This is a genomic window from Bradyrhizobium cytisi (assembly GCF_008123515.1).
Lineage (GTDB): Bacteria > Pseudomonadota > Alphaproteobacteria > Rhizobiales > Xanthobacteraceae > Bradyrhizobium > Bradyrhizobium cytisi.
In genome coordinates, this window is record NZ_VSSR01000005.1 from 1 (window position 1) to 56,526 (window position 56,526).

At 62.1% G+C, this 56,526-nt stretch carries 54 protein-coding genes and 1 pseudogene (1 of these 55 only partly in view); 16 read left to right on the top strand and 39 right to left on the bottom strand.

What is annotated here, in order from left to right; genetic code table 11:
* Positions 1 to 21 precede the first annotated feature (21 nt).
* From FXB38_RS45315 to FXB38_RS01930, 7 genes are all read right to left on the bottom strand, one after another.
* The gene (locus FXB38_RS45315; RefSeq protein ID WP_488226222.1) at positions 22 to 195 is read right to left on the bottom strand and encodes a hypothetical protein; all 174 of its coding nucleotides are present in this window, start codon (positions 193 to 195) and stop codon (positions 22 to 24) included.
* A 378-nt stretch (positions 196 to 573) separates the two neighbouring features.
* A complete protein-coding gene (locus FXB38_RS01905; RefSeq protein WP_148749086.1) occupies positions 574 to 1,152 on the bottom strand; it encodes a histidine phosphatase family protein in 579 nt (192 codons plus the stop codon).
* Positions 1,149 to 2,267: an ABC transporter ATP-binding protein gene (locus tag FXB38_RS01910; protein ID WP_148749087.1), complete on the bottom strand. Its 1,119-nt coding sequence runs from the start codon at positions 2,265 to 2,267 to the stop codon at positions 1,149 to 1,151. Before FXB38_RS01910 ends, FXB38_RS01905 begins: the two co-directional genes overlap by 4 nt.
* Positions 2,268 to 2,275: 8 nt before the next feature.
* Positions 2,276 to 3,109, bottom strand: coding sequence for a carbohydrate ABC transporter permease (locus tag FXB38_RS01915; protein WP_148749088.1), 834 nt, complete (start codon positions 3,107 to 3,109; stop codon positions 2,276 to 2,278).
* A gap of 7 nt (positions 3,110 to 3,116) precedes the next feature.
* On the bottom strand, positions 3,117 to 4,034 hold the full coding sequence (locus FXB38_RS01920) for a carbohydrate ABC transporter permease (RefSeq protein ID WP_210250848.1): 918 nt from the start codon (positions 4,032 to 4,034) through the stop codon (positions 3,117 to 3,119).
* A 173-nt stretch (positions 4,035 to 4,207) separates the two neighbouring features.
* On the bottom strand, positions 4,208 to 5,470 hold the full coding sequence (locus FXB38_RS01925; RefSeq protein ID WP_148749090.1) for an ABC transporter substrate-binding protein: 1,263 nt from the start codon (positions 5,468 to 5,470) through the stop codon (positions 4,208 to 4,210).
* Position 5,471: 1 nt separating this feature from the next.
* A complete protein-coding gene (locus FXB38_RS01930) occupies positions 5,472 to 6,422 on the bottom strand; it encodes an N-acetylmuramic acid 6-phosphate etherase (RefSeq protein WP_187434607.1) in 951 nt (316 codons plus the stop codon).
* A gap of 92 nt (positions 6,423 to 6,514) precedes the next feature.
* Between FXB38_RS01930 and FXB38_RS01935 the strand changes: the two genes are divergently transcribed.
* Genes FXB38_RS01935 through FXB38_RS01955 form a run of 5 tightly spaced genes read left to right on the top strand, consistent with a single transcriptional unit; the run spans position 6,515 to position 11,444 of the window.
* Positions 6,515 to 7,393 (top strand): glucosamine kinase nucleotide-binding domain-containing protein, encoded by an 879-nt coding sequence (locus tag FXB38_RS01935; RefSeq protein ID WP_187434608.1) that lies wholly within the window; start codon positions 6,515 to 6,517, stop codon positions 7,391 to 7,393.
* Positions 7,384 to 8,139 (top strand): GntR family transcriptional regulator, encoded by a 756-nt coding sequence (locus tag FXB38_RS01940; protein WP_246229590.1) that lies wholly within the window; start codon positions 7,384 to 7,386, stop codon positions 8,137 to 8,139. Before FXB38_RS01935 ends, FXB38_RS01940 begins: the two co-directional genes overlap by 10 nt.
* Complete coding sequence (locus FXB38_RS01945; RefSeq protein ID WP_148749093.1) at positions 8,136 to 9,161, top strand: SIS domain-containing protein; 1,026 nt, start codon at positions 8,136 to 8,138, stop codon at positions 9,159 to 9,161. Before FXB38_RS01940 ends, FXB38_RS01945 begins: the two co-directional genes overlap by 4 nt.
* Positions 9,161 to 10,327, top strand: coding sequence for an N-acetylglucosamine-6-phosphate deacetylase (nagA, locus tag FXB38_RS01950; protein WP_210250846.1), 1,167 nt, complete (start codon positions 9,161 to 9,163; stop codon positions 10,325 to 10,327). The genes FXB38_RS01945 and nagA overlap by 1 nt, the downstream gene beginning before the upstream one ends.
* Positions 10,328 to 10,346: 19 nt before the next feature.
* Positions 10,347 to 11,444, top strand: a complete 1,098-nt coding sequence (locus FXB38_RS01955) for a Gfo/Idh/MocA family protein (RefSeq protein WP_148749095.1) — start codon at positions 10,347 to 10,349, stop codon at positions 11,442 to 11,444.
* Between the two features lie 105 nt (positions 11,445 to 11,549).
* Here FXB38_RS01955 and FXB38_RS42520 read toward each other — a convergent pair whose 3' ends face one another.
* The 9 genes from FXB38_RS42520 to FXB38_RS01995 all read right to left on the bottom strand — a co-directional run bounded on the left by FXB38_RS42520 (position 11,550) and on the right by FXB38_RS01995 (position 20,383).
* Positions 11,550 to 11,696 carry a hypothetical protein gene (locus tag FXB38_RS42520; protein WP_187434609.1) on the bottom strand — a complete coding sequence of 49 codons (147 nt, stop codon included), beginning with the start codon at positions 11,694 to 11,696 and terminating at the stop codon, positions 11,550 to 11,552.
* A gap of 141 nt (positions 11,697 to 11,837) precedes the next feature.
* A complete protein-coding gene (locus FXB38_RS01960) occupies positions 11,838 to 13,013 on the bottom strand; it encodes a Gfo/Idh/MocA family protein (RefSeq protein ID WP_148749096.1) in 1,176 nt (391 codons plus the stop codon).
* A gap of 13 nt (positions 13,014 to 13,026) precedes the next feature.
* Entirely contained in the window at positions 13,027 to 14,082 is a 1,056-nt protein-coding gene (locus FXB38_RS01965) for a sugar phosphate isomerase/epimerase family protein (protein ID WP_148749097.1), read from the bottom strand.
* Between the two features lie 157 nt (positions 14,083 to 14,239).
* Positions 14,240 to 15,400: a Gfo/Idh/MocA family protein gene (locus FXB38_RS01970; protein ID WP_148749098.1), complete on the bottom strand. Its 1,161-nt coding sequence runs from the start codon at positions 15,398 to 15,400 to the stop codon at positions 14,240 to 14,242.
* 13 nt (positions 15,401 to 15,413) lie between these two features.
* Complete coding sequence (locus FXB38_RS01975) at positions 15,414 to 16,175, bottom strand: sugar phosphate isomerase/epimerase family protein (RefSeq protein WP_187434610.1); 762 nt, start codon at positions 16,173 to 16,175, stop codon at positions 15,414 to 15,416.
* A gap of 25 nt (positions 16,176 to 16,200) precedes the next feature.
* The gene (locus FXB38_RS01980; protein WP_148749100.1) at positions 16,201 to 17,286 is read right to left on the bottom strand and encodes an ABC transporter ATP-binding protein; all 1,086 of its coding nucleotides are present in this window, start codon (positions 17,284 to 17,286) and stop codon (positions 16,201 to 16,203) included.
* Positions 17,287 to 17,292: 6 nt separating this feature from the next.
* Complete coding sequence (locus FXB38_RS01985; RefSeq protein ID WP_210250852.1) at positions 17,293 to 18,177, bottom strand: carbohydrate ABC transporter permease; 885 nt, start codon at positions 18,175 to 18,177, stop codon at positions 17,293 to 17,295.
* Positions 18,178 to 18,182: 5 nt separating this feature from the next.
* Positions 18,183 to 19,061: a carbohydrate ABC transporter permease gene (locus tag FXB38_RS01990; protein ID WP_148749102.1), complete on the bottom strand. Its 879-nt coding sequence runs from the start codon at positions 19,059 to 19,061 to the stop codon at positions 18,183 to 18,185.
* A gap of 77 nt (positions 19,062 to 19,138) precedes the next feature.
* Positions 19,139 to 20,383 (bottom strand): ABC transporter substrate-binding protein, encoded by a 1,245-nt coding sequence (locus FXB38_RS01995; protein ID WP_148749103.1) that lies wholly within the window; start codon positions 20,381 to 20,383, stop codon positions 19,139 to 19,141.
* 160 nt (positions 20,384 to 20,543) lie between these two features.
* Here FXB38_RS01995 and FXB38_RS02000 point away from each other — a divergent pair, with 160 nt between their 5' ends.
* Entirely contained in the window at positions 20,544 to 21,626 is a 1,083-nt protein-coding gene (locus tag FXB38_RS02000; RefSeq protein ID WP_187434611.1) for a LacI family DNA-binding transcriptional regulator, read from the top strand.
* 529 nt (positions 21,627 to 22,155) lie between these two features.
* Here the strand turns inward: FXB38_RS02000 and FXB38_RS02005 are convergent.
* The 10 genes from FXB38_RS02005 to FXB38_RS02050 form a co-directional block, all read right to left on the bottom strand.
* On the bottom strand, positions 22,156 to 22,917 hold the full coding sequence (locus FXB38_RS02005; RefSeq protein ID WP_148749105.1) for an SDR family NAD(P)-dependent oxidoreductase: 762 nt from the start codon (positions 22,915 to 22,917) through the stop codon (positions 22,156 to 22,158).
* 21 nt (positions 22,918 to 22,938) lie between these two features.
* Positions 22,939 to 24,678, bottom strand: coding sequence for a nitrilase-related carbon-nitrogen hydrolase (locus FXB38_RS02010; RefSeq protein WP_148749106.1), 1,740 nt, complete (start codon positions 24,676 to 24,678; stop codon positions 22,939 to 22,941).
* Positions 24,679 to 24,691: 13 nt separating this feature from the next.
* Complete coding sequence (locus FXB38_RS02015) at positions 24,692 to 25,681, bottom strand: acetamidase/formamidase family protein (RefSeq protein ID WP_148749107.1); 990 nt, start codon at positions 25,679 to 25,681, stop codon at positions 24,692 to 24,694.
* A gap of 30 nt (positions 25,682 to 25,711) precedes the next feature.
* Positions 25,712 to 26,431, bottom strand: a complete 720-nt coding sequence (locus FXB38_RS02020) for an ABC transporter ATP-binding protein (protein WP_148749216.1) — start codon at positions 26,429 to 26,431, stop codon at positions 25,712 to 25,714.
* A 1-nt stretch (position 26,432) separates the two neighbouring features.
* Positions 26,433 to 27,149 (bottom strand): ABC transporter ATP-binding protein, encoded by a 717-nt coding sequence (locus FXB38_RS02025; RefSeq protein ID WP_148749108.1) that lies wholly within the window; start codon positions 27,147 to 27,149, stop codon positions 26,433 to 26,435.
* Positions 27,149 to 28,213: a branched-chain amino acid ABC transporter permease gene (locus tag FXB38_RS02030; RefSeq protein WP_148749109.1), complete on the bottom strand. Its 1,065-nt coding sequence runs from the start codon at positions 28,211 to 28,213 to the stop codon at positions 27,149 to 27,151. Before FXB38_RS02030 ends, FXB38_RS02025 begins: the two co-directional genes overlap by 1 nt.
* A 15-nt stretch (positions 28,214 to 28,228) precedes the next feature.
* Entirely contained in the window at positions 28,229 to 29,101 is an 873-nt protein-coding gene (locus tag FXB38_RS02035) for an ABC transporter permease subunit (protein WP_148749110.1), read from the bottom strand.
* 114 nt (positions 29,102 to 29,215) lie between these two features.
* On the bottom strand, positions 29,216 to 30,457 hold the full coding sequence (locus FXB38_RS02040; protein WP_148749111.1) for an urea ABC transporter substrate-binding protein: 1,242 nt from the start codon (positions 30,455 to 30,457) through the stop codon (positions 29,216 to 29,218).
* A 10-nt stretch (positions 30,458 to 30,467) separates the two neighbouring features.
* The gene (locus tag FXB38_RS02045; RefSeq protein ID WP_148749112.1) at positions 30,468 to 31,133 is read right to left on the bottom strand and encodes an ANTAR domain-containing response regulator; all 666 of its coding nucleotides are present in this window, start codon (positions 31,131 to 31,133) and stop codon (positions 30,468 to 30,470) included.
* Positions 31,130 to 32,290, bottom strand: coding sequence for a transporter substrate-binding domain-containing protein (locus FXB38_RS02050; protein WP_148749113.1), 1,161 nt, complete (start codon positions 32,288 to 32,290; stop codon positions 31,130 to 31,132). The genes FXB38_RS02045 and FXB38_RS02050 overlap by 4 nt, the downstream gene beginning before the upstream one ends.
* A gap of 93 nt (positions 32,291 to 32,383) precedes the next feature.
* Here FXB38_RS02050 and FXB38_RS44565 point away from each other — a divergent pair, with 93 nt between their 5' ends.
* Positions 32,384 to 32,509, top strand: coding sequence for a hypothetical protein (locus tag FXB38_RS44565; RefSeq protein WP_283812701.1), 126 nt, complete (start codon positions 32,384 to 32,386; stop codon positions 32,507 to 32,509).
* A gap of 42 nt (positions 32,510 to 32,551) precedes the next feature.
* Here FXB38_RS44565 and FXB38_RS43595 read toward each other — a convergent pair whose 3' ends face one another.
* The 5 genes from FXB38_RS43595 to FXB38_RS02070 all read right to left on the bottom strand — a co-directional run bounded on the left by FXB38_RS43595 (position 32,552) and on the right by FXB38_RS02070 (position 37,858).
* Positions 32,552 to 33,097, bottom strand: coding sequence for a M20/M25/M40 family metallo-hydrolase (locus FXB38_RS43595; RefSeq protein WP_246229593.1), 546 nt, complete (start codon positions 33,095 to 33,097; stop codon positions 32,552 to 32,554).
* Positions 33,098 to 33,153: 56 nt separating this feature from the next.
* Positions 33,154 to 33,777, bottom strand: coding sequence for a M28 family peptidase (locus FXB38_RS43600; protein WP_246229595.1), 624 nt, complete (start codon positions 33,775 to 33,777; stop codon positions 33,154 to 33,156).
* Positions 33,774 to 34,946 carry an iron-containing alcohol dehydrogenase gene (locus FXB38_RS02060; protein ID WP_148749114.1) on the bottom strand — a complete coding sequence of 391 codons (1,173 nt, stop codon included), beginning with the start codon at positions 34,944 to 34,946 and terminating at the stop codon, positions 33,774 to 33,776. Before FXB38_RS02060 ends, FXB38_RS43600 begins: the two co-directional genes overlap by 4 nt.
* 182 nt (positions 34,947 to 35,128) lie before the next feature.
* The gene (locus FXB38_RS02065) at positions 35,129 to 36,496 is read right to left on the bottom strand and encodes a glutamine synthetase family protein (protein WP_148749115.1); all 1,368 of its coding nucleotides are present in this window, start codon (positions 36,494 to 36,496) and stop codon (positions 35,129 to 35,131) included.
* Between the two features lie 18 nt (positions 36,497 to 36,514).
* On the bottom strand, positions 36,515 to 37,858 hold the full coding sequence (locus tag FXB38_RS02070) for an aspartate aminotransferase family protein (protein WP_148749116.1): 1,344 nt from the start codon (positions 37,856 to 37,858) through the stop codon (positions 36,515 to 36,517).
* 338 nt (positions 37,859 to 38,196) lie between these two features.
* Here FXB38_RS02070 and FXB38_RS02075 point away from each other — a divergent pair, with 338 nt between their 5' ends.
* The 3 genes from FXB38_RS02075 to FXB38_RS02085 all read left to right on the top strand — a co-directional run bounded on the left by FXB38_RS02075 (position 38,197) and on the right by FXB38_RS02085 (position 40,922).
* Positions 38,197 to 39,033, top strand: coding sequence for a DeoR/GlpR family DNA-binding transcription regulator (locus tag FXB38_RS02075; protein WP_148749117.1), 837 nt, complete (start codon positions 38,197 to 38,199; stop codon positions 39,031 to 39,033).
* A complete protein-coding gene (locus FXB38_RS02080; protein ID WP_246229597.1) occupies positions 39,020 to 40,066 on the top strand; it encodes a helix-turn-helix domain-containing protein in 1,047 nt (348 codons plus the stop codon). Before FXB38_RS02075 ends, FXB38_RS02080 begins: the two co-directional genes overlap by 14 nt.
* A gap of 64 nt (positions 40,067 to 40,130) precedes the next feature.
* Positions 40,131 to 40,922: an inositol monophosphatase family protein gene (locus FXB38_RS02085; RefSeq protein WP_148749118.1), complete on the top strand. Its 792-nt coding sequence runs from the start codon at positions 40,131 to 40,133 to the stop codon at positions 40,920 to 40,922.
* A gap of 24 nt (positions 40,923 to 40,946) precedes the next feature.
* Here FXB38_RS02085 and FXB38_RS02090 read toward each other — a convergent pair whose 3' ends face one another.
* On the bottom strand, positions 40,947 to 41,903 hold the full coding sequence (locus FXB38_RS02090; RefSeq protein WP_148749119.1) for a choline/ethanolamine kinase family protein: 957 nt from the start codon (positions 41,901 to 41,903) through the stop codon (positions 40,947 to 40,949).
* Positions 41,900 to 42,778: a phosphotransferase gene (locus FXB38_RS02095; protein ID WP_246229599.1), complete on the bottom strand. Its 879-nt coding sequence runs from the start codon at positions 42,776 to 42,778 to the stop codon at positions 41,900 to 41,902. The genes FXB38_RS02090 and FXB38_RS02095 overlap by 4 nt, the downstream gene beginning before the upstream one ends.
* Positions 42,779 to 43,060: 282 nt before the next feature.
* Between FXB38_RS02095 and FXB38_RS02100 the strand changes: the two genes are divergently transcribed.
* A complete protein-coding gene (locus FXB38_RS02100; RefSeq protein ID WP_148749121.1) occupies positions 43,061 to 44,467 on the top strand; it encodes an amidase in 1,407 nt (468 codons plus the stop codon).
* A 150-nt stretch (positions 44,468 to 44,617) separates the two neighbouring features.
* On the opposite strand, the pseudogene FXB38_RS02105 reads toward FXB38_RS02100, so the two are convergent.
* Positions 44,618 to 44,737: pseudogene (locus tag FXB38_RS02105) on the bottom strand (IS5/IS1182 family transposase); the annotation flags it as partial.
* A gap of 439 nt (positions 44,738 to 45,176) precedes the next feature.
* On the opposite strand from FXB38_RS02105, the gene FXB38_RS02110 reads away from it, so the two are divergent.
* From FXB38_RS02110 to FXB38_RS02125, 4 genes are all read left to right on the top strand, one after another.
* Positions 45,177 to 45,809, top strand: a complete 633-nt coding sequence (locus FXB38_RS02110; RefSeq protein ID WP_148749122.1) for a DUF1326 domain-containing protein — start codon at positions 45,177 to 45,179, stop codon at positions 45,807 to 45,809.
* Between the two features lie 49 nt (positions 45,810 to 45,858).
* A complete protein-coding gene (locus FXB38_RS02115) occupies positions 45,859 to 46,641 on the top strand; it encodes a DUF2182 domain-containing protein (RefSeq protein ID WP_148749123.1) in 783 nt (260 codons plus the stop codon).
* A 260-nt stretch (positions 46,642 to 46,901) separates the two neighbouring features.
* The gene (locus FXB38_RS02120) at positions 46,902 to 47,306 is read left to right on the top strand and encodes a hypothetical protein (RefSeq protein ID WP_148749124.1); all 405 of its coding nucleotides are present in this window, start codon (positions 46,902 to 46,904) and stop codon (positions 47,304 to 47,306) included.
* Positions 47,307 to 47,328: 22 nt separating this feature from the next.
* A complete protein-coding gene (locus tag FXB38_RS02125; RefSeq protein WP_148749125.1) occupies positions 47,329 to 48,357 on the top strand; it encodes a hypothetical protein in 1,029 nt (342 codons plus the stop codon).
* A gap of 932 nt (positions 48,358 to 49,289) precedes the next feature.
* Here the strand turns inward: FXB38_RS02125 and FXB38_RS02130 are convergent.
* From FXB38_RS02130 to FXB38_RS02150, 5 genes are all read right to left on the bottom strand, one after another.
* The gene (locus tag FXB38_RS02130) at positions 49,290 to 49,868 is read right to left on the bottom strand and encodes a tetratricopeptide repeat protein (RefSeq protein WP_148749126.1); all 579 of its coding nucleotides are present in this window, start codon (positions 49,866 to 49,868) and stop codon (positions 49,290 to 49,292) included.
* Between the two features lie 208 nt (positions 49,869 to 50,076).
* The gene (locus FXB38_RS02135) at positions 50,077 to 51,897 is read right to left on the bottom strand and encodes an ABC transporter ATP-binding protein (RefSeq protein WP_148749127.1); all 1,821 of its coding nucleotides are present in this window, start codon (positions 51,895 to 51,897) and stop codon (positions 50,077 to 50,079) included.
* A gap of 1 nt (position 51,898) precedes the next feature.
* Entirely contained in the window at positions 51,899 to 52,816 is a 918-nt protein-coding gene (locus FXB38_RS02140; RefSeq protein WP_148749128.1) for an ABC transporter permease, read from the bottom strand.
* Between the two features lie 2 nt (positions 52,817 to 52,818).
* Entirely contained in the window at positions 52,819 to 53,799 is a 981-nt protein-coding gene (locus tag FXB38_RS02145) for an ABC transporter permease (RefSeq protein WP_148749129.1), read from the bottom strand.
* 72 nt (positions 53,800 to 53,871) lie between these two features.
* A complete protein-coding gene (locus tag FXB38_RS02150; RefSeq protein WP_148749130.1) occupies positions 53,872 to 55,434 on the bottom strand; it encodes an ABC transporter substrate-binding protein in 1,563 nt (520 codons plus the stop codon).
* Between the two features lie 502 nt (positions 55,435 to 55,936).
* Between FXB38_RS02150 and FXB38_RS02155 the strand changes: the two genes are divergently transcribed.
* Positions 55,937 to 56,526: the 5' portion of an ABC transporter ATP-binding protein gene (locus FXB38_RS02155; protein ID WP_148749131.1), read on the top strand. Its footprint extends 187 nt past the window's final position; 590 of the gene's 777 nt are visible here — the first part of the coding sequence; its start codon is at positions 55,937 to 55,939; its stop codon lies off the right edge, out of view.

A 56,526-nucleotide genomic window follows, 5' to 3' on the forward strand; every position in this document is an offset into this window, starting at 1 on the left:
CAACCTGATCGGCTAACGCTCCTAGCGGATTGAGCCGGCAATTTCGACAGGCGAACGATGGGTGCAGCCCGCAACGTCGGCAAAGGCCTCGTGAATGGAAATGCATTCCAGAAGCTGCGTGAAATCGCCGATCACCTTGATGGCCGTGTTATCCAGCCGTTGGAATTCCCAAAAATGCCCGCTGACAAAGTTGATCTGCGGGCAAAGCTCGCGCGCCTATCGTCCCGGCATGCCCCCGCGCACTCCGAAGGCCCTGGCTTCGTACGATGCGGCAAGCATAACCCTACCGCCGACGGCGATTGGCTTGCCGCGCAACGAAGGGTCAAACAGCTGCTCTACCGAGGCATAGAAGGCGTCCAGGTCCGCATTCAAGATGGTGCTGTCGTAGCCATCCCGATCGAGTGCCCCTGGCGTTTCGAGGACGTAGTACCGCCGAGAACATCGCGAGAAATATTTGTAACGAGTGTCAAGCTACAGAGTGGGATCGAAGCAACACGGACCACGCGGCGGATTTCTCAAGGAGTGGGTATTGGCTTCAACAGATCGTCCAAGCGGGATTGATCTTCGCGAAAATCACAGCTCTTCGAGGCGACGCCACCCATGCAGCACGCGACGGCCATGCGAGCTGAACGCGAAGAAGCAACCACCGCCAGCGGGTTGGTCATGGGCGCGATCAATCTCCAAACCGGAATAATGGCAGTATAAGAGAGTACCAACGCCCCCGTGGCCGACAAAGAGCACGTCGCCCGGCGTGCTGCGCGCCAGCACGTGCTCGACCTCGCCGACAATGCGCAGCTGGGCGTCAACCGCTCGTTCCCAGCCACGAATGCTGACGTGGGGTTGCCCGAAGAACTGATTGGCCACCGCCTCGAACTGGTCGGGGGCGAGGAAGCCCGTCGCCGATCGGTCGTTCTCGTGCATCGCCTCGCGCACTTCCACGTCGACGCCCAGCTTTGCGGCAATGATCTCGGCGGTCTCGATCGCCTTTCGCTCTCCGCTGGAGATGACTTGTGTGGTACCTAACAACTCTCCCCCGATCGTCAGGGCCTCCGTACGCGCTTTCCCGACATCACTGAGGCCCCAGCGCGGAACGGGAACCGACGGATCGATATTCACCTGAGGATGGGTGAGATAGCGTACGACATTCGTCATGATTGAACGATCGCGCCGTCAGACCAACTCGCGATCGGCATCGCAACACGTATGCCGGAGGCGTCGAAGACGTGTACGTCGGGAGCCGCCGCAACGAGCGTCACAGTCTCGCCTCGCGACGGCGTCCGACGGCCGCGTACCTCTGCAACGAACATCCTGCCGTCGACGCGGCGCAAATAGGCGAACGAGGCCTCGCCAAGCCGTTCGACGAGCTCGACGATGCCTTCGGCCGCGAAGGGACCGTTCACGCCCCGGACAAGATGCTCCGGACGAACACCGAGCGTCAGCGTGTCGCCGACCTTCAGCGACGCTGCCGGCAGATCGAGGTTGAGAAACCCGGCACCGGCGACACGCGCGCGTCCGCCCTCGATGGTTTCGACCTTTGCATCGAAGAAATTCATCGCGGGCGAGCCGATGAAGCCGGCGACGAACAGGTTAGCGGGTTCATAGTAGAGGTCGAGCGGTTTTCCTACCTGTTCGATGCGGCCGTTGTTCATTACGACGATACGGTCGGCGAGCGTCATCGCCTCGACCTGATCGTGCGTCACATAAACGATCGTCGCTTTCAACACTCTGTGCAGGTTGGCGATCTCGACGCGGGTCGAGACGCGCAGCGCCGCATCGAGATTGGAGAGCGGTTCGTCGAACAGGAAGACCGCGGGTTGGCGCACGATCGCGCGTCCGATCGCGACGCGCTGACGCTGGCCGCCAGAGAGATCGCGGGGATAGCGATCGAGGAGGTCTACGAGCCGCAGCATGCGGGCGGCTTCCGCGACGCGCCGCTCGCGTTCGGCCGGCGCCACGCCGGTAAATTTCAGACCGAACGTCATGTTCTTGCGCACATTCATGTGCGGATAGAGTGCGTAGGACTGGAACACCATCGCGATGCCGCGCGCGGCAGGAGCGAGCGTATTGACGCACCTCTCTGCGATATGGATGTCACCGCTCGAGACGCCATCGAGCCCGGCGATCATGCGCAGAAGCGTCGACTTGCCACAGCCGGATGGGCCGACGAGCACGACGAACTCGCCGTCCTCGATGCCCAGGTTGATGTCCTTGAGCACTGTCGTCGCGCCATAACGCTTGTTGAGATGCTCGATGCGCAGATTGGCCATTCAACAACCTATTTGACTGCGCCGGAAGTGAGGCCTGCGATGAGTTGGCGCGAGAGGATCACGTAGATCATCACAACCGGCAGGATCGCCATCGACAGCGCCGCGAGCACGGAATTCCAGTCGGTGATGTACTGGCCAAGAAACTGCTGCACCCCAAGCGTGACCGTATGCGTCGAGTCGCTCGACGTCAGGATCAGCGGAAACCAGAGATCGTTCCAGATCGGCACGATGGTGAAGACGGCGACGGTCGCGATCGCCGGACGCAGCAGCGGGGCGACCACTTCGAAGAAGATCCGGGTTTCCGGCACGCCGTCGCAGCGCGCGGCGTCCCGCAAGTCCCTGGGGATCTGCTGGATGAACTCGCTCAATATGAAGATCGACATCGGCAGGCCTTGCGCAACGTAGACGAGGATCAAGGCCGTCAGCGTGTCGTTCAGGCCCGCAGACCGCATCATGTTGAGGATCGCGACGGACCCGAGCCGGATCGGCACCATGATGCCGATCGACAGGAACAGTGCGAGCGCCGTCGAGCCGCGAAAGCGGTATTCGGTCAGGGCCCAGGCTGCCATCGCGCCAAACAGCAGCACGAGCGCCATGCTGACGAGAGTCACGATCAGCGAATTCGAATAGTAGGTCAGGATATGAGAGGAGCGAAAAACCTTCTCATAGCCGACGAGGCTGAAGGTCGCAGCGTCCGGCGGCGCAAGCGGGCTGCCGAAGATGGCGCTACGCACCTTGAACGAATTCATCACGACGAGCAGGATTGGACCAACCGCAAGCAGGCTATAGGCGATCAGGACGAGATGGACACCGAGGCTCTTTGCGCGCTGCTCCGCCGTCATGCCGCCCTCAGAATGCGTAACGGCGGATGCGCCGCTGAACGAGGAAGAGATAGAGGCAGAGGCCGAGGAGAATGATGAAGAACATCACGGTCGCGACCGCGGCGCCCATCGTCGGATTGCCGAGCTGGAGTTGATTGCCGAAGAAGGTGCGATAGAAGAACGTGCCGAGAATGTCGGTCGCAAAATTCGGTCCCGCAAGCGCACCCTTGACCGAATAGATCAGGTCGAAAGCGTTGAAGTTCGCGACGAAGGTCAAGACCGAGACTAGGCTGATCGTCGGCAGGACGAGCGGAAGCTTGATGTGGAAGAAGATGCGGAATTGTCCGAGCCCATCGACGCGTGCCGCGTCGATCAACTCTTCGGGGATGTTGAGCAGCGCGGCGTAGATCAGCATCATCGGGATGCCGACGAATTGCCACACGGAAATGAGGGACAGGGTTACGAGCGCGCTCGATTCGAGCCCCAGCCAGGGAGCGAACAGGGAGCCCAACCCCACGGCCTTCAAAGCGCCGGCAGCGACGCCCCAGAGCGGGGACAGGATCAGGTTCCAGGAGAATCCGACGATGACAACCGAGAGCATCGTCGGCAAAAACATGACGGTGCGATAAAAGCCCTTGAGCCTCAGGCCCGGCAGGCTCAGCAATCCTGCGAGCGCAATACCGATCGGATTCTGCATGCACATGTGCACGGCGAAGAAGATCAGATTGTTTCCGAGGGCATTCCAGAACGGCTTCGACCACAGCGCATCGCCGAGCAGCGTCTCGAAATTGGCGAGGCCGACGAAAGATCGGGCTCCGGACGGATCGCTCGTGTAGGTGGAGAGCGCCATCGTCGCGACGAGAGGATAGATCGAGAACAGGGTGTAGATCACGACCGCCGGTCCGAGAAAGAACAGCAGAAGCCCCGCGAGTTTTGCGCGAGGCATCTGGGCCGTGATGTTCGAGACCGGTTCAGCCATGATGGAAAGAGATTAAACCTGCGTTGTCGTCCCTCTCCGCGCTTGCGGCTCATGCCGTCTTGTTAGCGGAGTGTGCAGCCACTGTCGAATGAAACAAGGACAGTCGCCTCTCCCCGCCAAAGCGGGAAGAGGGACCGACGTCACTTGGCGGGCTTGTACCACTTGTCGAGGCCATCCTGGAGCTGCTTGCCGGCAGCATCGGGCGTCAGCTTGCCGTTGACGACCTGCGCGGACACGTTCCAGAGCTCGTTTTCCAGATTCGGCGTACCGCGCGACAGGATCTGATACGAGTTGCGGATCGTCGACTTGCAGGTCTGGCGCCATCCGACCATGGCTGCGGCGACGTCGTCGTCGACCTTGACGGCAGTCTTGGCGAGTGGGAAGAAGCCGGGAAGCGCGTTGGCGTAGATCGCTGCGAATTCCGGCGTCGTCAGCCATTCCAGGAATTTCTTTGCGTCTTCCTTATTCTTCGACGCTGCATTGATGCCCATCGCGATGTCGGTGTGATCGGAGATATAGCAATCCGTCGTGCCGGCCGGCTGCGGCGGCGGGAATGCACCCATGGCGAATTTCGCCTGGCCCCGGAAGGTCGAGATATCCCACGAGCCAGCCGCATAAATCGCGCCCTTGCCGAGCGAGAACAGGTTCTGACTGTCAGCGTAGGTCTGCGCCTGGAAGCCAGATCCGAGGTACGGCGCCCAGCTTGCGATCTCCTTGAAGGCCGCGACGTATTGCGGATCGGTGAGCTTCTCCTTGCCCGCAATGAGATTGGCGCGACCGGTCTCGCCCTTCCAATAGTCGGGACCGACGTTCTGGAATCCCATGGTCGCGGCCTCCCACTGGTCAGCCGTGCCCATCACCAGCGGGACATAGGTCCCGTCCTTCTTGAATTTCTCAAGCACAGCGTGGAATTCATCGAGCGTCTTTGGCTCAGATGCGCCGACTTTGGCGAATGCTTCCTTGTTGTAGATGAACCCGGCGATGACGGACGCGATCGGAACGCAGAAGGTGGTTTTGCCGTCGTCGGTTTGCCATGCGGCCTTTGCGACGTCGGAGAAATTGTCCATGCCCTTGAGGCCGTCGACCGCGTCAAGCTGATGCTTTTGATAGAGCGCGAGCGAGGCGTCGAACGGACGGCACGTAATGAGATCGCCGGCGGTGCCGCCATCGAGCCGCGCGTTAAGGGCGGCGTTGTATTCCTTTGGCGCCGAAGGCGCGAATTCGATCTTGATGTCGGGATAGTGCTTGTTGAAGGCGGGGATGATCTTCGAGTTCCAGATGTCGGCGTCGTCATTGCGCCAGCTCTCGATCTTCAACGAGCCTGCCTGGGCCGACGCAAGCCCCGCAAGCAACGCCAACGCGGCAAGCTCAGCTCCCATTGCAGCCTTGAATGTCCGTCTCATGCTACGCTCCCTTGTTCGGGCCTTCGCCCTTGATCCCGTTGGCGCTTGCGCGTGCGCGGCTCAACGCGTCGTCTATCCGGCCTTCCGCAGCAGCGAGCCACGTGACGGCTTCGCTCATGCTGACGACACCGCAGGCAATCAGGATTGCCGGCTTAACCTCGCCGCTGGCCTCGCGCAGCGCCGCTTCCGCTTTGGCATCGCTGACGCCGGCGATTGTTGCGACGATCCCGCGCGCCCGCTCGCGCAATTTCGCATTGTCGGCCTTCAGATTGACCATCAGGCCCCGATGGATGTGACCAAGCTCGAACCCCATCAATGACGAGAGCATGCCTAGCGCGGCCTTTTGCGCAGCTCCGGCCGCGAGCCGTGTCGAGCCGCGCAGCGCCTCCTCTCCGCTCTCGAGCAAGATCGACGCGTCGGCACCGACGAGCAAGGGCGAGCCCTGACGATGCGCGATGCCGATGACGAAGGCGCTACGGCGGCGCGCCGCTGCGGCCGCTGCGACTGTGAACGGCGTCGAGCCGCTCGCCGATACGACGATCACGGCATCACCGGAGAGATCACCGAGCCCGGTTATCGCGCGCTCACCGGCTGCGGCATCGTCCTCCGCGACGCCATCGATGCGGAACGGCTCGGTGGTCCCGCCGGGCAGGACAATCGCGATGCGGCTCTCATCGAGGCCGAACGTGCCGGGAAGCTCGGCCGCATCTTCAGCGGCCGCAAGACCGGAAGAGCCGGCGCCCACATAGATCAGCCGTCCCCCTGCTCGCCAGATCGCCGCGAGGCGAAGCGCGGCGGCGCGGATGTCGCCGGAGGCAGCCGCGACCGAAGCGATCGCCCGGCGGTAGGATGCGAGCATCGCCTCCGCGAACACCGCCTCATCGATGGTCACGACACCACCGGTGTCGCGGCACCTCTCTCCGTCCGTCTCCAGCCGCGGCAGCACCGACATCGTGGATACCAATGGTAGATACCTCTTGTATTTGCTTTTGCCACCTGACATACCACTTGTCTAGGGGCGTTAAGAACTTTTTAGGAGGCTCCGTGGCGACGGCCCAGTTTTTCCTCGGTGTGGATGGCGGCGCGACCCGCTGCCGCGCGAGATTGCGGGATTCGTCGGGTCGCGAGCTCGGGCACGGCCTCGGGCCGGCTTCGAACATCTATCTCGATTTCGACGAAGCCATGCGGGTCGTCCGTGAAACGATCGAGTCCGCCATCGCGGCCGGCGCACCAAGGCAGGAGATCGCAGTCGGCCTTAGCCTTGCCGGGCTTTCGGACGACGAGGAAGCGGCGCGCGTCTCCGCCGCCCTGCCCGGCTTTGCACACATCGTCGCCGTCAATGATGCAGTCGCCGCCTGCGTCGGCGCCAATGGCCTCGGCGATGGCGGCCTGATTATCGCGGGCACGGGCTCGGCGGGCATAGCTCGCGTGGGAGCTCGAACGACTATTATCGGCGGACGCGGTTTCTGGCTTGGCGACGACGGATCCGCTGCACGGCTTGGCGAGTCGGCGTTGCGCGCGACGCTGCGTGCAATCGATGGCCTCGAGCCGATGAGCGGCCTGGCGCAAGCGCTCGGGCACCATTTCGATGGCGATCCGTTGCGGATGAGCCGCTGGGCAGCGGACGCAAGGCCACGCGACTACGGCGCCTTCGCGCCCCAGATCCTGGACGTCGCCAGGTCCGGAGATATGCGCGCGCGCGAAATTGTCGGCGAAGCAGCCAGCGCGATAGCGGCGCTTGCGAACGCCCTGAATGCACTTGGCGCCGAGCGCGTTGCCCTCGCCGGCGGCTTCGGTGAGCCCTTGCGCCCGTTTTTGCCGCCTGATGTGGCCAAGCGCCTCTCCGTGCCCCGGCGCGACGCAGTCGACGGCGCGATCCTGCTCATCGGCGGAACGCTCGCGGAGGACGCCGCATGTCCATGACGGTCGAAACCGCGCCGGGCCAGAAGCTCTATCGTGCCGTGGTCGACGCGCTTCGGCGCGAGATTGAGACCGGACGCTTCGCAGAGACGCAATTGCTTCCGGCCGAGCGCGAATTGTGCGAGCTGCTCGAGGTATCGCGCACCACGCTGCGCAAGGCGATTGCCGACCTGATCGCCGAAGGCGTGCTATTTCACCGCCACGGCGCCGGCACCTTCATCCATCGCGCGACGCCGCGCGTCGAGCAGCCCTCCTCACGCCTGACGAGCTTCACGGAAGACATGCGGCTGCGTGGATTGGAGGCGAGCTCGCGCGAGCTCGAGCGCGGCGTGTTCCTGCCGACACCGGAAGAGTCCATGATGCTTGGCGTACGGCCGAACGAACGCGTGTTCCGGCTCGGCCGCCTGCGCCTGGCTGACGGTTCGCCCATGGCGATCGAGCGCGCCGCCGTGCCGATACGCTTTCTTCCCGAACAGGATTCGGTCGGCGGTTCGCTTTACGAGGCGCTCTCCGCGCGAGGCTTCAAGCCCGCCCGGGGCTTGCAGCGCTTGCGTGCGACCCTCGTCGATCAGTCGGATGCGGAACTGCTCGGCGTCGCACCGGACAGCCCGGCGCTCTATATCCAGCGCATCGCCTATCTTGCCGACGGATCCTGCGTCGAATTCACGAAATCCTGGTACCGGGCGGACGCCTATGACTTCGTCTCCGAACTCACGCTGTCGCCACCGGCCCGAAAGGCGCACCGATGACGACCTACATGCTTCAGGAGATCGGCGAGACAGGCGAAGCGGTCGCGCGCCAGCTTGGCCACAACGCGGAGCGGCTCGCTGAACTTGGCGCGCGTCTGCGCATGCTCGATCCGCCGCTCGTTGCGACCATCGCCCGCGGCTCGTCGGATTGCTGCGCGCTCTATCTGAAATACCTCGTCGAGATTGTCTCAGGGGTGCCTTGTGCCTCCATCGGCCCTTCCATCGCGACGCTTTATCGTACCCCGATGCGGCTCGCAGGTGGCGTTTCTGTCGCGATCTCGCAATCGGGACGCAGCCCCGACATTGTCGAAATGCAGCGCGCCACACGACGCGGCGGTGCGCTGGCCGTCGCACTTGTCAACGACGTAGCCTCGCCGCTCGCGCAAGAGGCCGAAGTGCTGCTGCCGTTGTGTGCCGGCACAGAACGCTCCGTCGCGGCGACCAAATCGATGGTTGCAGGTCTCGTCGCGTGCGCGAGCCTGGTCGCGGCTTGGCGCCAGGATCGGCAGCTCGCAGACGCCCTCTCCGACCTGCCGGACATCCTGCGCGGGCAAGCAGCGCCGCCGCCCACGGCCATGCTGGAGGGACTCGCAAATGCCCGCAGCGCTTTCGTGCTCGGCCGCGGCGCCACGCTTGCGATCGCCGCGGAGGCGGCGCTGAAGCTCAAGGAAACCTGCGCGATTCACGCCGAGGCCTATTCCGCGGCCGAGGTCCTGCATGGCCCGGCCGAACTCGTGAGCTCGGGCTTTCCCGTCATCGCCTTCCTGCCGTCCGACGCGGCGCGCGAAGGCATGCTGCCGACACTTGCGGCGCTGGCGAGTGCCGGCGCGAGGGTGATTACAATCGAGGCCGGAGGCGTCGACGAGGCGGATCGTCTCGCGACCGCAAAAGTCGAGGCGACGCTGCTGGAGCCCATCGTCATGATCCACCGCTTCTACCGCCTTGCCGAGGCGCTTGCGCTCCGGCTCGGGCGAGATCCCGACCGCCCGCGCAACCTGCGCAAGGTGACGGAGACCCGTTGATGATCGTTTTGACCGGCGCACGGATTTTTGATGGCGAGCGTTTCTTTGACGACCACGCGGTCGTCGTCGAAGGCGACCGCGTCGCCGCGATCCTCCCTTACTCCGAGAGACCGCATGGCCCGGCACGCGATCTCGGTGGCGGCCTGCTTGCGCCCGGCTACATCGATGTGCAGGTCAATGGCGGTGGCGGCGTCTTGTTCAACGAGGACCCGACGCCCGAAGGCATCGCCCGCATCGCCGCAGCGCATCGCAAGCACGGCACCGTCGGACTGCTGCCGACGCTGGTAACCGATGCCCCGCAAGTGATGGCGGCGGCAATCGCCGGGACGCGCGAAGCACGGCAACTGACCCCGGCGACGCTCGGCATCCATCTGGAAGGACCCTTCCTGGATCCGGCTCGCAAAGGCGCGCATGAGCTCAGACATATCCGCGACCTCAAGCCGGGCGACATTGCGACGATCGTCGAGGCGAACTGCGGCGCCGTCATGCTGACGCTCGCGCCCAATCGGGTCGATGCGGCGAGCATTGCCGAACTCGCGCGGCATGGCGTGCTGATTTCGCTCGGCCATTCCAGTGCTAGTTACGCGGAGGCGCGCGCAGCCGTCAAAGCCGGCGCACACGCATTCACCCATCTGTTCAATGCGATGAGCGCACCCGCCGGGCGCGAACCAGGCATGGTCGGCGCAGCGCTCGATCTCGACGAGGCTTTCGTCGGGATCATCGCGGATGGTCATCATGTGCACGAGGCGAACCTTCGTATCACCTTTGCCGCCAAGCGGCATGACCGCTTCATGCTGATCACCGACGCGATGCCACCGGCCGCCGGCGGTCCCGATCAGTTCGATCTACAGGGCCGCCGCGTGACGTGTGCGGACGGTTGCCTGCGGCTCGACGATGGGACGCTCGCCGGCTCGGTTCTGACCATGGACGAGGCGGTGCGCTATGCCGTCAACGTCGTGAGGCTTCCGCTCGCCGATGCCCTCGCTATGGCATCACGCGTTCCGGCGACGTTTCTCCGGCGCGACGCGGAACTTGGCCGTATCGCACCAGGCTATCTCGCAAGCCTCGTGCATCTCGACGACGAGCTACGGGTACTCGAAACCTGGATCGAGGGCCGGCCAACCGCCGACGGCTCCAAGCGCGACGAGCTGGCAGGCAACACCTGACTGAAGGACCGATCGAGCCATGTCCTCGCCCTCCATTTCGACCGCACAGAATGTTCGCGTTCTCGTGGTTGGCCTTGGCACCATGGGAACGAGCCACGCCCGCGCCTACAAATCGGTCGAGGGATTTGAGCTCGTCGGTCTTTGCACCTCCCGCGCAGCCGATCGCGACGATCTCGAGGCCGAGTTTCCCGCTCTTCCGCGCTTCGAAAGCTTCGACGAGGCGCTCGCGAGCTTGCGTCCCGATGCCGTCGCGATCTGCACCTACACGGAGCATCACGCCGCCATGGCCTTGCAGGCTTTCGCCGCAGATGCGCATGTTTTCTGCGAAAAGCCACTCGCCAACACGCTGGAGGCCGCGCGGCGGGTCGTCAGCGCTGCACGTACGGCCGGAAAGGCGCTGCTGATCGGCTATATCCTGCGCGTGCATCCCGCATGGTCGCGCTTCGTCGAGATCGGCCGGACGCTCGGAAAGCCGCTCGTGATGCGCATGAACCTCAACCAGCAGTCTACGGGCTCCTTCTGGGAGGTTCATAAGAACCTCATGCGGTCGACTTCGCCGATCGTCGATTGCGGCGTCCATTACGTCGACATCATGTGTCAGGTGACGCGGGCGCGTCCCGTCGCGGTCCATGCGGTCGGGGCGCGGCTGACGAGCGAGATCGCGCCTGCAATGTACAATTACGGCCATCTTCACATCATGTTCGACGATGGATCCGTCGGCTGGTACGAGGTCGGTTGGGGTCCGATGATGAGCGAGACCGCTCATTTCGTGAAGGACTTGATCGGCCCGAACGGCAGTGTGTCGATCGTCGCGAAAGAGAGCACCGATGCGGGCGCGCATTCGGCGGACCATGACACGCATACGCGGACCAACGCCCTTCGCATCCATCACGCGGCGCTCGTCACCGAAGGCGGCTTTGCGAAGCCGGATGAGTTGATCTCGACCGCAGACGAACCCGGCCATCAGGAGCTCTGCGAGCGCGAGCAGCGGCTGTTTCTGAGTGCGATCCGTGGCGAGATCGACCTATCCGAGCATCACGAGGACGCGATCAACTCACTCCGTATCGTCTTTGCCGCTGACGAGAGCGTCCGAAGCGGTGAAGTCGTCCGCCTGTAGATCCGCGCCTATCGAATGCGCCGCGCACCTGGATCGGAGAGAAATACCCAGGCAAGTACCCACACCACTGCGCGACAAGCAACGTACCGGCACGCATGGGACATCTCAATACGAGCCGGCATGTTGCTTCGGCCTGCGCAAGGCAGCGTCGAACGGGTTGATCTTCGCCGCCAGCGCCTCGGCCTCGCGCCTTAGCACCTGGACCACAATCGGCAAACGGTCGGCATTCAGCCGCTCGATTGTGGTGCCCATGCTGATCGCGGCGAGCGGCTGCCCAGTGCGTTGCGGCTAGGGGACCGACGACTAGGCGCGTCCCAAGCACTCCAAGGGTTTTTGCCTTGTAAGACGCCGCAAGCACAACCCCACCGCCGACTGCTATAGACGTGTCGGCAGTTACGTCATTCGAACCCAGGCACCCTTGCGTGCCGAGGACTTCACCGCAGCATCGATGAACTTCACGCCTGCTAGGCCATCCTCAACGGTCGGAAAGGTCACCTCGGGATCCGGCCGTCCGCCGGCCCTTGCCGCGCGGATGGCGCGCGCTGCCTCGGCATAGATTGTTGCGAAACCCTCAAGATATCCCTCGGGGTGGCCGGAGGGGACGCGGGTGACGCGGCCCGCCTCGCCCAAGGCGCCGGCCCCGCCGCGGGTCAGGAGCTGCTTCGGCCGGCCGTAGGGCGTGAACCAGAGATGGTTCGGATTCTCCTGCGCCCATTCGAGGCCGCCTTTGCTGCCGTAGACGCGCAGCGTGAGGCCATTCTCATTGCCGACGGCGACCTGGCTCGCCCACAGCATGCCCTTGGCGCCGCCCTTCCACTTGAGGAGGATCTGGACATCGTCGTCGAGACGCCGTCCTTCGACAAAGGTCGACAGCTGGGCGAACAGCTCGTCCAGTTCGAGCCCGGTGACGAAGCAGGCGAGATTGTAGGCATGAGTGCCGATGTCGCCGATGCACCCGCCGGCGCCGGACCGTGCCGGGTCCGTGCGCCACGCCGCCTGCTTGTGGCTGCTTGCCTCTAATCGCTCGGTCAGCCAGTCTTGGAGATATTCGGCATGGACCAGCCGAATCTCCCCGAGGTCGCCATTCGCGACCATGGCGCGCGCCTGCCGGACCATCGGATAGCCCGTATAGTTGTGCGTCACCACGAACACCTTGCCGCTCTTCTTGACGAGCGCCACCAGCTCTTCGGCCTCCGCCACGGTCGTCGTCAGGGGCTTGTCGCAGATGACGTGGATTCCGGCTTCAAGGAAGGTCTTCGCGACCGGGCTGTGCATATGGTTTGGAGTTACGATCGAGACCGCCTCGATGCCGTCCGCTCGCGCGGCTTCGGCCGTCGCCATCTCTTCGAAGGAGCCATAAGCGCGATCGTCGGCGATGCCGAGCTCCTTCGCCGAGGCCTTGGCTCGAACCGGATCGGACGCGAGCGCGCCGGCAACCAGCTCGAACTGGTCGTCGATGCGAGCGGCAATGCGGTGGACGGCGCCGATGAAGGCCCCCTGTCCGCCGCCGACCATTCCCAGTCGGATACGCGCATGACCGCCGGGTTCATTGCTTGCGTTGATCGGCATATTCTCCTCCCGCTCAGGATAGGCCCAGCATCTTGCGGTTCGCCGTGTCGTCCGCGCCCGAGCCCGCGAAATCGTCGAAGGCTTTCTCAGTGACGCGGATGATATGGCTCTTGATGAACTCGGCGCCCTCGCGCGCGCCCTGCTCAGGATGCTTCAGCGCGCACTCCCATTCGAGCACCGCCCAGCTGCCGTAATCGTGTTGCGTAAGCTTCGAGAAGATGGCGCCGAAATCGACTTGGCCATCGCCCAGCGAACGGAAGCGACCGGCACGGTCGGCCCAGCTCTGAAACCCGCCATAGACGCCTTGACGGCCCGTCGGGTTGAACTCGGCGTCCTTGACGTGGAAGGCCTTGATGCGCTGGTGGTAGATGTCGATGTAGTCCAGATAGTCAAGCTGCTGCAGAACGAAGTGCGACGGGTCGTAGAGCAGATTCGCGCGCGTATGGTTATTGACCCGCTCCAGGAACATCTCGTAGGAGACGCCGTCGTGCAGATCCTCGCCCGGGTGGATCTCATAGGCAACATCAACGCCATGCTCGTCCGCATAGTCGAGGATCGGCCGCCAGCGCTTCGCGAGTTCGTCGAAGGCTGTTTCGACGAGGCCGGCCGGACGTTGCGGCCACGGATAGACATAGGGCCAGGCAAGTGCACCGGAGAAGGTCGCGTGTGCGGTGAGCCCGAGACGCCTGGAGGCTAAGATCGCGCGCTTGACCTGGTCGACGGCCCACGTCGTGCGCGCCTTGGCATTGCCGCGCACCTCCGGCACGGCGAAACCGTCGAATGCCGCATCATACGCCGGGTGAACGGCGACGAGCTGACCCTGAAGATGAGTCGAGAGCTCGGTGATGCAGAGGCCGTGATGGGCTGCTATACCTCTCACCTCGTCGGCGTAGTCCTGCGACTCCGAGGCCTTCTTCAAGTCGAAAAGCCGCCCATCCCAGCTCGGAATCTGAACCCCCTTGTAGCCAAGCGAGGCGGCCCATCCGCAGATCGAATCGAAGGAATTGAACGGCGCCGCGTCGGCAGCGAACTGAGCGAGGAATATCGCTGGTCCTTTGATCATCTTCATCGAATGCTTCCTTCTATCCTAGACGCTCCAGCAGCACCTGCCCGCTGAGTTCGATACCCCACCAAAACTCGCCTCCCCTTGCTGGTTCCCGGAGACCGGGCGGGCATTTCACTCCAATACCCAGATCGGGCAATCTTAGCTGAGGACTGTCCCGGCTTCAGAACGTCTCCCCGGCCCACAACGCCATCGCCTCGAGGTCGGACAGCGGGGCCGGTCGCTCGACGCGCGAGCGCACTGCGATCTCTCCGCCTTCGACGCCGGCCTTGAGGATCGCGTGCTTCACTTCCAGCGCATGGCTCGCCAGCGCTCCGGAGGAGCGGTGTGGCGTGCCGTGTAGCACCGCACTTGCGAGTTCGGCGACGCCCAGACAACGATAGTTGGCCTGATTCGGCATGTGATCGGCCCAATTCGGCGAGCGCCAGTTGGGCTTGCCGAACGGCCGGTCGTCGGCTGCGACCGAGATCCAATCGCCACCCTTCTCAGTGTATTGCACGGCGCCGCCGAAGAAATTGGGATCCGGCACCCGCAGCGAGCCCTCGGTGCCGTAAAGCTCGATCGGCGGATGTCCGTGTTTCCAGACGTCCCAGCTCATCGCAAAGATGATGTCGGCACCCGACTCGAAATGCAGCAGCGACATGACCGTCGTCGGGGTTTCAACCGCGACGGTTTTACCGTTCATCGGCCCCTTCGAGGTGACGAGCCGCGTGGCGAAGCCGGCGCTCGCGCGCCCCTGAACTCGTACAACGGGACCCAACAGGTTGATGAGGGCCGCCAGGTAGTAGGGGCCCATGTCGAGGATCGGTCCGCCGCCCGGCTTGAAGAAGAAGGTTGGATCGGGGTGCCAATGCTCCATGCCATGCGACATCAGAAAACAGGTGCCATAGAGCACCTTGCCGATCCGACCCGTATCGACGAACTCGCGCGCCATCCGTCCGCCGCCGCCAAGGAAAGTATCCGGCGCGCAGCCGAGCTTCAGGCCGCGACGCGCCGCCTCCGCGACCAAGGTCGCGGCGTCTTTGGCCTCAACAGTGATCGGCTTTTCGCCGAACACGTGCTTGCCGGCGTTAAACGCCGCCTGGCTCACGTCGTAGTGCGCGTTCGGCGTGGTGAGATTGATGATGATCTGGATCTCAGGACGCGCCAGCAGCGCCTCGATCGACAACGCCTCGATGCCGAACTGCCCCGCCTGGGCTTGCGCGGCCTCGGGCCGCAGGTCGGCACAGGCGACCAGCCTAAGATCGCGGAATTTCGGCAAGTTGTGCATGTAGATCGTCGAGATGTTGCCGCAACCGACGATGCCGACTCCGAGCCTGCTCATGATCCCCTCCCTGTTACGTCCAAGCGGTCACGGTCTCGAGCGCCCTGCGCGCGAAGCGGGCGACGTCATTCGGCTTGTCGTGTTCAGCGACGAACAAGGAGACCCTGGCCTCCGTCATCGCCGCGCGCAGCGCCGGCCAGTCCATGATGCCGTGGCCGGGATCAGCCCAGCCGTCCTCGTCGACGCACTGTCCCGATGGCGCAAGATCCTTGATGTGGCAGGCGACCAGGCGCTGCGCATGTTTCTTGATCTCGGCAACCGGATCGCCGCCGCCGCGCACGATCCAGGCGAGATCAGCCTCCCAAACGAGGTCGGGCGCCTCCTCGAACAGACATTCGAGATAGGTCTTACCGCTGCCGCTACGGCCGTATTCCCAATGATGGTTGTGCCAGCCAAATTTGAGCCCCTCGTCGGCCACCGCCTTTCCGATGTCAGCAAGCTCGCGCCCAATGCCGCGCCATTCCTTTTCTCCGCCCTCGCGCTCGCCCAATGGTGGGGCCGGCGCAAAGATGGTCTCGATGCCGAGTCCCTTGCACATCCTCGCCGTGTTGACCGCGTCCCCGCGCAGCCGGTCGAGCCCGACATGGGCGCTCGGCGCGGTCATCCCGTGGACATCGAGGAGCCTCTTCAGCGTCTCGGGATCGTTGAACAGTCCGCCCCAGGGCTCCACCATCGTGTAGCCGAGGCTGGACAGCAGGGCGATCTGCGCCTCGAGCGGGGTGATGGAGCGGGCTGAATACAGTTGTATGGACAATCGGTCGATCGGCTTGGTCATGTCGCGCTTTCGGTAGCTGGAGGATCTAGAGGCGTTGTCCGCTTGTCTCGTCGAACAGCGACAGCGCCTGGGCGGGAAACCGCAGCGCGAGCGTGTCGCCCTCGCGCATTTTCGCGTCGGCGTCATCGCGGAAGGAGAAGGTCGTGCCGTCGGCGAGGCGGCACCAGATCAGCGTGTCGGCCCCCATCGGCTCGACCATCTCGACGCGGGCGGACACTGCGGACGGATCGTCGGACGCAGTCAGCTCGATATGCTCGGGACGGATGCCGAGAACGGCCCGCGCGTCGGTCGGCAGGCCGCGGAAGGCGTAGCCGTTCAGTCCGAGCCGGTTTGCGCCGGCGATGAATCCGGTCTCGCCGTCACACGCGATCCGGCCGGGAATGAAATTCATCGCGGGCGAGCCAACGAAGGAGGCGACGAACCGGTTGACCGGCTCGCGATAGATCTTCTTCGGCGTGTCGAGCTGTTGGATCACGCCACCCTGCATCACTGCGATCCGATCCGCGAGCGTCAGCGCCTCGATCTGGTCGTGCGTCACATAGATCATGGTGGCGCTGAGCCGTGCATGCAGCCGCTTGATCTCGACCCTGAGTTCGGCGCGCAGCTGGGCATCGAGATTGGAGAGCGGCTCGTCGAACAAATACACGCCCGCATGGCGTACCAGCGCCCGTCCAATCGCGACTCGCTGGCGCTGCCCGCCGGACAACTCGCTGGGGCGGCGGTCGAGGAGACTGGTGAGCCGCAGCATCTGCGCGGCCTCGCCGACGCGGCGCTCGATCTCCTCCCGCGGCGTTCCCGCGACCTTCAGCCCGAACGACATGTTCCGGCGCACGCTCATGCGTGGATAGAGCGCGTAGCTCTGGAACACCATCGCGATGCCGCGATCCTTCGGTTCTGCCCAGGTGACATCGCGGCCGCCGATATGGATCTCGCCACCCTTGACGTCGATCAGCCCTGCGATCGCGTTGAGCAATGTCGACTTGCCGCAACCGGACGGTCCAAGCAGTACGAGGAACTCGGACGCCTCGACGTGGAGATTGAGATTCTCCAGCACCTTCAGGCCGCCAAAGCCGATCTGAAGGCTCCTGATGTCGACGTTCGATTTCTGCATGCTGCGTCAGCCTTTCACTGCGCCGGCGGCGATGCCGCGCACGAACCACCGGCCGGAGCCGAAATAGACGGCGAGTGGCAACAGCGCGGTTAGCAGCGTCGCCGCCATATCGACATTGTAGGCGCGCTCGCCTTGCGTCGAATTGACGATATTATTGAGCTGCACCGTCATCGGCAGATTGTCGCGGCCGGCGAAGACAAGCCCCAGAATGAAATCGTTCCAGATGCCGGTCGTCTGCAAGATGACCGCGACCACGATCATGGGGGTGGCCATCGGCATCATGATCCGCGCATAGATCTGGTAGAAGCCGGCGCCGTCGACACGGGCGGCTTTGAACAACTCCACCGGCAGCGAAGCGAAATAGTTGCGGAACAGCAGCGTCATGGTGGGTAAGCCAAAAATCGTGTGGATCATCACGATGGTGAGGAGCGACTGCCCGAGGCCGGTGAAGGAGAACACCCGAACCAGCGGATAGATGAACAGCTGATAGGGAATGAAGGCGACCACCATCATCGCGCCGAACAGGATGTTGGCGCCGCGCACACGCCATAGCGACAGCGCATAGCCGGTGAGCGAGCCGACCAGGATGGAGATCGCGACCGACGGCACCAGGATGCGCAGCGAGTTTAGAAAACCGATCTTGATGCCCTGGCAGGTCAGACCGGTGCAGGCCGAGGTCCAGGCCTTGACCCACGCTTCGATGCTGGGAGCTATCGGCAAGGCCAACAGATTGCCCTGCCGGATCTCTGCCATCGGCTTCAGCGAGGTGACGACCATTACATAGAGCGGCAGCAGGAAGTAGAGCGCGGTAATGAAGATGAAGGCATAGAGGCCCCAGCGGGCCGGGGTCATGCGCTTCGGCCGCCGTGCTGCGGGTAACGGCTGCGCCACCGCGGTCATCGCATCTCGCCCTTGCGCGCGCGCCAGTAGAGATAGGGCGCGACGACCGCGATCACCGTGATCAGCATGGTGGTGGCCGCCGCCGTCGCAAGCCCGATATTGGCGCGTTCGAACAGATGATCCATAACGAATTTGGCGGGCACCTCCGAGGCGATGCCGGGTCCGCCATTGGTCATCGATACCGAGAGGTCGTAGAGGCGCACCACGCCCGTCGAGAGCAACACCGCGGCGGTCGCAAAGCTCGCACCCATCATCGGAATGATGATCGACATATAGACCCGCCATTTCGGCAGGCCGTCGACCCGCGCCGCCTTCCAGATCTCCTCGTCGACGCCGCGCAACCCGGCGAGCATGATCGCCATCACCAACCCCGAAGCCTGCCAGACGCCCGCGATGACCAGGCAATAGATTGCGGTCTCCGGCCGTACAATCCAGTCGAACGTCGCGTTCTCGAAGCCCCAGCTGCGCAGCACGTGCTGGATGCCGAGCGTCGGGTTGAGCAGCCATTGCCAGACCAGGCCCGTGACGACGAAGGACATCGAATAGGGATAGAGAAAGATCGAGCGGATCGTGTCCTCGGCACGCACCCGCTGATCGATCGCAACCGCCAACAGGAAGCCGATCAAGAGCGCGAACGACACGAACAGCACACCGTAGATAACGATGTTGTGGACCGAGGTGATCCAGCGGTCATTGCCGAGCAACGTCTCGTATTGCCGAAGCCCGACGAAATTGTTGTTCGGCAGCATGCGCGAGTTGGTCAGCGACATCCAGACGGTCCAGCTGGTGGCACCGATATAGACGACGAGCATCACGAGCAGCGCCGGCAAGAGCGCGGAAATCGCGGAGAATCGTGAGGTCAACGAAAGACGCATCGGGCCCGCGCGAGCAAGGGTAGATTTCGATGACGGTCTGGGGCGGCCGACTAGTCAGCCGCCCCTGGCCGGGCGCGTCAGTACTGCGCCTTCAGCACGCCGGCGACCTTGGCGGAGAATTCGTCCGCGCCCATATTGGTGTTCCAGTACTGCGAGATCGCATCTTCCAGCGCACCAATGAGCGCAGGAGGTGCCAGCATGTCGGCCGATGGCAATTGCTGCGCGGTATTGGAGACATATTGCATGCCCTTCTGGGCGCAGGCGTCGAGCTGAGAGGCATCGACGTCGCTGCGGACGGGGATGGATCCCTTCTTCAGCGAGAACTGAATCTGGGTCTCGGGCTTCAGCATCAGCCTTGCGAGCGTCACCTGCGCCTTGGTGGTCGAAGCGTCCTTCGTCTTCGGGAACACGAACACGTCCCCGCCCATCATGTATCCGCCGCCGTGGTTGGACAGCACGGTGCAGCCGTAATCCTTCTCGGGGACCTTGCCGGCAGCAACGAATTCGCCCTTGGCCCAGTCGCCCATGATCTGCATCCCAGCTTTGCCCTGGATGACCAGATTGGTCGCATCGTTCCAGTTACGCCCGGGAGCGCCGGCATCGACATACGCCTTGAGCTTCTTGTAGGCGAGCGCGACCGCCTTGAACTCGGCACTTTGCGCCAGCGCCGCGTCGCGCTTGCCCATGATCCCAACCCACATCGGCCCGCCGCCGACGCCGATCAGCACCGCGCTGAACAGATTGCGCTCCCATACCTTCTGACCCGAGAAGGCCAGCGGGATCACCTTGCCGTCGGCTTTCAGCTTGTCGAGAACAGCAAAGGCGTCGTCCCAAGTCTTCGGCTCGGCGGCGCCGACCGACACGAGCACGGATTTGTTGTACCAGAGCCAGTTCTGGCCATGGATGTTGATCGGCACCGCGAACATCTTGCCGTTACGAGTTGCAGCCGCAACGAACGCTGCAGGCATAACGCCGTTCCAATTGCCCTCCGCGGCGACCGCATCGACATCGGCGAGCAGATCACCCTCCACCAGTTCGTCGAATTGCTTGCCGGTGTTGAGTTGCATTGCGGTCGGCGGATTGCCGGCGACTGTACGGCTGATCGCGGCATTTCGCGCATTGGCGGCACCGGCTACAGCGCTGTCGATCCATGTTCCGCCGGCCTTGGTGAACTGATCGGCAAATACCTTGACCGCGGCAGCCTCGCCGCCGGAGGTCCACCAGTGGATGACCTCGGCCTTCATCTCTTCTGCGGAGACCGGTACCGAGACCCAAGCCGTGGCGATAACCGCCACCGATGCGAACAGCGCGCGCTTCATCATTCCCTCCCGGATATGCCTTTGCAGACCTGTGTATTCGGCTTGCGGCCCTTATGGGCTCGTTGTGGCTTTACGCATCGAATGTAATCGATTACATTTTTATCTTAGCAGGACTTCAAGATTTTGCAAGTCCCGTCATGACGCCGAGAGGGCGAGCCTCGATATGGCCAAGCGAACCGGAGTGACACGTCAAAAGGCGGCCAAAATCGCCGACGTCGCGCGACTGGCAGGAGTCTCGGTTGCGACCGTCAGCCGGACGCTGGCGCGCCCCGAGGTCGTGATTGAGGAGACCCGCACACGCGTACTCGCCGCCGTGCGCGACACGGGCTACATGCCCAACATTTCCGCAAGGAACCTGCGTGTCCGAAAGACCATGGTCGTGCTGGTGGCGGTGCCGGATATCGCCAACCCGTTCTTCGCTGAGGTTCTACAGGGTATCGACGACACGCTGTCGGCCGCCGGCTACGGACTTATCATTGCCAATCTGGCCGGCTCGCCGGAGAAGGAGGCGCGCTACGTCGACTTGATCTGCGCCGGCCAGGCCGACGGCGTACTGCTCTTGTGCGGTCACGTGATGCGCAGCCCGGACCGCGACTTACGCGACGCGCGTGTGCCGTTGGTTGCCGCTTGCGAGTACATCCCCTACGAAAACTTCCCGCAGGTCACAATCGACAATGTTGAAACTGCGCGTGAGGCGGTGCGACACCTGGTCGACTTGGGCCACACCAGCATCGCCTATTTGTCGGGGCCGAACTCCAACATCCTGGAGCAGCAGCGTCTCGAAGGCTATCGGCAGGCCTTGCGCGAGGCGGGTATTGCGGTCGATGCGAGCTTGATCCTGCCCGGCGATTTCACCTTCCGCACCGGCGTCGAGGCCGGCCGTGCGCTTCTGACGCTCGATCCCGCGGCGCGTCCCACCGCCCTGTTTGCGGCCAATGACGAAATGGCGATCGGCCTGATCAAAACCGTGCACGCGGCCGGCTTGCACGTCCCGGACGATCTGTCCGTCGTCGGCTTTGACGGCATTGCCTACGCTGACTATTGCGAGCCGACCTTGACGACCATCGTCCAGCCCCGCCGCGACCTCGGAGCCACCGCCGCAGCCGAACTGATCACGCTGATGACGACCGGCAAGGCGGGGCTGCGGAAGCACATCAAGCTTCCCGCCAAGCTGATGCTGCGCGACAGCACGCGCCCGCCCCGGAAGGGTCCCGGCCGTTCATTCCGAATCGCGAGGTCCGGCTAGCTAGGACGGCTGCAACTCCTGGACCCAGCCAGGATATGCGGCAGATCACTACCGACCGGACAGTGCTTATCATCGCCCCCCAGCCTTTCCACCATTTGCACAGCCGACCGGATCATCACCTTCGAACGCGATCGTCTGGCGGAAGACTCACACGAGCAATTGATCGGAAGCGCCGGTCACCACGCGATCCTGCACCGTGCCCGACTGGAATCCATGACGTTCGCTAGACGGCTCAACACCCTCCCTGCGCGAGCGTCGAGACGATCGACATCACTGCCGTCGCGAATCCCGACACCAATTATGGTCCTCGCTGGCATTCGCTACACTCGTTTTCGAAGATGATGGCGAGGTATGCGCCGTTTTGCTCCTACGCTGTGAAGCCGGTCTTTTCGGCTATTCCCCAAAGCGCGCTGTAGGCCTCAAGCGCGGCAGAGCTCTCGGCGAGCAAGCGATGACTTTCGCTCCAATCCATCATGGGCAAATTTTGAGCTATCGAGGTCCAACGCGAGGCAAACGCCGATACGTTTTCCTACAACTGCACCCCACGTGTGAGTGCGCCGTCGACGACAAGATTTGTGCCCGTGATGAAGCTGGCCGCGCGGCTGGCGAGAAACACCACGGCGTTAGCCGTTTCCTGCGGCGTTCCCATCCGACCCATCGGGTTGAGGGCTAATGCAGTCTTGTAGAGTTCGGGATTGTTGTCCTTGATCATGTTCCAGACCCCGCCATCGAAATAGGTATTGCCCGGGGAGACCGAGTTCGCGCGAATACCCTTCCCTGCGAGCTGATTGGCCAGTCCCTGCGTGTAGTGGATGATCGCCGCTTTGAAGGTGCCGTAGGGACCCGCGGCGAAATCGACCTCGCGACCTGAGACGCTGGAAATGGTGACAATCGCGCCGGCGGCACTCTTCTCCAGATAGGGCATGGCCGCATTCACGAGCCGAACCGTACCCATCATGTCGGTCGAAAACTCCTTCGCCCAGCTTTCGTCGTCCTGCCCGATGGCAAGCGCGCTGACATTAGCGACGACGACATCGATGCCGCCGAGCTTGGCCGCCATATCGCCGACCCAGGCCTTCAGTGCTGCCGCATCGGAGACGTCGACCGCACCACCATAGGCCACGATGCCATTGGCCCTGAGCGCGGCGGTCGTGCTCTCGACCTCGGCCAGATTGCGAGAGCACACGCCGACATCGGCGCCTTCGGCGGCAAATGTCTCGGCGATCGCGCGGCCGATTCCCTTGGTGCTTCCCGTGACGAGAACCTTGGCGCCCTTCAGTCCCAGATCCATGGTCGGATTCCTTTTCGTGGTTCAGTAATTGTTCGCAGCCACCTTGACCAATCCACGATAGCTGTGCGGCATGCGCATCGAAACCAGATCCTTTCGACGCACGACATTGGTCGGATAGATGCTGTCCAGATTGGTCGTATCGACCAGTGCGGTTGCAATGCCCGCGGCGTCGGCCACGATCGCCTCCCGCCGCGGAAACGCGAACGTGTCAGGACCGAACACGCCGCTCAACCCGGGATAGCCGCGCTCGCGATCGACGACATTGGCGAAGGCGAAGAACAGGTTATTTTCGCCGGCGCGAACGCGGAAATGATGCCAATGATGCGGATCCGGACCGGTCGGAATCGGCTTCGGCTGCTCGACCTCCGTCCCGGCATGCGAAGAACTGAAGCGTCCCCTAATCGCGGCGGGACATGCGATGAGATCGCAGCCGCGTAGCGCCAAGACCCGGCCCGCTTCCGGGAAAGATGCGTCGTGACCGACCAGCAGCCCGATGCGGCCGATCGGCGTGTCAACGACGGTCCAACCGTCACCGGCCGTGGCCCAGCTTCGTTCGTCGATGGTGAGATGCGTCTTGCGATAGACGGAGATGCTTCCATCGGGCGCGACCAGGCAGGCACTGTTGTAGACCAGATCGTCGCTGCGCTCGGCGAGGCCGCATACGAGATAGAGGCCAAGTTCCCCCGCAAGCTCGCCGAGGCTAGCAGTCGCCGGCCCCGGTATCGGCTGCGCCGACTTCACGGGATCGGTCAGGCCCGTCACTGCCAGCTCCGGAAAGACGACAAGCTCCGCCCCCTCTGCTTTTGCCGCGCGCGCGTGCGCCTCGATCTCCTTCAGATTCTGAGCAGCGTCATCGCCAGGGGCAAATTGCGCGACGCTGACCTGCGAAGCCTTTCCGGCTGGCCAGGGCTCGTGGCCGTAGAGGCCGAAGAAGTCACGCGGGTTCCAGCTGAAGGTATCGGTGAGCAACTCCGGATAGAGCTCAGGCCGCCGCTGCGCGAACACGGTTTCGCCGAGCACGCGGCGCGCGCGAGCAGCGTCGAGACTGATCTCGGACAGCAGGACACCATCGCCCTTATCGAGCACAGCCGTCACTTGCCCGTCCGGCGCGATCACGCAGCTGCCGCCGCTGAACTGCACGGAGCGTTCAAGCCCCCATCGATTGCTCTCAATGACGTAGCAGCCGTTCTCGAAGGCGCGGCTGATCCAGTAAGGCGCGGGCGTCCGCTCTGCCAGCCAGTTGGAGATATGGCAGATGACGTCCGCGCCCCCGAGCGCCATCAGCCGCGCGGTTTCCACGAAATGGATGTCCATACAAATCAGCAGTGCGATCCGCCCGATCGGCGTCTCGAATACCTGGTTGTGCAGATCGCCCGCCGCCGCCCATTTCGGCTCGGAGATATAGGGATGCGTCTTGCGGTGGCGACCGACAACGCCGTCGGGGCCGATCAGGACGGCCGTGTTGAAGTAGATGCCGTCCTCATCGACCTCCGGCATGCCGACAACGATGTGACAGGCGTGCTTGCGCGCCAGCGCCGCGAAACGGTTCGTGGTTGGCCCCGGGATCGTCTCGACAAAAGGCGCGACCTCGGCACGGTCGAACCAGCAATAGCCCGTCGTTCCCATTTCCGGCGTGACGATCAGCTTTGCGCCGGCAGCCGCCGCCTGCTCGCAGAGATCGAGAAGGCGAGTAATGTTGCGCTCCTTCTCGAACATGGTCGGCTCGAACTGGACGGCGGCGACCTTGTGCTTGGTGGACATGATCCGGCCGCCCTCAGACGAGATAGGATTTCTTGATGGAGGCGCCTAGCGTATATTTGGGATCGACCATGTTGCCGACACGCATGCGTCCGGCCTGCGTTAGCAGCATGTAGGCGTCGATCTCGTCGAAGCCGTAGTCGGCCGCCATCCAGCGGCAGAGCTCGCGATAGGCGATGCGGGCGGCATCCTCCATCGGCCGCGCCGAGCCAATGGTCATGATGAACTCCTTCGTCTCGAGCCGCGGCCACGCAATGGTCCAGCCCTTGACCAAATCGATCTGAACCGTGGTCACGGTCGGATGCTCGATGGCGACGCCGCAGAGCTCGCCATCGCCTTGTGCGGCATGGCAGTCGCCAAGATAAAGCAGCGCACCCTTGGTGTTGACCGGCAGGTAAATGACGGCACCGACACCGACATCAGGAAGGTCCATGTTGCCACCGTAATAGTCCGGAACCAGCGACGAGATCGCCTCAATCTCCGGCGAGGTGCCGATGGTGCCTATGAAGGGTTCATAGGGCAGCGTGATCTTGTCGTTCCACTTCGTTCCGGCCTTGGCATCGATCTCGAGCTTTTTAACTCGCTCGGGGAGCGCGGGATTGAGCAGCGCAGTTTGACCAGTGCTGACCAGCCCTCCGAAGTCCGGCATGACCACGGTGGTGCCGCACGGCTGCGGTCCCCGTGGCACGATGCTTTCGATATAAACGGCCAGCACGTCGCCTTTCTCGGCGCCATTGACGTGGATCGGGCCGTTCTGCGGATTGAGGAACGGGAAGTTGAGGATCTTGGACGGGCTATCGGTCTCGTGCTTGATTGCGCCTTCGAACGCGTCATGCGTCTCGGCGGAGACGACGGCGCCCGGGTCAACCGTCAGCACCGGCTTCACATAGGGGCCGTAGACATAATGGTACTTGCCCTGCTCGGTTTCGGTGATCGTGTATTCCCTGCCGCGCTCGCCCTTGGCGACACCCTTGCGAGCCATAATCGAGTCGTTTTGCCAGGCCATTGCTGTTCTCCTTGGTTATAGGCGTCGCTTTCAAACCGCGAGGTGGCGGCGCATCTCCGCCTCATCGTCGAGCGCCGAGCGGTCGAGGCTTGCGACGATGCGGCCTTTGTCCATGACGTAGCAGCGCTGCGCCATAGCGCGGATCATGTCGAGATTCTGCTCAACCAGGATGATGGTCACACCGGTCCTTCGGTTGAGCTCGACCATATTGCGTGCGATGTCCTGGACGATGTTGGGCTGGATGCCCTCCGACGGTTCGTCGAGCAGGATGAGATTGGGATCAGCAATCAAGACTCGTCCGATCGCGAGTTGCTGCTGCTGGCCGCCGGACATGGTGCCGGCACGCTGGGTCCAGCGCTCGGCGAGAATCGGAAACGCCTCGACGATCTTGCGCCGACCCGCCTCGGGGATACCGCTGCCCTTGATCGCGGCGCCGACCGCGACGTTCTCGCCGACAGTCAGCCGCGGGAACACGTCGCGCCCCTGCGGCACATAACCCATACCGAGGCGAGCCCGCTTGTGCGCCGGGAGAGATTCCACCGCCTCGCCGCGATAGACGATGGAGCCGCTCATTGCTGGCACCAGCCCGATCAGGCTCTTCATCAGCGTGGACTTGCCGACACCGTTGCGTCCGATGACAGCGACGATCTCGCCTTCCCGCACCTCGATCTCGAGGCCCTGCAGGACGGGCTTGCCGCCATAGCCGGCGCGCAGAGCCAGCGTCGAGAGGATCACTTCCTTACGCGGCATATCAAGCATGGGCCTGCCCCAGATAGATCGCCGCCACACGCTCGTCCGCCACGATCTCGTCGATCGAGCCTTGCGCAAAGACCTGGCCGAGATGCAACACGGTCACGCGCTGGGCGACCTGGCGTACGAAGGCCATGTCGTGCTCGATCGCCAGCACAGTCATGCCATCGGCATTGAGCCGCTTCACCATTTCACCCGTCATATGGGTTTCCTCCGGAGACATGCCGGCGGTCGGCTCGTCGAGCAACAGAAGACTTGGTTTCAAGCTGATCGCCATGCCGATCTCAAGCCACTGCTTCTGGCCGTGGCTAAGATTGCCGGCGGTCTGCGCGTGCTCGCTCTCCAGTCCGAGGAAGACGAGCAGTCTGTCGATCTCCGCTTCGAGCTCCCTACCGCGATGCCGGCTCTGCAAGGCGATCTCAACGTTCTGCCGGACGGATAAGCCCTTAAAGACTCCAGGCACCTGGAACTTGACCGACAGTCCGCGGCGAATCCGCGCAAACGACTTCAGCGCCGTGATGTTCTCTCCCGCGAAGAGGACATCGCCGCTGCCGGGATGGTGCTCACCGAGGATCAGGCGGAACAGCGTGCTCTTGCCGGCGCCGTTCGGGCCAATCAGGCAGTGGATCTCGCCGGCCTCCAACGTGAGGTCAACGGCATTGGTGACGTGCAGGCCGCCAAAATGCTTGTTCAGTTTACGAAGCTCGAGCAACGACATCAGCCGGCCCTTTGGGTGATACGCGCGGCGAGCCGTCCGAGCCAGTTCATCGTTCCGAGCACGAGGCCGTTCGGGGCAATGAGGACGGTCAGCACCAGCAGCACACCCATGAAGACGAGCGCGTACTGGCTTCCGTAGATCGTAAGCGCCTGGAATGCCGCCAGCACGACCAGCGTGCCGACCACGGTCGAGGTCAGATCGCTGCGGCCGCCGACGGCAACCCAGATCAGCGGCAGCGCCGCTGCCGTCATACCCATGCTCGACGGTGTGATATATTGTCCCCACGCCGTGTAGAGCACGCCTGATATCCCCGCGAGCACGGCGCCGATGACGAAAGTGATGAGCTGGTACTTGCGCACATCGTAGCCCAGCATCTCGGCCCGTTCCGGGTTCTCGCGAATCGCGACGATCACGTTGCCGAACGACGAGTTCATCAGGATGCGCAAGGCCAGATAGACGAAGACCAAAAGGCCAAGCACGAAATAATAGAGCCCAACATCGGCGAATAGCACGATCGGCTCGCCCGGCCAGGGGATGGTCAGAGGCGGCATCGCGCTCATGCCGTTGAAGCCGTTGAGCCGGGCGCTACCAATGTGCCACTCCGGCCCCGCGGTCTGCGCCATGAAGCGCTCCAGCATCAAGGTCACGGCGAGCGTGACGATGCCGAGGAATACGCCGGCGATGCGGCCGAAGAACATGAAGTAGCCGAGCAAGGCCGCAAAGAGCGCCGCAATCGCGACCGCCGCCACCAGCGCCACCAATGTGAAGCCATAGGCCGAACCGAAATTGAGCGTCAGCACGCCGTAGCCGTAACCCGCGATGCCGAAGAACGCGGTTTGCCCGAAAGACAGTGAGCCGCCATAGCCCCAGATCAGGCAGAGGCTGAGAGCGATGAACACCCAGACGAAGAAGTAGACGGTGTTGCCGACCGTGTAGCCGTCGCTGAACAGTGGATAGGCGACCGCGATCATCATCACGACGGCAAACAGGCTCCAGAAGGCTGGACCACGACCGACGGTCTGCGGGCCTTCGAGACGACGAAAGAAAGAGACGAAACCGCTCACGACGCCATCACTCCGTCAGGTTCGTTCGCGTAGCACGAAACCGGAGATGCCCTTCGGCAGCACCCGGACCACAATGATGACAGCGACCAAAAGACCGATCTGACCAAATAACTGCCCTTGCCAGGACGTCATCCCCGACTTCACGATCGCAAGCAGGCCGCCGGCCGGCGCTGTGCCGAGGAACACGTCGGCGCCGCCGATTACCACGGTGACGAATGCCTCCATGATGAAGGTCGCGCCCATGGTGGGCACCAGCGTCATGGTCGGCGCATAAAGACCGCCAGCAAGACCGGCGAGCCCCGCCCCGCAGGCGAAGGTGAGGCTATAGATCAGGCGGGTGTCGACCCCGAGCGCGGAGGCCATATGCGGGACCTGAATGGTGGCGCGCGCCAGCACGCCGAAGCGGGTCCAGTTGAACAGCGCGTAGAGCCCGGCCAGCACGCCGAGCGCGGCGCAGAACAGCACAATGCGATAGATCGAATAGGAATAGTCGCCAACTTGAAAGCTGCCGAACGGCGTGCCGACGCCGGCCATGGTCGATCCGACCATGATCAACGTGCCCTGCGTGGCGATCAGGCTGAGGCCCCAAGTCGCAACGATGGTGTCGAGCGGCCGGTCGTAGAGATGGCGGATGACCGCCAGCTCGACCAGGACGCCGACGAGCGCGGATATGATCGTGCCTGCCAGTATGCCCAGCGGCAGCGGCAAGCCCGCATGCACGGTCGCCGCCGTCACATACGCACCGCACATGATGAACTCGCCATGAGCGAGATTGATCACGCCCATCATGCCGAAGATCACCGCGAGCCCGCAGGCCGACAGCACCAGGAACGCGAAGGCGTCACCGAATTGATAGAGCGCCGAAAAGACGTGGGTCGCGATGTCCATGAACCAACCAGTTTGTAGGAAGACGCGGCGTCACCGCCGCAGATGTCCGTGATCGCCCCGGCCCGCCGGCAACGCCGGGGCGTGCCCGGAGGGCCGGAGCGATCAGCCGCCGGGTCAGGGTTTCGGCGGCGGATTCGACGGCGTGTACTGGGCCATCGGATCTTTCTTGGTGAGATCGCAGCCGGCGTCACCCAGCCAGTACGGCTTGATGTCCTCCCAGGTCTTCGGGAAGGAGATCGAATGGTCGGCACCCACCTTGGCCAGATAGATCGTGTGCGACATATGCTGGCTCTTGGGGTCGATGCAGACCTTGCCCTCCGGCGCATCCATGCAGACATCTCCCACCGCGATCACCTTTCGGATGTCCTCCCGCTTGGTCGATTTCGCCCGCTCCACCATCTGCTTGTAGAGATAGACGGCGAGATAGGAGTTTTCCGCCTCCTGGTTCACATAGGGCTCGCTCGGAAACTTCGCCTTGAACTTGGCGTAGAACGCCTTGCTCCTGGGCGAATCGATCTCCTCGATGTAATTGGTGGTGACGTACATGTCCTTCAGGCTCGGCGGCTTGAAGCGCTTGTGTTCGTAGCCCTGGCCGACGTTGACCGAGGACGCCATCGGCAGGTTGACGTTGGCGGAAGCCGCCTGCTCGTAATAGGAGGCCTGTGCGGTGCCGACCAGCAGCGTGACCACGAAGTCGGGCTTGGCCTTCTGGATATTCTGGATGCTCTGCGAGAATTGCGACACGCCGAGCGGGATGAATTCCTCGCCGGCCATCTTGCCACCGTTCTCCTTGACGATCTTGCGTACCCACTCCGCCGAGATCTGGCCGAAATTGTAATCGGCCGCCAGCGTGTAGACGTTCTTGCCGTACTTCTCCATCATGTAGGGGATCAGCGTGGAGAACTGCTGCTCGGGCACCGCGCCGGTGACGATCATGTGGCCGTCGCAGACGCCGCCTTCATACTGATTGTTGTAGAAGGCGAAGCCGTTGAACTGATCGACGATCGGGCGGTAGGCCTCGCGCGAGGCCGAAGAGAAGCCCGCGAACACGACGTCGACCTTGTCGCGCTGGAGCACGCGCCGCATGAACTCCTGGTAGCGGGTGTTGTCGGATTGGGTGTCGTAAGGAACGAGCTCAAGCGGCCGGCCCATGATGCCGCCGGCCTTGTTGATCTCCTCGGCGGCGAGCTCGATGGCGTGGACCTTGCCGATGGTGGCCGCGGCGAAGTCGCCGGACTGATCCTCCAGCACGCCGAGCTTGATCGGGTTCTCGGCCGCTGGTGCCAGGGTGGATCCGAGGACAAGCGTCCCCGTGAGGGCTGCGGCACGCAGCCCCCGCAATACAGACTTGCTCATTTTGCTTCTCCTAGATGGCTTGCTTGTCGCCGCCTTGCAGCATGATGCCGGTCGTGCGGCCCGTCATATCGGGCGGCTTCGCCCGCTTGTTCAGAAACTCCTCGCAATAGAGTTCCATGTTCTGCCGCGCGCGCATGCTTTCGCGACGGAGCCGGGAATAGGCACCCTCCTCGTCAAAGCCATCCTGCTGCATCAGCAGGATGACGGCCCGGATCACCGCGCGGCGGCCGCGACGGCGCTCCTCGAGGTCCTGCAGACGCTCAAACATTTCAGCGCGCAGCAAGAACTGGTTGATGCCCATGAAAAGCGACGTATAGACCGCGCCACCATGCACCGGCTTGCGCAGGAATGAGGTGGCGCCGAGATTAACCAGCGCCTTGAGCCGGCTTGGCGCCTCGACGCCGACGAGCCCGATCACCGGCACCGGCGGTAGCCGCGAAGCCGGGTTGACCTCGATCGCAACCGCGCCTTCGAGGTCGCCGTCGACGAACAGGATGTCCCGGTCGGCCTGAAGGCTCGCAACGTCGATCTGCGCGTGGCTATCGATGATCTCCGGATATTCAGTGGAGACCCCGAGCTTGGCGAGCGTTGTTTCGAGCGTGCTTTCCCATCCGCCTCGCCGGGTGACGACGATGGCGCGGCCGCCCTTGAAGTTCTGTAGCAGTCGGGAGCTCATGATTGCACCACCTTCAACAGCGGAGAGCGCATCGCGCTGGCAAAGCGCGGCGACGACTGAACAAGATACGGATCTGGCGCGATCGGCTCGCGGGATTCCAGCAGCACCTCGAACTGCCCGTTGGCGGCCGAGCGACCGATCCGTGGCGTGAGCCAAGCGTGAAAGGTCTGCCGGTCGATGCGGACTTCCCCTTGCGGGGCGCGCAGTCGTTGATCGGCCACAGCGGCGCGCACCGTGCGGGCGTCGTCAGTCCCGGCCTGCGCCAATGCCGCTGCGAGCAGCTTGACGGCGATGTAGGAGGATTCAGCATCTGCCGACGACACCGGTCCATCCGGAAAAGACGCCCTGTAGGCGCGAATGAAGGCGGCATTCTCGGGAGAATTCAGCGAGGAGAAATAGACACTCGAGGACAGGTGCCCATCGACCGCGTCCGGGCCGATTTCCGGCAATTCCGGTTCCGACAGCGTGCAGCTCGCGACCGGAATTTCGGCGGCCTGGTCGATGCCGCGGGCGCGGCAGGCGGCACGGAACGCGCGGAAGAAGGCATAGGCACTCGTGCCGATCAGATTGTTGAAGACGAAATCGGGTCGCTGATCGATGATGGCCGCGATCACCTGGTCGACCTCGGTATCGCCGACCGAAAGATAGCGCTCGGCGAGCACGGCGCCGCCGCGCGCTATCAGCGCCTCGCGAAAGATGCGGTTGTTCTCCCAGGCCCAGATGTAGTTGGAGCCCACGCAGAAAGCGCGAGAGCCGACCCGGGATGCCAGGTAATCGACCAACGGCAGCACGTGCTGGTTCGGTGCGGCGCCGGTGTAGATGACGTTATCGGAACTCTCGAAACCCTCGTAGTGAGACGGATACCACAGCAGTCCATCGAACTTCTCGAAGCACGGGATCACCTCCTTGCGGCTCGACGAGGTGTAGCAGCCGACCACCTGGCGAATGCCGGACCCCAGGAGTTCGAGGCTGAGCGAACGATAACGAGCAAGGTCGCCGGAGGGATTGACCACGACCGGCTCCAATACGATGCCGCCACCGCTCGCATTGACCTCCTGGAAGGCCAGCAATGCGCCGTTAAGGATCGAGCGCGCGACGACGCTGTAGGAGCCCGTCGTCGAGAACATCACGCCAATTCGATACCGCTTCTGCGCCATCACTCGATCCAAAACAAAAAAGCGCCCGTCGGCTGTGAAGCCGAGGGCGCCCTCGCCGCCAACCGAACACGCGATGAAAGCGTGGCGTTGGAAATGGTTGAACTCACCGCGTTGATGGGCCGTCTTGCCCTACGCTTGCGCGATACGGTCGTTGAGATCGGATATTATGTCAAGCGCGTTGTTGCAGCGGAAATTGCCGCAATTCGTGCCGGCCTGTAGCAAAACTGTGCAAGGTGGTTCAAGCGCTGGCCCGTTCGGGCGTCACTCTTGCGCAGTGACCATGTGCCACAATGTCTCGACCAGCACGGCGTAGCCCTTGTCGAGAGCTTCAGGTGCCGTGAATTCACGCGGATTGTGGCTGAGGCCGCCTTGGCTGGGCACGAATATGAGTGAAGCCGGAATGCGTTTCTGGATCGCCAGGGCATCATGCCCCGTGATGGTCTTGAGTGTCATGGCCTTGCAGCCGAGATCGCTCGCAACGGCCATGATCAACTCGACACCAGCCGGATCGAGCAAGGGGGCCGACCGCCTCTCGTCGGCGGCTATCGAGATGCCGACTCCGATCTCGCGAGCCTCTCGCTCGATCCGCTTCAGAAATCGGTCACTGATAGCGACAACGACGGCTTCGTCTTCGTGTCGGATCTCGAACCAGACCCTCGCTTGGCCCGCCACCACATTCGGCGAATTCGGGTAGACACTGATGCGAGCCGCCGAGGCATGCGCGCCGGCGTTCTCGCGCGCGACTTCGACATAGAGGGATTCGATCGCACGCGCGGCCGCGCGCAGCGCGTCTCGGCGCATCGACATTGGCATCGGTCCCGTATGCGAATAATCACCCTCGAAGACGACCGATATCTTGCGGGTCATCCAGGCGCCGGAAACCGCGGCAATGTCCCTGAGGTCTGCTCAAGCCGATCGCCCTGCTCCACGTGAAGTTCCACATAGCGTACCGGGCGAAGCTCGAGTGGCGTGACACCACAATAGCCGATCGCGGCCAGCGCGGCGCCGAGCGTGACGCCGTCGCCGTCTGCGCAGGCATAGGCATCCTGCAAGCTCAAGCTGCCGGCGAAGACGGAGCTACCGGTCAGGCTGGGCTGAAAACGGGCTCCCTCCTCATTGGTCCAGTTTGCGACAGCCAGATTACGTCGTGCGGCGCCGGGGGTCGCAAGACAACGCTCCCTGACCGCTTCCACCGCAAGGAGTCCTGCCAACACACCATAGGCACCATCGTATCGACCGCCCGTCGGCTGAGAATCGAGGTGCGAGCCGGTGATCACGACGTCGTCCGACGCAGGGGCAAGAATTGCGACGCCGAACATGTTGCCGATCGCATCGATCCTCGGCGCGAGGCCGCGTTCGCCGATCTCGCGCAGAAACAGATCTCGCGCCTGCTTGTCGAGCGCCGTTGCTGCAAGCCTGCAGACGCCGCCGTCATCGGTCGCACCAATCACCGCAAAGCCTGCGATGAGATCGTGCAACGCGATCATGTTCCGAGATCGCCGCGAATGGCCGCAAGCGTCAGTTGCTCGAACTCCGCTTCGGTCAACCGCCGGGGATTGGCGCCCGCCGTCGGATCCTTCACCGCATCGGCCGCAATTGCCCGGGCGTCACTCTCCTTCACACCGAGCTCGGCCAAAGTATGCGGCACGCCAAGCTTCCTTCGCAAGGCCAGGATCCAGGACAAAACCGCATCGAAACCATGGTTCGGCAAATTCAGCGCGCGAGCTATGTGCGGAATCTTGTCGGCGATCGCATCTTTATTGCAGACAACGACGTAAGGAAAGACCACAGCATTGGTCAGTCCATGATGGGTGTCGTAGCGCGCACCGACCGGATGGGAAACGGAATGGATTGCGCCCAGTCCCTTCTGGAACGCGGTAGCTCCCATCGACGCAGCCGCGAACATGTACGATCTGGCTTCGAGATCGCGACCATTCTCGACCGCACGCGGCAGGTAGCTGTCGACGATCTTCATCCCCTCAAGGGCAATGCCGTCGGCGAGCGGATGGAATGCCTTGACGCAATAAGCCTCGAAGCAGTGCGACAGCGCGTCCATGCCGGTCGCCATCGTCAGAAACGGCGGGAGCCCAATTGCAAGCTCGGGATCCTCGATCGCGATCTTCGGCATCATCATCGGATGGAAGATGATCTTCTTCTCATGCGCGTCCTCGCGCGTGATCACGACGGCACGGCCCACCTCGGAACCCGTGCCGGCCGTGGTCGGCACGGCGATGATCGGTACGATGCCATTCGTGTTGGCGCGGGTCCACCAGTCGTCGACGTCCTCGAAGTCCCATACCGGTCGCGACTGCGCCACCATGAACGCAACGCATTTTCCGACGTCCAGCGCCGAACCTCCCCCGACCGCGATCACACCGTCATGGCCGCCCGCCTTGAATGCCGCAACACCCGCGCGCAAATTCGATTCCGTCGGATTGGCCTTCACGTCGGAGAATACGCCGAGCGGGATATCCGCCTCGCGAACGCGACTGACGATGCCGGCGATGAGGTCGGTCTTGGCAAGACCATGGTCGGTCACCAGCAGAGGCCTGGCAAGGCCGTATGTCCCGCACGCCTCGGCAAGCTCGGCGATGCGTCCCGGACCGGCGATGACGCGGGTCGGAAAATTCCAGGCCCCGGTGATTTGGACATCCATATGCGGCTCTCAGTGCTCGATGCGAAGGTGGAATGATTTTGGTCGGGTCAGCGCCTCAAAGCCGAGGCGCGACATGCCGGCGGCTGCGATTGGGCGGCGGGCAACCTCGCTGCCATCGATCGGTGAAATGCATACAAAGTCGTTCACGGAAAGTTACTCGTTCGAGGGAGGGCGAAGCGGGATCAGATGATCTCGAAATAGCGAGCAAGCTCCCAATCGGTGATGGCCTTGCGGAATTCGCGCTCCTCCCACTGCCGTGTCATGGCGTAGTGATCGACGAAGACGTCGCCAAACAGATTGCGGGCCGCCTGCGAGGCCATCAATCGCTCGGCGGCTTCCGACAGCGTGCGCGGAAACACACGCTCGGGCGGGTGACTTCGCTCATAGGCATTCCCGACGATTGGCTCGCTCGGTTCGATCTTGTGTTCGATCCCCCAGAGTCCCGATCCCAGCGCCGCGGCAATCGCAAGGTACGGGTTGATATCGGCGGCGGCGACCCGGTACTCGACTCGTTGGCTGGCCGGCTTGCCTGGAATGACCCGCAGCGCACAGGTTCGATTCTCGATTCCCCAGGTCGCATCCGTCGGTGCCCAGAAGCCCGGTACCAGACGCGAATAGCTGTTCACGGTGGACGCAACCATCGCAAGCAGATCCGGCAGCAATGCCTGCTGACCGCCGACAAACCAGCGCATGGTATCGGACATGTTGCCTGGACGCCCGCTCTGGTAAAATGCCGGATTGCCGTCCTTGTCGCGCAGCGAGAGATGCAGGTGCCCGGACTGGCCGGGATACGCGTTCGACCATTTGGCCATGAAGGTGAGCATCTTGCCTTGGCGCTCGGCCCAGACTTTCGAAAAGGTCTTGAACAGCACCGCGCGATCCGCCGCCGCGAGCGCATCGGTGTACAGGATCGCCGCTTCCAGGACTCCGGGGCCGGTCTCGGTGTGCAGACCCTCGATTGGCATATCCATCTCGTCGCACAGCTTGAGCAGCGAGCGATGGAATTCCGACTCCACCGAGGCGCGCAGCATGGAATAGCCGAACCAGCCCGGCGTGAGATTCCTCAGCCCGCGAAAGCTCTTTTCCCGCACGCTGTGCGGCGTTTCATCGAACACGAAGAATTCAAACTCGGCCGCCACTGACGGGGCAAATCCCATGCCTTCGGCACGATCGATGACCCGGCGGAGCAGCCGGCGCGGGCACAGCTTTTCCGCTTCGCCCTCGAACTCGCCGAGGAAGAACAGCATGTTCTCTTCCATCGGGATATCGCGGCAGGTCGCCGGATCGATGCGGGCAGTGGCGTCCGGAAAAGACGTGTGCCACCCGGTAAACTTGCCGGCGTCGTACATCTGGTCGTTGGAATCCCAACCGAAGATGATGTCGCAGAAGCTGAGGCCGCCCTCCAATGCGCCAAAGAACTTGTCACGCGCGAGATATTTTCCACGAATGACGCCGTCGAGATCGACAATCCCAAGCTTGACGTGGGACAGGCCTCGCTCCTCGACCAGAGCCCTGGCATCGGCGGCGGATTTTACGTTTCTTGCATCCATGAACTTCGAACGAGCTCCTCAAGCCGCCGAGATCGCGCGCAACTCTTCGTCGCAGGCGGTGATGAACATATCCGCGTGATCCGCGCCGAAACACAGCGGCGGACGAATCTTGAGCGTACTGCCGAATGGTCCGGCGGCGCCGATCAGGAAGCCGCGCTGGCGCAGGCGGTTGATCAGCGTGATTGCGAGCTCCGGCGCCGGCTCCCTGCTGTCACGATCAGTTACGAGCTCGAGGCCGATGAACAGACCGGCACCGCGAACATCCCCGATCTGGATGTGCCGATTGCCGATCTCGCGCAATCCGTCCATCAGATGACGTCCGACCTCGCGCGCATTCTGCAACAGGCCCTCATCATTGATCACGTCGAGCACCGCAAGCCCCGCCGCAGCGGCCACCGGGTTGCCGCCGAACGTGTTGAAGTACTTCACTTCCGCCGCAAAACAATCGAGCAATGGTGCACGCAGAGCGACGCCTCCCATGGGGAAGCCATTGCCCATGGGCTTGCCCATGGTCACGATGTCGGGGACGACACCATGACGCGCGAAGCCCCACATGGCTGTACCGGTGCGTCCAAAACCGGGCTGCACCTCGTCGGCAATGAACAGACCCTTGCGTTCGTGGACGAGTTTCACGGTCGGCGCCAGGAAGCCGGCCGGATCGGAATAGACACCGTCGCTCGAAAAGATCGTATCCACCAGCAGCCCTGCAAACCCGACACCGCTTCGCTCGAGATCGGTAATTGCCGCAGCAACACCGTCGGCGAAACGCCGACCGGGATCGCCAACGGGATTGCGGAACATCTCAGGCGCCGGCACCACCCGCACATGGGACGGCAATGGTTGGCCGGGACGTGAGGACGGCGATACATCGGTCACGGCTGCAGTATTGCCGTGATACGCCGTCTCCGTGACGATGAAGCCGGCCCGGCCGGTTGCGACCTTCGCGATCCGCAGCGCCAGATCGTTAGCCTCGCTCCCGGTGCACGTCAGCACCAGATGATCGATCTCGGATGGAAAGGTCGCCAGCAAGCGCTCCGCATAGACATCGACCACGTCGTTGAGATAGCGCGTGTGGATGTTGAGAACGCCGATCTGGCGGCGAACGGCCTCAACGACGCGAGGGTGCGAATGCCCTACTGACGGGACGTTGTTATAGAGATCGAGATATCGGCGGCCTTCGAGGTCAAACATGTAGACGCCTTCGGCGCGCTCCATTCGGATCGGCTCCTCGTAAAACAGGACCGAAGCCTTGCCGAAGGATCGCAGGCGTCGTTGCACCGCCTCCCCGAGTTCGGCGCCCATCGCGGACGCGCGGCTCCGGTCGAAGGCGTTCAACGCCAGAATTTCTCGTTCCTTCTGCACCGCACGCCTCCTCTGACCGCGCCTTGCGCAAGTCAAAGCGATCACTGCAGCGATCGTGCCGCAGCCATTCCACGATCAGCTTGGAGAAATGTGTGAATTCCCACAACGTCAAGCTGATCAGAGGCAAGAAACATCAGAGCCTCAGGCACACAGCCTCTGGCGTTCGGAAATACTATTTTGTTTTCAATATATTAAGCTGATACCGACGTGACTTGCGGCGATATCGGGCATTTGGCTGCTCAAAATTTGAGGGAGTTGCCACAAAATTAGTGTATCTTTCCAATCTGCTGTGAGAAAGAATTCCTTGTGCCGACGGCTGGGCAGGTGAGGACACCCCAATGACGAGCGAGCCGCTACAGACCAGCGACGCCTCCGGGGCCGACAAGCGGCCACGAAAGACCGATGGCGATCGCCTCTCGAAGCTGGCGCGCCACAAGCACATCATCGCGCAACTCACCGCCGCCCCTACCCTGCGCGCCTCCGAGATTGCGGCCTCGCTTGGTGTATCCGGCGAAACCATACGCCGAGACCTCGTTGAGCTTCAGGAACAGAAGCTCATCAACCGGACCTATGGCGGCGCCTCCCGCCCGTTTGCGCTCGAGCCGGCTCTCACCGATCGCAAGGCGCTCATGATCGCCGAACGCGAAGCGATCGCCGCCGTGATCGCCGACCTCGTTCTGCCAAACGAAGTCCTGATGCTGGCCGCGGGCGCCACGACGTTTCACGTCGCGAGACGATTGGCTTTGCGCGCGCGCGACATCACGGTCATCACGCACGACTATGCGATTGCTGGCGCGCTCGCCGTCAACTCCTCCATCAGGGTGCTGTGCTGCCCGGGCCGCTATCACCCGACCGAAGGCTACGTGTTCGGTACACAGACAATCGCCAACATCAACAGCTACGAGGCCAACCGTGCCATCGTGAGTGCGACAGGCATCAGCGCCCGGGGCGCGAACGATGCGGATGACGAGGCTGGCGCGATCTATGGCGCGATGGTGAAGCGCGCTGCGGAAGCGATCCTGGTCGCCGATCACAGCAAATTCGACCAGCGCGCTCTGACCGTGTTTGCGCAATGGACCGATATCGACCGTCTGGTTACCGATCGGCAACCGGAAGGATCTCTGGCAACGGCACTCCGTGAAGCCGGAACGGAGTTGATTGTTGCCCAACCCTGAGAAAGACCAAACCATAGCAAGCCTCACATCTCTTGCTTCTCGCGAGGAGTATACCGGCCTTGATGGTGACGGAGACAAGGGTCCTGCGCTGCACCAGCGAACCAGGATCGGTCGCCTCGATCTCGAGCTCGTCGAGCCGCACCGAGCCTTCACCTGCAGTTGGAAACGCACCTCCAGCATCCACGATGCTTCCTATGCGCTTGTCTTTCCCCTGACGGGCTGTGTGGCATTCAGCCAGGACGGCCGCGTCGGTATTGCCATGGCCGGCGAATATGTCCTGCTCAGTGAACTCGCCTTCTACGAATTGTCGACCGACAAGGCCGCTCGCTTTCTGATGCTTCGAATCCCGGCCGCGGAGCTGCGCGGACGTCTCGTGTCGATCGAGGATCACATCAGCCGGCGCTTCAAGCCAAACGAACAGATGACCCGCCTTCTGGCCGGAATGATCGGAAACGTGGCCGAGCTGTTCATCGAGCTTCCGGCGCCGAATCCACAGGCGCTTGCGACCGAAGTCATCAGCTTCGTAGCGCTCACGATCGGCTCGGAGGACCGGGGCGCCGCCACGGACGTCCGCAATGCGCGCTATCATCTGCGTCGCAGGATCGTTGATTTCATCGAAATCCATCTCGGCGACCAGTCCCTCTCACCGAAGAAAATTGCGGCCAGCAGCCGAATCTCGCTGAGCTATCTCTACAGTCTGTTCACGGACAACGAGACCACAGTCAGCCAGTTCGTGCAGACCAAGCGGCTGCAGCGAGCCTACGAAATCCTGGTTGCCGATCCCAAGGGCCACCGTACCGTGTCGGAGGTCGCCTACGAAGTGGGCTTCAAGAACGTCTCGCATTTCTCGCGTTGCTTCAGCCGCCACTTCAAGGTGGCCCCGCGTGACGTTCGCCAGGCGCCGGAAGCCGCGCCCCGGCCCGGTGCTGCCGAACCGAACGAATCGTCTTCGCCACGATTGGCCTCCTCACGCAGGGCTTTCGGATCTCCGTATTGGGACGTCCACAAGCAAGAGCTTCGCGAGACGGTTTAGAGCCGAATTCCCAAGGCCAGCCGTTGCGCAGCTCTGCGCGACGCGCTTTCCCCTGGAGCGAGCATTGGACGACATTCAAGACAAGATTTCCGCGAACGAACTCGCTTCGTTCTTCGATGAACTCGCCGAAATGGCCGGCCGGATCGCGTTGACCTACTTTCGGTCCAGCGTCGATTTCGTACGCAAGCAGGACTTGACGCCGGTGACGATCGCCGATCGCGCGATCGAAGTGGAATTACGCCGCCTGATCGGCGCGCGCTTCCCCGATCACGGCATCCTCGGTGAGGAAATGGGATCGACCCTGGGCGATCGCTACACCTGGTATCTCGATCCGATCGACGGAACGAAGAGCTTCATCTCCGGAATGCCGCTGTTCGGCACGCTTGTCGCGCTGGCCGATGAGCGCGACGGGTCGGTTGTCGCCGGCATGATCGACATGCCGGCGCTGGCCGAACGGTGGTACGGCACGCCGCGTGGGGTCACGTTCAACGGCAAGCCGGCCAAGGTGAGCCGCACGGCAAGATTGGAAGACGCGCAGATCTACACATCCTCGCCGGACTTCTTTACGTCGCAGGATTGGGCTCGCTACGATCTGCTGAGCAAGAAGGCCATGTTCCGACGATTTGGCGGCGATTGCTATCAATATGGGCTGCTGGCGTCCGGCCATTGCGATCTCGTCGTCGAGACGTCGCTCAAGTCGTTCGACTTCATGGCATTGATTCCCGTGGTCGAGGGCGCCGGCGGAATCATACGCGACTGGGATGGGCGGCCGCTCACACCGGACTCCGACGGACGCGTGATCGCCGCAGCGAACGACAGCTTGCTCAAACAGGCCCTGACCGTCCTGAAGCAATAGCCGCGAGAGGCGGCCCGGGCCGGCTCACACCAGCCGCAACCAGCTGTCCCAGCGCGGGTCATACATCACGTCCCGGGCGCGCATGTATTTCCAGACGCCGTACTTCTGGTAGTCAAAATCCCAGCTGTTGAGCTTGCGGTTGACGACCGCCCATGAGGCCCATTTCATGTCCGCGAGCGCACGGTTGAGAATGACGCGGGCAATCATCTGCGGACGAACCTCGCCCAGATATTGCTCGATGAGGGCTTCCGTCAGCTTCTCGTCAAAGAACATTTCGGCAAACAACACGCCGAGCTCGTAGCTGCGCTCATTGTTGGAGGCAAACTCGTAGTCGATCAGCTTCATCGGCCTGGGCGCGCCGGTCTCGGCCGAAATGAGGAAATTTCCCGGCATGGGATCGTTGAAGCACGGCACGAGATCGAGGCCCGACGCCAGGAAGGCTGACTTGGCCTGATTGTAACGGTGCATCAGCCAAGGCATGTCCTGCGGGAAATGCGATCCCAGTTCCTTGCCTTGCTCGATGTGTTCCTCGATCATGTCGAAGATCGTCTTGGTCTGGCCGAGCTTGGGGCCGCCATGCAGTCGACGATAGAGATCGAGAACGTCGGACTGGATGGCGGAATCGCCGAAATCCGCATTGGTGCAGGCGCGATAGCCCTCCAGAAATTCACTGATCTCCAGCCCGTCCGCCGCGTCGAAGAAGACGACCTCCGGCCCGACACCCATGGCATGGGCATTGCGCGCGGCCTCGTTGGCGGTGACGCGATTGATGAACATTTCCGAGCCCTCGCCCGGCACCTTGACGAAATAGCGACGCCCGTCGCCGGCAATCTCGACCAGCCAGTTCTGGTTCGACAGGCCGCCGACCAGCGGCGCATACGCGCCCTCCTTGCCGCGCCATTGCGGGACGCGAGCGATTGCGGCTTCGACGTTGCGTTCGTGAAGCGTGGTCCCCTCACCAACTTTTCTACGAACGGTCATGCTATCCTCCGAAGCATCTCGCCAAAGCGGGGCTCCCGAACCACCATGCGGCAACGCACGAAGCGCCAACTGGCAAATTTGTAGAACTCCAGCGTGTTGCGTGCCGATTTGGCGGCGAGCAGCGCGCCGATCAATCCCCAGCGCAGATCATCGGCCACGCCGTAAATCCGCGCACGGTTGAATGCAACCTCCTCGAAGATCCCGGTGCTGCGGGTGAAAACGTCGCGTGCCTCGGGCTCCTGTGCACAGGCCTCGACCAGGAAGCTGCCGATATCCTCCAACGGGTCGGTCGTTGTCGCGCGATCCCAATCGATCAGACGAACCTCGCCTGCGTCGCTGATCAGGATATTCGACACATTGCCGTCGCCATGGATCGGCACCGCCTTGATATCCAGCGCTCGGAAGGCGTCGGCCGCAAAGCGCAACTCCTTGACCAGCCATTCGGCATCCGACGGCAATTGGGCCTTCGCGGCCGCCGCCGCAGCATAGAAATGCTCAATCTCGTCAAAGACACTCTTGCGGCGTGGCAGCGGTGGTCCGGCTTGAAACAGGCGCATCGCCGCAATGACGGCGTCAACGATGTCGCGCTCGAGCATCCGTTCCAATGTACCGACCCGCCAGCCCTGGTTGAGATCCTCCATCACCAGCAGGCCGGCCTTCGGGTCAGCCAGCAGCACTTTGGGCCCGATGCCGAGATCGGATGCACGCTGCGCCGCCTCGAAGGCGCACGCCACGTCGATATAGAGCTTCGCATCGCGATCCATGGCCTTGATGAAGATGCTTTCGCCACCGCCCTTCCTGGTGGCGCGCCAGGGAAAGCCGTCGACACCTCGCCAGCTTGGCGAAGCCAGGATCGGGATGGCAGGCTCGATCACGATGTCTCCGGACCCCCATCCTGGGAGCCCGGCAATGGTATTCCGGATGGTGGCCGGTTCCGTTCCAGATTGACTCATGGCGACTTCTGATCTCTTGCGATTGCCGTTCAGCCGACCTTCATGTCCGCCCAATTTGATCAGGACTGATTTTGATCAGGACAGATGCAAAAGGGATGCCTCGCGCTCCACCAAAACATGCCGTTCGAGCGGCGGCTCTACCCCAACGCAGGCTATTTTCGCTATCCGGGACAGTGATCCGGAACGCTACTCATTGAGGCCACCATGTCTGCTGCAGAACTGATCGGGATGAGCCTTGCCGAGTTGACCGAGGCTTACGCCTCGCGTGCGCTATCGCCGGTAGACGTGCTGCGAGCCGTCCTCAGCCATTCCGAAGACGTCAATCCCGCGATCAACGCCCTGTTCAGCTTCCGTCCAGAGCAGGCCACGGCCAGCGCGCAACAGTCTGAAGCCCGATGGAAGGCCGGAGCTCCGCTGGGTCCGCTCGATGGCGTTCCGATGACCGTCAAGGACAGCGTCGCCATGGTCGGCTGGCCCTACTTTCATGGTATCGGAGCCAACCGCGCCCTGCCGCCCTCAAACTACGATTCACCACCAGCGATCGCGTTGCACGAAGCCGGCGCTGTGATCTTTGCAAAAACCACCATGCCGGATTGCGGCCTGATGGCGTCAGGCATCAGTTCGCTGCACGGCATCACCCGCAACCCCTGGGGACTTGCCTGGAATACCGGCGGCTCGTCGGCGGGCGCCGGCGCATCGGTCGCGGCCGGCGCCGGATATGTCTCCGTCGGTACGGATATCGCGGGCTCGGTCCGCCTGCCGGCCGCGCATTGCGGCCTCGCCGGGCTGAAACCAACGCACGGACGCGTGCCGCATCTGCCGGCCGATACGATGCGCATGGCCGGTCCCATGGGCCGCAGCGTCGACGACATCGCACGCCTGCTGAGCGTGCTGACGCGGCAGGACGAGCGCGATACCTGGAGCCTCCCAGCCGACGGCGTGCGCTATCACGAGCGCCTCGCGCGCGATGTGAAGGGATTGAAGATCGGCGTCCTCACCGACATGGGTTTTGGCATGAAGCCCGAGGCGATCGTGCGCGAGACCGTCGAGGCGGCTGGAAAGCTGCTGGCCGGAGCAGGCGCGATCATCGAGTCGTTCACCTCGCCGCTCGATCATGACGCCTATGAGGCCATCGACTTGTTCCTTCAGGTCCGCGGCTATCTCGAATACACGTCCCTGCCCCCACACAGCGACGCGCCAAGCGACATCAATCCCTACGTCCGCGCGTGGAGCCTGGGCGGAGCGAAGCACTCAGGCACCTACCTTTACCGGGCACTCGGCCGGATCGCCAAGATGAAAGCGGCGCTGCTGGCGGCCTTCGAAGGCTGGGACTATGTCATCTCACCGACGCTGCCGGTGGTGAACTTTCCGGCCGAGGAGCCGGGCGTCTCCCGCGAGATGCCGCTCGAGCACACGCTGTTCACCGCCATGTTCAACCAGACCTGCCAGCCCGCCTCGACGGTCTGCATGGCGTTCGATTCCCGGCATCTGCCAATCGGTGTCCAGGTCATCGGCCATCGCTTCGACGATCTTGGCGTGCTGCAGGTGACCAAGGCGCTGGAGGATATGCGTCACGTCAAGATGGATTGGCCGTTCAAGCCACGGCCCTGATCGCTAGAGCATTGAGGCTTCCAGGCCGGACAACAGAAAATCGAAAACAACCCCATGCACAGTAGAAAATCGTCGGCGCGGCTTTGCGGATTTTGCGAATCGATTTGACACGTCGGGCAAAACACTGGCAGAGTGCGATCATCACACTTTGCGATTTCGTTTCGGCGGAGTGTTCGCCCATGCTCCTTCCTGGCGAGCAAGCTCCCTGAGCCAGTCGGCGTCATAGCCATCCGCGAGCAACATGGTTTTGGAAAGCAAGGCGCTGAGGAGCGACATTCGCGTCGTCGTTAAAACACGAAACGTGCCCGTTAGGCTGCTTCTGCGAACGTCGCGATGCGTCCGGTCAGCTTGCGCCTTATTATTTTTTGTGCCGCGCTTACCGCCAGGGGTTTCGTTGGCGAACCTTTACATTGAGCCTGAGCTGATTGTTGGCGACTAACTGCTGTTTGCAACCGGAAATCGGCCCGGCTCTACCAAAGGGCTCTGCCCGATAAGAGCGTCGAATGCACCTGTACGCTCAGAACGCGGGCTGATATGCTTCTATGATTGGGACAGCATGGTCGCCGGTCCGTTAGCCGTCGCATGGCTTCCCGGAATGATGCATGTCGTTCAGATCAAGTCCCGATCCCGCATTGCTCCGGATTTTTCGACGCAAATGGATTATCAAGCGGCTTAATGGTCCCGCGGACAACGCGATGGGAGGTGCGTCATGGCTGCATCTGACTGGCGTCTCGAAGGCGAATGGATCAAGAACTGCAATTGTGCATTTGGCTGCCCCTGCGATTTCAATGCTCCGCCGACCCACGGCAGCTGCAAGGGCTTGGTCGGCATGAGAATCACCAAAGGACATTTCGGGAGTACCAAGCTCGACGGCCTGGTGTTCGCCGCAACCGTCGATTTTCCCGGCGCACTGCATGAGGGCAACGGGCAGATGCAGCCGATCATCGACGAGCGCGCCACGGCGGAGCAGCGCGAGGCCCTGTTCAACATCTTCTCCGGCAAGCATTCAGCCGACGGCACGCTGTTCCATATCTTCAGCCTGATCGTCACCAAGATCCACGATCCGGTTTTCGTGCCTTTCGAGTTCACCTTCGATAAGAACGGGCGCGTCGCCAAGCTCGTCGCCAAGGGCGTGCTGGAGACGGAGGTCGAGCCGATCAAGAACCCTGTCACCGGTACGCCACATCGCATCCAGGTCGTGATGCCGGAAGGGTTCGAGCACAAGGCCGCCGAGGTGGCCTCGGCCAACATCCGCTCGACCGGCGCGATCAAGTTCGACACGAAAGGCACGCACAGCTCTCTCGCAAACGTCGTACAGACGCCTGACGGTGTTGCGGCTTGATGCCATGTAAGGTTCTGTCTTTGATCTGACCTAGGCGTGTGTGAGCCCAATGGCTGAGCTGTTGGCCTTGGAATACTTGCTGCGGCGCGACCGCCTTATCGTCGGCGTCGGGCTGGCTGTCGTGGTGGCGCTGGCGTGGGCATATCTGGCCACCGGGGCAGGCATGGACCCCGACATGGCCGACATGGCAATGGATATGCCGATGCCGTGGTCGCCGTTCTACGCTGCGCTCGTGTTCGTCATGTGGTGGGTCATGATGATCGCCATGATGGTGCCGAGCGCTGCTCCCACGATCCTGCTATTCACGGCAATCCGCCGCAAGCAAGTGACCTCCGTCAATCCCTCGGCGGAGGCCTGGCTTTTTTTGGGCGGCTATCTGCTGGTGTGGGCAGGTTTCAGCCTCTTCGCGATCCTGACGCAGTGGGGCCTCGAACGCGTCGGGCTATTGTCCATGGCTATGGCAAGCACCAGCCCGGTACTCGGCGGTGTCATCCTGCTCGCCGCAGGACTCTATCAGTTCACGCCGGTCAAGCATGCTTGCCTGCGCTACTGCCAGAGCCCGGTACTATTCCTAAGCCGGTACTGGCAACACGGTGCAGGGGGCGCACTACGCATGGGGCTCCGGCACGGAGGCTACTGCCTCGGCTGTTGCTGGTTCCTGATGGCGCTATTGTTCGTTAGCGGGGTTATGAATCTTGTCTGGATTGCGGGCATCGCCCTCTATGTCGCATGCGAGAAATTGCTGCCACACGGCCGCGCATTCAGCCGCGCCGCCGGTGTCGCGCTAAGCGCTTCGGGCGTGTTTCTACTTGCCCGCGCGTTCGTTGCTTAATTGTCGAAGGGCGTCTGCGCATGGCCCGAACACGAAGCCGGGGCGGAGCACTAAATTGTCGGCTCATCGGGGTAGATCGGAAGCGGACGGCCGACCGCCGGAACGGCGCTTTTGACCCGCAGCGGACTTTCGACACCAGCCTTATTGGCCCGCCGCGATGCGCTCTATGAAATTGAGTATAGTTAGATACCAAACCTTAGCGAGTGGAGCTTAGGGATAGGCAGTAGGCAGGGCAGCCATCGACGGAGAACCGGGCAACAATGAAGACTTTGGTGCTTGATAAGCGCGCGTCGCTCTCGTCGGATGACGTGGTTGTATTTCACCAAAAGCCCAATGTGATCCTTTACAGCTTCGAAGCGTCGAAGCTCATCCTTTTGTTCATTCTCGGCCTGAACGTTGTGCAGGTCTTTGGCCTTCACTTGTTGAGGCATGCATCACTGATCTTTCTGGTGAAGCTTACCTTACTGATTGATAGTCTGCTGCTTCCGATCTTTTTCATCATAGTTTTGCTGATCGCAAGCGGACTTACCTTTATCGTAACTCGCGCGGATGTGGGTACCCGTCCTCGCACACGGCAACATCCGGGGAAGGGTTGCATCGTTCGGTTAACCATCCAAGTGGCACACGCTGGCCTGGTGAAAGCCAAAGGCTTAGGTTGTGAGTAGGTTCCCGCAAAGGTTGTGCGATATGTTGCGTTGGAATGGCTTTCTAGATCGAAGCTACGGCTGGAGCTCCGCAATCACAATCCTAACGGGAGTGCTGGCCCATGGGACGCTATCCGTCGGGGATAACGCTTACGCTGCGCAAAAGAAGGTTGCGCTATTCCAACACAAGACGGAAGCGTTGCTCAAGCGTGGCTACGTCAAGCTTTCCGGAGAAGATGCCGTCGAATTTCTGGTCGGCAACTCGGTGGTGATAAAGAAGACGGATAAGCCGAAGGGCTTCCCAGCCAACGATTTTGATCACCGCTATTATTTTACTGATCGGCATACGGCTTACGAATGCGTAGCCAACGACTGTTGGACACAACCCTGGAAAGTCGATCGCGAGGAGATCTGTTTCGAAGTCCCTTCTGTACTTTGCGATAGTCCGGCCCACAGGTTGTATGTTGCACCTCGCCTTTTCAGGTCTCCTCATCCTGATGGGCGCACCGGAAAGATAGGCATCTACCTGACGTCCGAGTTGATCCCCCACGCTGTCGTCAAAGGCAATGCGACAATCACGCCGCTGGTTGACCCAAACGGCGCGGGCAAGATGATTCAGGTCAACTCAGCAGATCTTGCTCAGGGGATCTCAGCAGTCAGCGAATTTTCTGGCGGCGACAAGAAAGCTCCAATTGTCGGCACGCGCGCCATCCCGTTCTTGATAGGTAACACGTTTATCTCTGGTGAAACCGTAACTGACGAGCATGGGGACGTCCGCTTGTGTCCCGTTCAAGGCTACTATTATTCGCCCGATGGTCGCATCATTACGTTCAACTGCCATCATGAGCAGGATCGGCCGGACACTTGGTCGATGCACATGACGCACTGGAAATTGGCGTCAGGCAGGCTCTGCGTTGAGGACCTTAGCGGTGACGGGAAGTTCGGCTGTGGAGACGATTTTGAAAGGGTGTACCTAACCCCCTCAGATCACCCCAACGAGTGGCTCGTTGTTGCGGAAGACTTTCCGCGCAAGACAGTCGGATACGCAGGCAATATCTTTAATTTCAAATAGATTGCCTCCACATGGAAGTTGGGACTTCCGCATCTGGCCCACAGGCGACTTGCCGCCAGCAGCCGTTCCAGGGCCGCATGTGACCCGAAGCCGACGTTACGGATGCGCTCACGGCCTCCGGCAACTTCACGAGACATTCAGCATTTCCGCAGATAGTAGGTTGACGAAAGGTAGAGACGCAACTTAATGGTCGAGCCGGTTGGGTGAATTCCAAGCGATGTCATTGAGAGGACTGGCACGGGTCACTATGGGTGTTAGTGGCGACAAACGGGACGATGTGTCGGGTGGCGTCTCACCGCCTCCTTCGCGCGATAGCCGATCACTTGTGCCTGGCTGGCTCGCTCTCTATTTCGGCGCCTTGATTACGTTGACGTTCGTCGCTGTTATTCCCGGCACTATCACGATAGGCTTCCTAGTTTTCTTTATTCCTGGCTTGGCTCTGCTTGCGTCGCCGACGCTGCTCTATTATTCGATTGCCGCCCTACCATCCTACTTCGTCTATCGACTTCATGGGGGACCTCTTCTCACATCTCTCGTGGCGACCGTTAGCGTTGCTAGCGCAGCGTTGCTGCCTCACTACGCTTCCCAGCTTGAGAGCCAGGTTGCTGCGAAAACCCCGCCCGCGATAGGAGATCCGACACAGCCATTCTATTTTGGCTATGTTCATTGCAAGAACAGCGTCAACGTTTGCTTGGCAATTGCACGCGATTGACGATCCAGCCATCTCCGCGTCAGGATAAGTTCTCGCCGCACTCGCATTGAGTGGGTTGGCTATATCGCCGCAAGGAGAATGGTCCGCTACTGGCCCATCGCGTTGATTGGCGCACCGCAGCGACATGTCCGGGGCGAGAGGTAGAGCGGAAGTCGTCCCAGTCATGGTCCGACCGCCCCATTTGACCCGAAGCGGACTTCAACGGCTTGACTAGCTGCTTTCACGGGCTTCTGCTTTTCAAGCGATACATCAACATTTCATGGGTTTCGAGCGCCTCATCTCGGCGAAACAGCTGCATGAAGGTCGAAACGAACTCAAGAGTGACCTTAGCGGCAAACAACGTTCTAAAGGGTTGATGCGCTATTCTTCGCAGTTGCGCTAACTTCGCGAGCTTGCCGCCAAGGAACCCACATTTATGGGATCGACCGTACCACGCAGCGGCTCTCAGCTGGCTCAAGCGCCCATGTTGTGATTGATAGTGCGTTCCAAGCCAAAACTGCGCTCTCCAGTTACCTTTCGCAGCGAGCTTACGAAGTTCACGTATTCCTTCTGGGACGCCGCGAAGCTGAAGGAAGCGGGCTCGATGCAAAACAGCGTTTTCTTGACCGGACGAGGCGGCACGATCAAACCACTTCCATGCGGTCACGAAATCCGCGTCAACGGCATCGCCTCGGGCATACTCCCAAGCGAGAGCCAACTGAGCGTCAACGTCGCCGCATGATGCAGCGGCAATCGATTCAGGAATTTTGCTGCGGCGTTCGGCGCGATCATCAGCGCGGCCCGATAGTGCCAGTCGCATCGTCTAACCAATGCCTCTATTGTCCGTGCGGAGTGTCTCTCATACGACATTAAGGAAACATCACTCTGCGACTGTCAATTGGAAGCGACGTTCGTCCGCTGTTGGCCCACAGCGTCGTTTCGCTGCTACGCAACCCGTCAACTATCGGGGCATGGCGGACACTGACAAGCTGTCCGTCCAGCGGGTTTATGAGTTCACGGCCTCGTCTTTAAGCCGCCGCCTGCGCGTGATCGCCGTCGAGAAGATGGCAGGCGGCAAAGCGCCCGGGCGAATGCTCGAGGAGCCTCGGCGTCTCCACCCGGCAACGGCCGAATGCTTTCGGACAGCGCGATGCAAAGCTGCAACCCGCCGGGATGTCGATCGGGCTCGGCGGCTCGCCCTCCAGCAGGAAATCGGAGGGATCGAACGGCTTCTCTTCCAGAGTCGGAGCCGCCGACAGCAACGCCTTGGTATAGGGATGCTGCGGATCGAAGAACAGATCATGGTTGTCGGCGATCTCGACCATTTCGCCGAGATACATCACCGCGATCCGCGTGCAGACCTTCCGCACCATCGCCAGATCGTGCGAGATGAAAACGTAGGTGAGGTCGTTCTTTTCCTGCAGTTTCGAGAACAACTCGATCAGCCTGCCCTGCTCGCGCTGGTCCAGCGCCGACAAGGTCTCGTCGAGGATCAGGAGCTTGGGATCGAGAATCAGGGCTCTTGCGATCGAGATGCGCTGGCGCTCGCCGGTCGAGAGCGCGTTCGGCAGCTGATCGTAGAGCTCCGCGGCGAGACCGACTTCGGCCATCGCCGCGATCACCCGCTTCCGCAAATCGGCGCGCGGGACCCGGCTGCGGATCAGGAGACTCTCCTCGATCATGCGGCCGACCGTGGTACGCGGCGGCAAGGCATTGTAGGGGTCCTGCAAAAGAAGCTGGAACTCGTTGCGCTTGCGGATCAGGTCCCGCGATGACAGCGCGCCGAGCGAGGTCCCATTCAAGACGATACTGCCGCTATCGGGCGTCTCCAGCCAGGCCAGCAGACGGGTCAGGGTCGACTTGCCGCAGCCGGATTCACCGACAATGCCGAAATTCTCGCGCGGCATGATGTCGAGCGTCACGCCACGCACGGCCTGCACATTGCTGTAAGTGTTGAAGGTGCCGCGCTTGCGGGCGCGATAGGTGCGATGGACGTTCTCCACCTTCATCAGCGGGGCTTCGCCTTGAGCCTGACGGCGAGCAAGCGGGCCCTCCGCCGTCTCCCACATCCGTGGCACGCTCGCGATAGCCTTGCGCGCGTAGTCGGATTGCGGCGAAGCCAACAGCTCCTCGAATGGCTGTTGCTCGACGAAGCGGCCCTGGTACAGCACGGCCGTCCGGTCTCCGAACTGGCCGAGTGTCGGCAAGGAGGACGACAGGTAGATCGTCGCCATCTTGTGCCGCATGCAGAGGTCATGGAGCAAAGCCACGATCTGCGCGGCAATGGTGACGTCCAGCGGCTGGGTGACGTTGTCGGCGATGAGCACGGCGGGTTCGGCACAAATGGCGTCCACGATCATCGCGCGCTGCATCATGCCGCCGGAGAATTTCGACGGGTAGTCCCAGTAACGTTCCTTTGGCGACGGGATTCGGACCTCGCCGAGCAGCTGCATGACCCGGTCACGACACTCGCGTCCGTTCCATTCAGGCCTGACGCTGTGCAGCTTCTCCGCGATCTGGACCCCGACCGGCACCGTCGGATCCAGCGAACTCTGCGGCTTGGAGCCGATATAGGCGATGTCGCGTCCGATCCGCACTTCGCGCGCACCGGCGCCAAGGATGTCGTGTCCGGCGAAGGCGACCCGTCCGGCGCGATATTCCAGGCTCTCCGGCAACCAGTTCGCCAGCGCGCGGCTGAGCACCGTCTTGCCCGCACCGCTCTCCCCGTAGATGCCGAAAATCTCCGACGTGCTGAGGCTGAAGCTGATGTGATCGAGAATTGGAGCCGCGCCCGGCGTCGTGGCACCGACCGTCAGATCGTCGATTTCGAGAATGCGCGAGAGATCCATCTCAGAGACCTCCATAGATGCGGTTGCGCGCCTTTTCCAGCGCCGAGCCCATGAGATTGATCGAGGTGAGCGCGACGGCGAGGAAGATGCCCGGGATGGTCCCGATCCACCAGGCATTGAGCAGGTATTTGCGGGAATCGGCGATGATGCTGCCAAAGCTCGGAGTCGGCGGCTGAATGCCGAGCCCAAGGAAGCCCAGGATCGCCTCGAAGATCATCATGCGGGCAACATCGAGCACCGCGACGAAGGCAATCGGTGGCAGGATGTTGGGTGCTGCGAATAGCAACAGGATGCGCCAATCTCCGGCCCCAAGCACGCGCAGGCCACGCACATATTCCTTGCCGCGCTCGGCGACCGCGGCACTGCGGGCCACGCGCGCGTACAGCGGCCAGCCGGACAGCGCCAGCACGATGATGATGGTCGGGACAGTCGGCCGCGACACGCCGAGAATGGTGATCGCCAGGATAATCATCGGAATCGAGAGCTGGGCGTCGGTGATCCGCATGATGATGGTGTCCCACCATTTGCCCTTGAAGCCTGCAAACAGGCCGAGACCACAGCCGATGATGAAGATCAGGAGGACAGTGACGATGCCGACCAGCAGCGAATAGCGCAGCCCGATCAGGCTCCGCATCAGGATGTCGCGGCCGAGCTGATCCGTGCCCAGCACGTGATCCCAGGTCCATTTGTCGCCCAGATAGACCGGCGCCAGGAACTTGTCCTTCACCACCATCTTGGTGGCGCTGACCGAGGACACCTCGGGATAGATCGCGGATGCGAGCAGCAGTGCGATGAAGACGAAGAAGCCGACCTTGAAGCTCGACATGCCCCAGGCTGCAGCCAGTATCCTCCGATTGACGGACCGGATGCGCGCCAATCGAGGCTCGGGCTCCGCAGCAATGACCGTGGTGGCCGTCATGGTCAGATCTCCACGCGCGGATCGATGAGATAAGCGACCAGATCCACGATGATATTGATGAAGACAAACACCGCGCTGGTCGTGATGGCGATGCCCTGGATCACCGGGAAATCGCGCCCGACGACAGACACGACGGTCAGATTGCCGAGACCCGGATAGTCAAAGATGTATTCGATCACCAGCACGCCGCCGATCAGGGTCGAAAGCTGGATCCCGAGCAGGTTGACCAGCGGGACCGCCGCATTGCGCAGAGCATGGGAATAGACGATGCGGCGGCGCGACAGGCCGCGAACCCTGGCTTCATCGATGAACGGCGCCTGCATCACTTCGCCGAGTGACGTCGTAAGCGTCCGGATGATGAAGGGCGCGATCTCCACCGCCAGCACCAAGGCCGGCAGAATGACATAGGAGAAGCCCTGGTAGCCGAGCGCCGGAAGCAGCTTCAGCTTGATCGACAGAAACAGGATCAGAACGATCGCGAGCCAGAAATTCGGGATCGACACGAACAGCGATTGCATGCCGAACGCCAGGGCGTTCCGCCATCGATGCTGATGCAGGCCGCCGGCTATTCCCACCGGGAACGAGATCAGCAGCGCGAACAACAAGGCCATGCCGCCCAATTGCAGCGTGAATGGCAAACGCTCGAGAATGAGGTCGGTCACCAGCGCCATGTCCGACTTGGTCGGATCGACATATTGTCCGCCGGCGGCAATCATGCCGCTACGCGGCCGCAGATAGGATTGTCCGAGGTCGCCCTGGAGCAGACCGCGCATATAGCGGCCGTATTGGACGATGATGGGATCGCGCAGCCCCATCTTGGTCGCCACCTTCTCGACCACATCGGGTGGCGCCATGCCACCGACGATCAGACGGACGGGATCGCCTGGAACCACGCGCAACAGCGTGAAGATGATCAACGAGGTGATGAAGACGATCAGGAGGCCCTGCGCGATCCGCTTGACCAGGAATTCCAGGATCAACATCGGGAAGAGCTACCCTTGCATTCGTCGGGGAGTACCGGCAGGCCGGACAAGTCCGACCTGCCGGAGCAATCATCATGCCAGTGTGGCCTTGGTCATGTCCTGCATGCCGTTCGGGTAGATGTAGAGGCCGTCGAGCTTCTTGCTGTAGGCGTGGATGAAGACCGACGTGAACAACGCAAGTGCCGGCGCCTTCTTGGCGATGGTCGGCAGCGTCTCGGTCTGGAGGATCTTCTTGCGCTCCTCGATGGAGGTGGCGTTGCGCTCCTTGTCGAGCACCGCGTCGATGTCCTTGTCGACGATGCCGGTAATACGCTTCGACGACGAGTGGAAGTGGGTGCGCAGCACCAGATCCGGCTCAGGCGACCCTGTGCACCAGCCGCAGTCGATCATGTTGCCTTCACCGCCACCCGGCTTGTCATAGAGCAAATTGCCCCAAGCCGCGACTTCGAGGGTCTGAAGATTGACTTTAAAGCCCTGCTCCTGAAGCATGCCAGTGATCAGTTCGGCATATTCCTTGGTCTTCGGATAGAAGCCGACCGAGGTGTAATAGGTGAGCTCGGGAAGGCCCTGGCCTTTCGGGAAACCGGCTTCCGCCAGCAGCTTCTGGGCCTTGGCTGGATCGAATTCCGGATAATCGGCGACCTCCGTATAGCCGAACTTCACCGGCGAGATGTGCGCCTTGGAGTAGGTTCCGGAGACGCCGAGCACTTCCAGCACCTGTTTGCGATCGATGGAGTGGCACGCCGCCAGCCGGATGCGCGGATCGTCGAACGGCTTTTTGGAGCAACGGAAGAACAGATATTTGTTCTCGACCGACACCGCCTTGTGGATGTTGAAGCGAGCATCCTTGGAAATCGTCTCGACCTGCTCCTGCTCCAACCGCTCGATAATGTCCGCCGAGCCGTTCAGCAGCGAGAGCGTCCGGGTCGTGGTGTCGCCGACGAAATGATATTCGACGCCGGGAATCTTCGGCGCGCCGAGGAAGAAATCGGCGTTGGCGGTGAGAACGGTCGTGTCGCCCTTCTGCTCGACGTATTTGTATGGCCCGGTGCCGTTCATGCGAGCCGACAACTGCGCCTTGTTGGCGATGTCCTTGGCAGACATGATCGGTAGGAACGAAGAGAGATAGTAGTAGAGCGCCGCCGGATAAGCGTGCGCCTTGGTATTGATGCGGCAGGTGAAATCGTCGACGACGTCAATGGTGACGAGGCCCGGATACCACTGCGCCGGCCGATCGGGCTGGCAGCCATACTCGTAGGTCGCCTTGACGTCGGCTGCCGTAAACGGCGTGCCGTCATGAAACTTCACGCCCTTGCGAAGCTTGACCTCCATCGTGGACGCATCGATCGGCGTCATGGACTCGGCCAATTCGAAGATCAGCTCGTCCGGCTTGTCCGGTTTCATCGGCGCGCGCGTCAGATAGCCGAACACGAATCCTTCGACGATCAACTGACCGAGATTGGTGTGCGTGGTCGGATCCCAATTTCCAGACAGCGCTTCCGCGCCGAGAAATCGCAGTGCCTTGCCTTCGGCTGCAAAGGCGGAGTTCACCAGAAAATCGGGATTGACCCGCCCGAAGCCAAACGCTGCGGCACCGGCAAGCCCACCTAACATCACGTCTCTACGGTTGATCATGTCCTAATCCCTCGATGATTTTGGCAATGCTGAAACTGCTGCCGAGGGCGCGGGGCACTCAGCCGTTTCGATCGTGTCGCGCAACTTGCCGCAACTTGCCTAGCCGCAACTTGCAAAGCGTAGACCAAAGCCCGTGCTTGCCCGATTCCTGCTGCTCCACGATTCCGTTGCTGACACTCCCGGATGCGACGATTGCGCGCGGCGGCTCCTGATCACCTGGAGCGCACCGCCCAACTCCGAGGCAGCCACGCCTGTCCACTGTGCAGGACAGGAATGATGGACGCACGGAACAGCGTTCACATAAAACCGCGTCCTGCTCCAAGCATGGCCTGCAACCTCTGGCTTGCAACGTGCTTAAATTCGAGCGGTCTGCACGTTCACCTCTCTGAAACTCAGCAACATCAGAATTTCAGATATCCGCGAACGATATTTCGAATTTTACAAGCGTCTCCCGCAACGCAAAACTCCGTCTGTGATTGGCGACGAGTGAGAAGGCGTTGAGATGACTTCCGGTGGCTTGGAGTTGGGCGCTCGCGACGTCAGCGTCCAATTCGAAGGCTTGAAAGCACTGTCCAAAGTCGCGCTCAACGTTCCGCGGGGACGCATCACCGGACTGATCGGCCCCAACGGCGCCGGTAAGACGACACTTATCAACGTGCTGACGGGGTTCCAGCCGGTCGGCACAGGGACCGTCGACCTGGACGGCGAGATGCTCAATGGCATCCCGCCCCACAAGCTTCGACGCAAGGGCGTCGCTCGCACATTTCAGTCCGGCCGACTTTTCCGCGACCTGCCGGTCGTGGACAATCTCGAGGTCACGGGCGTGGGCATGGGCCAGACGCGGCGCGAGGCGATCGCGGAGGCCGAGCGCGTGATGGCCTGGCTTGGCATATCGCATCTCGGCAGCACGATCGCAGGCGCCCTGCCCTACACCGACGAGCGCCGCGTCGCCATCGGCCGCGCCATCATGTGCACGCCACGTTATTTGCTGCTCGACGAACCCGCAGCCGGCATGTCCGAGCATGAAAGCCACGACCTGGCCGTCATCATCAGGCGGATCGCGACTGAACTCGGCGTCGGCGTGCTGCTGAT

What these genes read in the sequence shown, in the direction of transcription:
- FXB38_RS01905 (WP_148749086.1), bottom strand. Translation starts at nt 1,152, where the DNA reads ATGACGAATGTCGTACGCTATCTCACCCATCCTCAGGTGAATATCGAT.
- FXB38_RS01910 (WP_148749087.1), bottom strand. Translation starts at nt 2,267, where the DNA reads ATGGCCAATCTGCGCATCGAGCATCTCAACAAGCGTTATGGCGCGACG.
- FXB38_RS01915 (WP_148749088.1), bottom strand. Translation starts at nt 3,109, where the DNA reads ATGACGGCGGAGCAGCGCGCAAAGAGCCTCGGTGTCCATCTCGTCCTG.
- FXB38_RS01920 (WP_210250848.1), bottom strand. Translation starts at nt 4,034, where the DNA reads ATGCCTCGCGCAAAACTCGCGGGGCTTCTGCTGTTCTTTCTCGGACCG.
- FXB38_RS01925 (WP_148749090.1), bottom strand. Translation starts at nt 5,470, where the DNA reads ATGAGACGGACATTCAAGGCTGCAATGGGAGCTGAGCTTGCCGCGTTG.
- FXB38_RS01930 (WP_187434607.1), bottom strand. Translation starts at nt 6,422, where the DNA reads ATGTCGGTGCTGCCGCGGCTGGAGACGGACGGAGAGAGGTGCCGCGAC.
- FXB38_RS01940 (WP_246229590.1), top strand. Translation starts at nt 7,384, where the DNA reads ATGTCCATGACGGTCGAAACCGCGCCGGGCCAGAAGCTCTATCGTGCC.
- FXB38_RS01945 (WP_148749093.1), top strand. Translation starts at nt 8,136, where the DNA reads ATGACGACCTACATGCTTCAGGAGATCGGCGAGACAGGCGAAGCGGTC.
- nagA (WP_210250846.1), top strand. Translation starts at nt 9,161, where the DNA reads ATGATCGTTTTGACCGGCGCACGGATTTTTGATGGCGAGCGTTTCTTT.
- FXB38_RS01955 (WP_148749095.1), top strand. Translation starts at nt 10,347, where the DNA reads ATGTCCTCGCCCTCCATTTCGACCGCACAGAATGTTCGCGTTCTCGTG.
- FXB38_RS42520 (WP_187434609.1), bottom strand. Translation starts at nt 11,696, where the DNA reads ATGGGCACCACAATCGAGCGGCTGAATGCCGACCGTTTGCCGATTGTG.
- FXB38_RS01960 (WP_148749096.1), bottom strand. Translation starts at nt 13,013, where the DNA reads ATGCCGATCAACGCAAGCAATGAACCCGGCGGTCATGCGCGTATCCGA.
- FXB38_RS01965 (WP_148749097.1), bottom strand. Translation starts at nt 14,082, where the DNA reads ATGAAGATGATCAAAGGACCAGCGATATTCCTCGCTCAGTTCGCTGCC.
- FXB38_RS01970 (WP_148749098.1), bottom strand. Translation starts at nt 15,400, where the DNA reads ATGAGCAGGCTCGGAGTCGGCATCGTCGGTTGCGGCAACATCTCGACG.
- FXB38_RS01975 (WP_187434610.1), bottom strand. Translation starts at nt 16,175, where the DNA reads ATGACCAAGCCGATCGACCGATTGTCCATACAACTGTATTCAGCCCGC.
- FXB38_RS01980 (WP_148749100.1), bottom strand. Translation starts at nt 17,286, where the DNA reads ATGCAGAAATCGAACGTCGACATCAGGAGCCTTCAGATCGGCTTTGGC.
- FXB38_RS01990 (WP_148749102.1), bottom strand. Translation starts at nt 19,061, where the DNA reads ATGCGTCTTTCGTTGACCTCACGATTCTCCGCGATTTCCGCGCTCTTG.
- FXB38_RS01995 (WP_148749103.1), bottom strand. Translation starts at nt 20,383, where the DNA reads ATGATGAAGCGCGCGCTGTTCGCATCGGTGGCGGTTATCGCCACGGCT.
- FXB38_RS02000 (WP_187434611.1), top strand. Translation starts at nt 20,544, where the DNA reads ATGGCCAAGCGAACCGGAGTGACACGTCAAAAGGCGGCCAAAATCGCC.
- FXB38_RS02005 (WP_148749105.1), bottom strand. Translation starts at nt 22,917, where the DNA reads ATGGATCTGGGACTGAAGGGCGCCAAGGTTCTCGTCACGGGAAGCACC.
- FXB38_RS02010 (WP_148749106.1), bottom strand. Translation starts at nt 24,678, where the DNA reads ATGTCCACCAAGCACAAGGTCGCCGCCGTCCAGTTCGAGCCGACCATG.
- FXB38_RS02015 (WP_148749107.1), bottom strand. Translation starts at nt 25,681, where the DNA reads ATGGCCTGGCAAAACGACTCGATTATGGCTCGCAAGGGTGTCGCCAAG.
- FXB38_RS02020 (WP_148749216.1), bottom strand. Translation starts at nt 26,431, where the DNA reads ATGCCGCGTAAGGAAGTGATCCTCTCGACGCTGGCTCTGCGCGCCGGC.
- FXB38_RS02025 (WP_148749108.1), bottom strand. Translation starts at nt 27,149, where the DNA reads ATGTCGTTGCTCGAGCTTCGTAAACTGAACAAGCATTTTGGCGGCCTG.
- FXB38_RS02035 (WP_148749110.1), bottom strand. Translation starts at nt 29,101, where the DNA reads ATGGACATCGCGACCCACGTCTTTTCGGCGCTCTATCAATTCGGTGAC.
- FXB38_RS02040 (WP_148749111.1), bottom strand. Translation starts at nt 30,457, where the DNA reads ATGAGCAAGTCTGTATTGCGGGGGCTGCGTGCCGCAGCCCTCACGGGG.
- FXB38_RS02045 (WP_148749112.1), bottom strand. Translation starts at nt 31,133, where the DNA reads ATGAGCTCCCGACTGCTACAGAACTTCAAGGGCGGCCGCGCCATCGTC.
- FXB38_RS02050 (WP_148749113.1), bottom strand. Translation starts at nt 32,290, where the DNA reads ATGGCGCAGAAGCGGTATCGAATTGGCGTGATGTTCTCGACGACGGGC.
- FXB38_RS44565 (WP_283812701.1), top strand. Translation starts at nt 32,384, where the DNA reads ATGGTTGAACTCACCGCGTTGATGGGCCGTCTTGCCCTACGCTTGCGC.
- FXB38_RS43595 (WP_246229593.1), bottom strand. Translation starts at nt 33,097, where the DNA reads ATGTCGATGCGCCGAGACGCGCTGCGCGCGGCCGCGCGTGCGATCGAA.
- FXB38_RS43600 (WP_246229595.1), bottom strand. Translation starts at nt 33,777, where the DNA reads ATGATCGCGTTGCACGATCTCATCGCAGGCTTTGCGGTGATTGGTGCG.
- FXB38_RS02060 (WP_148749114.1), bottom strand. Translation starts at nt 34,946, where the DNA reads ATGGATGTCCAAATCACCGGGGCCTGGAATTTTCCGACCCGCGTCATC.
- FXB38_RS02065 (WP_148749115.1), bottom strand. Translation starts at nt 36,496, where the DNA reads ATGGATGCAAGAAACGTAAAATCCGCCGCCGATGCCAGGGCTCTGGTC.
- FXB38_RS02075 (WP_148749117.1), top strand. Translation starts at nt 38,197, where the DNA reads ATGACGAGCGAGCCGCTACAGACCAGCGACGCCTCCGGGGCCGACAAG.
- FXB38_RS02090 (WP_148749119.1), bottom strand. Translation starts at nt 41,903, where the DNA reads ATGACCGTTCGTAGAAAAGTTGGTGAGGGGACCACGCTTCACGAACGC.
- FXB38_RS02100 (WP_148749121.1), top strand. Translation starts at nt 43,061, where the DNA reads ATGTCTGCTGCAGAACTGATCGGGATGAGCCTTGCCGAGTTGACCGAG.
- FXB38_RS02110 (WP_148749122.1), top strand. Translation starts at nt 45,177, where the DNA reads ATGGCTGCATCTGACTGGCGTCTCGAAGGCGAATGGATCAAGAACTGC.
- FXB38_RS02115 (WP_148749123.1), top strand. Translation starts at nt 45,859, where the DNA reads ATGGCTGAGCTGTTGGCCTTGGAATACTTGCTGCGGCGCGACCGCCTT.
- FXB38_RS02120 (WP_148749124.1), top strand. Translation starts at nt 46,902, where the DNA reads ATGAAGACTTTGGTGCTTGATAAGCGCGCGTCGCTCTCGTCGGATGAC.
- FXB38_RS02125 (WP_148749125.1), top strand. Translation starts at nt 47,329, where the DNA reads ATGTTGCGTTGGAATGGCTTTCTAGATCGAAGCTACGGCTGGAGCTCC.
- FXB38_RS02130 (WP_148749126.1), bottom strand. Translation starts at nt 49,868, where the DNA reads ATGCGACTGGCACTATCGGGCCGCGCTGATGATCGCGCCGAACGCCGC.
- FXB38_RS02135 (WP_148749127.1), bottom strand. Translation starts at nt 51,897, where the DNA reads ATGGATCTCTCGCGCATTCTCGAAATCGACGATCTGACGGTCGGTGCC.
- FXB38_RS02140 (WP_148749128.1), bottom strand. Translation starts at nt 52,816, where the DNA reads ATGACGGCCACCACGGTCATTGCTGCGGAGCCCGAGCCTCGATTGGCG.
- FXB38_RS02145 (WP_148749129.1), bottom strand. Translation starts at nt 53,799, where the DNA reads ATGTTGATCCTGGAATTCCTGGTCAAGCGGATCGCGCAGGGCCTCCTG.
- FXB38_RS02150 (WP_148749130.1), bottom strand. Translation starts at nt 55,434, where the DNA reads ATGATCAACCGTAGAGACGTGATGTTAGGTGGGCTTGCCGGTGCCGCA.